At 64.3% G+C, this 54,595-nt stretch carries 62 protein-coding genes, 1 pseudogene and 1 riboswitch; of the genes and pseudogenes, 30 read left to right on the top strand and 33 right to left on the bottom strand.

The window, feature by feature from the left end; all coding sequences use genetic code 11:
* The first annotated feature begins 290 nt into the window (after positions 1-290).
* The 5 genes from ASD45_RS02535 (at position 291) to ASD45_RS02555 (ending at position 3,873) form a co-directional block, all read left to right on the top strand.
* Positions 291-1,019 (top strand): 50S ribosomal protein L25/general stress protein Ctc, encoded by a 729-nt coding sequence (locus tag ASD45_RS02535; protein ID WP_056910042.1) that lies wholly within the window; start codon positions 291-293, stop codon positions 1,017-1,019.
* A 126-nt stretch (positions 1,020-1,145) separates the two neighbouring features.
* The gene (gene pth, locus ASD45_RS02540) at positions 1,146-1,751 is read left to right on the top strand and encodes an aminoacyl-tRNA hydrolase (protein WP_056910043.1); all 606 of its coding nucleotides are present in this window, start codon (positions 1,146-1,148) and stop codon (positions 1,749-1,751) included.
* Positions 1,752-1,783: 32 nt separating this feature from the next.
* Positions 1,784-2,881 (top strand): redox-regulated ATPase YchF, encoded by a 1,098-nt coding sequence (gene ychF / locus ASD45_RS02545; protein ID WP_056910044.1) that lies wholly within the window; start codon positions 1,784-1,786, stop codon positions 2,879-2,881.
* Between the two features lie 39 nt (positions 2,882-2,920).
* Complete coding sequence (locus ASD45_RS02550; protein WP_056910045.1) at positions 2,921-3,385, top strand: MaoC/PaaZ C-terminal domain-containing protein; 465 nt, start codon at positions 2,921-2,923, stop codon at positions 3,383-3,385.
* Complete coding sequence (locus ASD45_RS02555) at positions 3,382-3,873, top strand: MaoC family dehydratase (RefSeq protein ID WP_056910046.1); 492 nt, start codon at positions 3,382-3,384, stop codon at positions 3,871-3,873. The genes ASD45_RS02550 and ASD45_RS02555 overlap by 4 nt, the downstream gene beginning before the upstream one ends.
* Here ASD45_RS02555 and ASD45_RS02560 read toward each other — a convergent pair.
* Entirely contained in the window at positions 3,860-4,354 is a 495-nt protein-coding gene (locus ASD45_RS02560) for a hypothetical protein (protein ID WP_210168887.1), read from the bottom strand. The genes ASD45_RS02555 and ASD45_RS02560 overlap by 14 nt on opposite strands.
* Positions 4,355-4,527: 173 nt before the next feature.
* Here ASD45_RS02560 and ASD45_RS02565 point away from each other — a divergent pair, with 173 nt between their 5' ends.
* The 3 genes from ASD45_RS02565 to ASD45_RS23285 all read left to right on the top strand — a co-directional run bounded on the left by ASD45_RS02565 (position 4,528) and on the right by ASD45_RS23285 (position 5,657).
* Complete coding sequence (locus tag ASD45_RS02565; RefSeq protein WP_056910048.1) at positions 4,528-4,935, top strand: DUF1236 domain-containing protein; 408 nt, start codon at positions 4,528-4,530, stop codon at positions 4,933-4,935.
* A gap of 137 nt (positions 4,936-5,072) precedes the next feature.
* Positions 5,073-5,345 (top strand): hypothetical protein, encoded by a 273-nt coding sequence (locus tag ASD45_RS02570; RefSeq protein ID WP_056910049.1) that lies wholly within the window; start codon positions 5,073-5,075, stop codon positions 5,343-5,345.
* Positions 5,346-5,486: 141 nt separating this feature from the next.
* Positions 5,487-5,657, top strand: a complete 171-nt coding sequence (locus ASD45_RS23285) for a hypothetical protein (RefSeq protein WP_156380681.1) — start codon at positions 5,487-5,489, stop codon at positions 5,655-5,657.
* A 357-nt stretch (positions 5,658-6,014) separates the two neighbouring features.
* Here the strand turns inward: ASD45_RS23285 and ASD45_RS02575 are convergent, their stop codons facing one another.
* Both ASD45_RS02575 and ASD45_RS02580 read right to left on the bottom strand, forming a co-directional pair.
* A complete protein-coding gene (locus ASD45_RS02575) occupies positions 6,015-6,479 on the bottom strand; it encodes a hypothetical protein (protein WP_056910050.1) in 465 nt (154 codons plus the stop codon).
* Positions 6,480-6,608: 129 nt separating this feature from the next.
* On the bottom strand, positions 6,609-7,640 hold the full coding sequence (locus ASD45_RS02580; protein ID WP_056910051.1) for a hypothetical protein: 1,032 nt from the start codon (positions 7,638-7,640) through the stop codon (positions 6,609-6,611).
* A gap of 182 nt (positions 7,641-7,822) precedes the next feature.
* On the opposite strand from ASD45_RS02580, the gene ASD45_RS02585 reads away from it, so the two are divergent.
* Positions 7,823-8,221, top strand: a complete 399-nt coding sequence (locus ASD45_RS02585; RefSeq protein WP_056910052.1) for a hypothetical protein — start codon at positions 7,823-7,825, stop codon at positions 8,219-8,221.
* A 267-nt stretch (positions 8,222-8,488) separates the two neighbouring features.
* On the opposite strand, the gene ASD45_RS02590 is transcribed toward ASD45_RS02585, so the two are convergent.
* Positions 8,489-8,845: a hypothetical protein gene (locus ASD45_RS02590; protein WP_156380682.1), complete on the bottom strand. Its 357-nt coding sequence runs from the start codon at positions 8,843-8,845 to the stop codon at positions 8,489-8,491.
* 274 nt (positions 8,846-9,119) lie between these two features.
* Here ASD45_RS02590 and ASD45_RS02595 point away from each other — a divergent pair, with 274 nt between their 5' ends.
* Both ASD45_RS02595 and ASD45_RS02600 read left to right on the top strand, forming a co-directional pair.
* Positions 9,120-9,515: a VOC family protein gene (locus ASD45_RS02595; protein WP_056910054.1), complete on the top strand. Its 396-nt coding sequence runs from the start codon at positions 9,120-9,122 to the stop codon at positions 9,513-9,515.
* Positions 9,516-9,685: 170 nt separating this feature from the next.
* Positions 9,686-10,078, top strand: a complete 393-nt coding sequence (locus tag ASD45_RS02600) for a DUF930 domain-containing protein (RefSeq protein ID WP_056910055.1) — start codon at positions 9,686-9,688, stop codon at positions 10,076-10,078.
* A gap of 4 nt (positions 10,079-10,082) precedes the next feature.
* Here ASD45_RS02600 and ASD45_RS02605 read toward each other — a convergent pair whose 3' ends face one another.
* The 3 genes from ASD45_RS02605 to ASD45_RS02615 form a co-directional block, all read right to left on the bottom strand.
* A complete protein-coding gene (locus ASD45_RS02605; RefSeq protein WP_056910056.1) occupies positions 10,083-10,772 on the bottom strand; it encodes a YoaK family protein in 690 nt (229 codons plus the stop codon).
* A gap of 87 nt (positions 10,773-10,859) precedes the next feature.
* The gene (locus ASD45_RS02610) at positions 10,860-11,105 is read right to left on the bottom strand and encodes a DUF2188 domain-containing protein (protein WP_056910057.1); all 246 of its coding nucleotides are present in this window, start codon (positions 11,103-11,105) and stop codon (positions 10,860-10,862) included.
* An 84-nt stretch (positions 11,106-11,189) separates the two neighbouring features.
* The gene (locus ASD45_RS02615) at positions 11,190-11,723 is read right to left on the bottom strand and encodes a CvpA family protein (RefSeq protein WP_056910058.1); all 534 of its coding nucleotides are present in this window, start codon (positions 11,721-11,723) and stop codon (positions 11,190-11,192) included.
* A gap of 80 nt (positions 11,724-11,803) precedes the next feature.
* Here ASD45_RS02615 and ASD45_RS02620 point away from each other — a divergent pair, with 80 nt between their 5' ends.
* The 3 genes from ASD45_RS02620 (at position 11,804) to ASD45_RS02630 (ending at position 13,917) form a co-directional block, all read left to right on the top strand.
* Entirely contained in the window at positions 11,804-12,298 is a 495-nt protein-coding gene (locus ASD45_RS02620; RefSeq protein ID WP_056910059.1) for a YbhB/YbcL family Raf kinase inhibitor-like protein, read from the top strand.
* A 140-nt stretch (positions 12,299-12,438) separates the two neighbouring features.
* Positions 12,439-12,882: a hypothetical protein gene (locus tag ASD45_RS02625; protein WP_056910060.1), complete on the top strand. Its 444-nt coding sequence runs from the start codon at positions 12,439-12,441 to the stop codon at positions 12,880-12,882.
* Between the two features lie 105 nt (positions 12,883-12,987).
* Complete coding sequence (locus ASD45_RS02630) at positions 12,988-13,917, top strand: 2-dehydropantoate 2-reductase (protein ID WP_056910061.1); 930 nt, start codon at positions 12,988-12,990, stop codon at positions 13,915-13,917.
* Here ASD45_RS02630 and ASD45_RS02635 read toward each other — a convergent pair.
* A complete protein-coding gene (locus ASD45_RS02635) occupies positions 13,914-14,837 on the bottom strand; it encodes a 3-hydroxyacyl-CoA dehydrogenase NAD-binding domain-containing protein (protein ID WP_056910062.1) in 924 nt (307 codons plus the stop codon). The genes ASD45_RS02630 and ASD45_RS02635 overlap by 4 nt on opposite strands.
* A 58-nt stretch (positions 14,838-14,895) precedes the next feature.
* Entirely contained in the window at positions 14,896-15,504 is a 609-nt protein-coding gene (locus tag ASD45_RS02640; RefSeq protein ID WP_056910063.1) for a L,D-transpeptidase, read from the bottom strand.
* Positions 15,505-15,668: 164 nt separating this feature from the next.
* Here ASD45_RS02640 and ASD45_RS02645 point away from each other — a divergent pair, with 164 nt between their 5' ends.
* Positions 15,669-16,076 (top strand): hypothetical protein, encoded by a 408-nt coding sequence (locus tag ASD45_RS02645; protein WP_056910064.1) that lies wholly within the window; start codon positions 15,669-15,671, stop codon positions 16,074-16,076.
* A gap of 3 nt (positions 16,077-16,079) precedes the next feature.
* Here the strand turns inward: ASD45_RS02645 and ASD45_RS02650 are convergent, their stop codons facing one another.
* Both ASD45_RS02650 and ASD45_RS02655 read right to left on the bottom strand, forming a co-directional pair.
* Positions 16,080-16,409, bottom strand: a complete 330-nt coding sequence (locus ASD45_RS02650; protein WP_056912553.1) for a hypothetical protein — start codon at positions 16,407-16,409, stop codon at positions 16,080-16,082.
* 101 nt (positions 16,410-16,510) lie between these two features.
* Entirely contained in the window at positions 16,511-16,711 is a 201-nt protein-coding gene (locus tag ASD45_RS02655; RefSeq protein ID WP_056910065.1) for a hypothetical protein, read from the bottom strand.
* Between the two features lie 130 nt (positions 16,712-16,841).
* Between ASD45_RS02655 and ASD45_RS02660 the strand changes: the two genes are divergently transcribed.
* The 3 genes from ASD45_RS02660 (at position 16,842) to ASD45_RS02665 (ending at position 19,101) form a co-directional block, all read left to right on the top strand.
* Positions 16,842-18,134, top strand: a complete 1,293-nt coding sequence (locus tag ASD45_RS02660) for a flavin-dependent oxidoreductase (protein WP_056910066.1) — start codon at positions 16,842-16,844, stop codon at positions 18,132-18,134.
* A 75-nt stretch (positions 18,135-18,209) separates the two neighbouring features.
* Positions 18,210-18,383, top strand: coding sequence for a PLDc N-terminal domain-containing protein (locus tag ASD45_RS22905; RefSeq protein WP_082540603.1), 174 nt, complete (start codon positions 18,210-18,212; stop codon positions 18,381-18,383).
* Positions 18,384-18,462: 79 nt separating this feature from the next.
* Positions 18,463-19,101, top strand: a complete 639-nt coding sequence (locus ASD45_RS02665) for a LysE family transporter (protein ID WP_056910067.1) — start codon at positions 18,463-18,465, stop codon at positions 19,099-19,101.
* A 66-nt stretch (positions 19,102-19,167) separates the two neighbouring features.
* On the opposite strand, the gene ASD45_RS02670 is transcribed toward ASD45_RS02665, so the two are convergent.
* Positions 19,168-19,575, bottom strand: a complete 408-nt coding sequence (locus ASD45_RS02670; RefSeq protein WP_056910068.1) for a DoxX family membrane protein — start codon at positions 19,573-19,575, stop codon at positions 19,168-19,170.
* Positions 19,576-19,648: 73 nt separating this feature from the next.
* Positions 19,649-19,900 (bottom strand): hypothetical protein, encoded by a 252-nt coding sequence (locus tag ASD45_RS02675; protein WP_056910069.1) that lies wholly within the window; start codon positions 19,898-19,900, stop codon positions 19,649-19,651.
* Positions 19,901-20,060: 160 nt separating this feature from the next.
* On the opposite strand from ASD45_RS02675, the gene ASD45_RS02680 reads away from it, so the two are divergent.
* Complete coding sequence (locus ASD45_RS02680) at positions 20,061-20,465, top strand: hypothetical protein (RefSeq protein WP_056910070.1); 405 nt, start codon at positions 20,061-20,063, stop codon at positions 20,463-20,465.
* Positions 20,466-20,847: 382 nt separating this feature from the next.
* Complete coding sequence (locus ASD45_RS02685; RefSeq protein ID WP_056910071.1) at positions 20,848-22,203, top strand: TadE/TadG family type IV pilus assembly protein; 1,356 nt, start codon at positions 20,848-20,850, stop codon at positions 22,201-22,203.
* 26 nt (positions 22,204-22,229) lie between these two features.
* Here ASD45_RS02685 and ASD45_RS02690 read toward each other — a convergent pair whose 3' ends face one another.
* From ASD45_RS02690 to ASD45_RS02710, 5 genes are all read right to left on the bottom strand, one after another.
* A complete protein-coding gene (locus tag ASD45_RS02690) occupies positions 22,230-23,153 on the bottom strand; it encodes a YiiG family protein (protein WP_056910072.1) in 924 nt (307 codons plus the stop codon).
* A gap of 94 nt (positions 23,154-23,247) precedes the next feature.
* Positions 23,248-23,523 carry a hypothetical protein gene (locus ASD45_RS02695; protein ID WP_056910073.1) on the bottom strand — a complete coding sequence of 92 codons (276 nt, stop codon included), beginning with the start codon at positions 23,521-23,523 and terminating at the stop codon, positions 23,248-23,250.
* A gap of 44 nt (positions 23,524-23,567) precedes the next feature.
* The gene (locus ASD45_RS02700; protein WP_056910074.1) at positions 23,568-24,476 is read right to left on the bottom strand and encodes an autotransporter outer membrane beta-barrel domain-containing protein; all 909 of its coding nucleotides are present in this window, start codon (positions 24,474-24,476) and stop codon (positions 23,568-23,570) included.
* Positions 24,477-24,489: 13 nt separating this feature from the next.
* The gene (locus tag ASD45_RS02705; RefSeq protein ID WP_156380683.1) at positions 24,490-24,864 is read right to left on the bottom strand and encodes a hypothetical protein; all 375 of its coding nucleotides are present in this window, start codon (positions 24,862-24,864) and stop codon (positions 24,490-24,492) included.
* A gap of 182 nt (positions 24,865-25,046) precedes the next feature.
* Positions 25,047-25,424: a hypothetical protein gene (locus tag ASD45_RS02710; protein WP_156380684.1), complete on the bottom strand. Its 378-nt coding sequence runs from the start codon at positions 25,422-25,424 to the stop codon at positions 25,047-25,049.
* A gap of 157 nt (positions 25,425-25,581) precedes the next feature.
* Between ASD45_RS02710 and ASD45_RS02715 the strand changes: the two genes are divergently transcribed.
* Complete coding sequence (locus ASD45_RS02715) at positions 25,582-25,806, top strand: BrnA antitoxin family protein (protein ID WP_056910077.1); 225 nt, start codon at positions 25,582-25,584, stop codon at positions 25,804-25,806.
* A gap of 15 nt (positions 25,807-25,821) precedes the next feature.
* On the opposite strand, the gene ASD45_RS02720 is transcribed toward ASD45_RS02715, so the two are convergent.
* Entirely contained in the window at positions 25,822-26,667 is an 846-nt protein-coding gene (locus ASD45_RS02720) for a sensor domain-containing diguanylate cyclase (RefSeq protein WP_056910078.1), read from the bottom strand.
* A 478-nt stretch (positions 26,668-27,145) separates the two neighbouring features.
* On the opposite strand from ASD45_RS02720, the gene ASD45_RS23290 reads away from it, so the two are divergent.
* The 3 genes from ASD45_RS23290 to ASD45_RS23295 all read left to right on the top strand — a co-directional run bounded on the left by ASD45_RS23290 (position 27,146) and on the right by ASD45_RS23295 (position 30,268).
* On the top strand, positions 27,146-28,243 hold the full coding sequence (locus ASD45_RS23290; RefSeq protein ID WP_156380685.1) for a helix-turn-helix transcriptional regulator: 1,098 nt from the start codon (positions 27,146-27,148) through the stop codon (positions 28,241-28,243).
* A 223-nt stretch (positions 28,244-28,466) separates the two neighbouring features.
* Entirely contained in the window at positions 28,467-29,999 is a 1,533-nt protein-coding gene (locus ASD45_RS02730) for a hypothetical protein (protein ID WP_056910080.1), read from the top strand.
* Positions 29,996-30,268 carry a hypothetical protein gene (locus ASD45_RS23295; protein ID WP_156380686.1) on the top strand — a complete coding sequence of 91 codons (273 nt, stop codon included), beginning with the start codon at positions 29,996-29,998 and terminating at the stop codon, positions 30,266-30,268. The genes ASD45_RS02730 and ASD45_RS23295 overlap by 4 nt, the downstream gene beginning before the upstream one ends.
* 112 nt (positions 30,269-30,380) lie before the next feature.
* On the opposite strand, the pseudogene thiC reads toward ASD45_RS23295, so the two are convergent.
* From thiC to ASD45_RS02750, 4 genes and pseudogenes are all read right to left on the bottom strand, one after another.
* Positions 30,381-32,270: pseudogene (thiC, locus tag ASD45_RS02735) on the bottom strand (phosphomethylpyrimidine synthase ThiC); the annotation flags it as partial.
* A gap of 1 nt (position 32,271) precedes the next feature.
* Complete coding sequence (locus ASD45_RS23300; RefSeq protein ID WP_156380687.1) at positions 32,272-32,694, bottom strand: hypothetical protein; 423 nt, start codon at positions 32,692-32,694, stop codon at positions 32,272-32,274.
* Positions 32,689-32,787: riboswitch (TPP riboswitch) on the bottom strand. It overlaps the preceding gene by 6 nt.
* Before the next feature lie 26 nt (positions 32,788-32,813).
* Positions 32,814-34,139 (bottom strand): ATP-binding protein, encoded by a 1,326-nt coding sequence (locus ASD45_RS02745; protein WP_056910082.1) that lies wholly within the window; start codon positions 34,137-34,139, stop codon positions 32,814-32,816.
* Positions 34,136-34,846, bottom strand: coding sequence for a response regulator (locus ASD45_RS02750; protein ID WP_056910083.1), 711 nt, complete (start codon positions 34,844-34,846; stop codon positions 34,136-34,138). Before ASD45_RS02750 ends, ASD45_RS02745 begins: the two co-directional genes overlap by 4 nt.
* 191 nt (positions 34,847-35,037) lie before the next feature.
* Between ASD45_RS02750 and ASD45_RS02755 the strand changes: the two genes are divergently transcribed.
* The gene (locus tag ASD45_RS02755) at positions 35,038-35,577 is read left to right on the top strand and encodes a hypothetical protein (RefSeq protein WP_056910084.1); all 540 of its coding nucleotides are present in this window, start codon (positions 35,038-35,040) and stop codon (positions 35,575-35,577) included.
* A gap of 85 nt (positions 35,578-35,662) precedes the next feature.
* Here the strand turns inward: ASD45_RS02755 and ASD45_RS02760 are convergent, their stop codons facing one another.
* From ASD45_RS02760 to ASD45_RS02770, 3 genes are read right to left on the bottom strand one after another with little or no spacing between them, the layout of a single operon-like run.
* Entirely contained in the window at positions 35,663-37,888 is a 2,226-nt protein-coding gene (locus tag ASD45_RS02760; protein ID WP_056910085.1) for a molybdopterin cofactor-binding domain-containing protein, read from the bottom strand.
* A complete protein-coding gene (locus ASD45_RS02765; RefSeq protein WP_056910086.1) occupies positions 37,885-38,382 on the bottom strand; it encodes a (2Fe-2S)-binding protein in 498 nt (165 codons plus the stop codon). The genes ASD45_RS02760 and ASD45_RS02765 overlap by 4 nt, the downstream gene beginning before the upstream one ends.
* Before the next feature lie 27 nt (positions 38,383-38,409).
* Positions 38,410-39,738, bottom strand: a complete 1,329-nt coding sequence (locus ASD45_RS02770; protein WP_156380688.1) for a cytochrome c — start codon at positions 39,736-39,738, stop codon at positions 38,410-38,412.
* A 128-nt stretch (positions 39,739-39,866) separates the two neighbouring features.
* Between ASD45_RS02770 and ASD45_RS02775 the strand changes: the two genes are divergently transcribed.
* Positions 39,867-41,390: a hypothetical protein gene (locus ASD45_RS02775; RefSeq protein WP_244485180.1), complete on the top strand. Its 1,524-nt coding sequence runs from the start codon at positions 39,867-39,869 to the stop codon at positions 41,388-41,390.
* A 24-nt stretch (positions 41,391-41,414) separates the two neighbouring features.
* Here ASD45_RS02775 and ASD45_RS02780 read toward each other — a convergent pair whose 3' ends face one another.
* From ASD45_RS02780 to tsaA, 7 genes are all read right to left on the bottom strand, one after another.
* Positions 41,415-41,723, bottom strand: coding sequence for a glycine zipper domain-containing protein (locus ASD45_RS02780; protein WP_056910088.1), 309 nt, complete (start codon positions 41,721-41,723; stop codon positions 41,415-41,417).
* Positions 41,724-41,900: 177 nt separating this feature from the next.
* Positions 41,901-43,562 (bottom strand): DUF4403 family protein, encoded by a 1,662-nt coding sequence (locus ASD45_RS02785; protein WP_082540606.1) that lies wholly within the window; start codon positions 43,560-43,562, stop codon positions 41,901-41,903.
* A 109-nt stretch (positions 43,563-43,671) separates the two neighbouring features.
* Positions 43,672-45,225 (bottom strand): tripartite tricarboxylate transporter permease, encoded by a 1,554-nt coding sequence (locus ASD45_RS02790; RefSeq protein WP_056910089.1) that lies wholly within the window; start codon positions 45,223-45,225, stop codon positions 43,672-43,674.
* Positions 45,226-45,699: a tripartite tricarboxylate transporter TctB family protein gene (locus tag ASD45_RS02795; protein WP_082540607.1), complete on the bottom strand. Its 474-nt coding sequence runs from the start codon at positions 45,697-45,699 to the stop codon at positions 45,226-45,228.
* Between the two features lie 158 nt (positions 45,700-45,857).
* Positions 45,858-46,778, bottom strand: coding sequence for a 2-dehydropantoate 2-reductase (locus ASD45_RS02800; RefSeq protein WP_056910090.1), 921 nt, complete (start codon positions 46,776-46,778; stop codon positions 45,858-45,860).
* A 116-nt stretch (positions 46,779-46,894) separates the two neighbouring features.
* Positions 46,895-47,728, bottom strand: a complete 834-nt coding sequence (locus tag ASD45_RS02805; RefSeq protein ID WP_082540915.1) for a L,D-transpeptidase — start codon at positions 47,726-47,728, stop codon at positions 46,895-46,897.
* Positions 47,729-47,862: 134 nt separating this feature from the next.
* Positions 47,863-48,363, bottom strand: a complete 501-nt coding sequence (tsaA, locus tag ASD45_RS02810) for a tRNA (N6-threonylcarbamoyladenosine(37)-N6)-methyltransferase TrmO (protein ID WP_056910091.1) — start codon at positions 48,361-48,363, stop codon at positions 47,863-47,865.
* 250 nt (positions 48,364-48,613) lie between these two features.
* Between tsaA and ASD45_RS02815 the strand changes: the two genes are divergently transcribed.
* From ASD45_RS02815 to ASD45_RS02830, 4 genes are all read left to right on the top strand, one after another.
* Positions 48,614-49,621: a metalloregulator ArsR/SmtB family transcription factor gene (locus ASD45_RS02815; RefSeq protein WP_056910092.1), complete on the top strand. Its 1,008-nt coding sequence runs from the start codon at positions 48,614-48,616 to the stop codon at positions 49,619-49,621.
* Positions 49,621-50,532 carry a methylenetetrahydrofolate reductase [NAD(P)H] gene (metF, locus tag ASD45_RS02820; protein ID WP_056910093.1) on the top strand — a complete coding sequence of 304 codons (912 nt, stop codon included), beginning with the start codon at positions 49,621-49,623 and terminating at the stop codon, positions 50,530-50,532. Before ASD45_RS02815 ends, metF begins: the two co-directional genes overlap by 1 nt.
* A gap of 17 nt (positions 50,533-50,549) precedes the next feature.
* The gene (gene metH / locus ASD45_RS02825) at positions 50,550-54,296 is read left to right on the top strand and encodes a methionine synthase (protein WP_082540609.1); all 3,747 of its coding nucleotides are present in this window, start codon (positions 50,550-50,552) and stop codon (positions 54,294-54,296) included.
* Positions 54,297-54,365: 69 nt separating this feature from the next.
* Positions 54,366-54,584, top strand: a complete 219-nt coding sequence (locus ASD45_RS02830) for a hypothetical protein (protein WP_056910094.1) — start codon at positions 54,366-54,368, stop codon at positions 54,582-54,584.
* Positions 54,585-54,595 lie beyond the last annotated feature (11 nt).

Raw genomic sequence — 54,595 nt, forward strand, 5'->3', positions numbered from 1 at the left:
TCCATAAGAGCGCCTCGCGGCGCTCCATCCCTCCGGCGTGCGCCGGGGGCGGAAGGGGAAGGCAGGCCGTCCCGGGCCTTCAACAACAGGGGCGATGGCGCTTGCCTCCCGACGCCGGGAAACCAGAAAAGCGGCCCTGGCGGCCATTTTGCCGGCCCGGTTGCCCTTTCGGCCCCCCGCGGCTATAAGCCAGCGCGAACGCGGCCCCCGGCACCCCTGGAGGCTTGCCGCGTCCATCGGGCGGCCCGCAAGTGCCGCCTTTTTCCATTGACTGATAAAGGACTTAGACTATGGCCACCGTGCAGAATTTGAAGGCGACGGTGCGCCCGAAGGCAGGCAAGGGGGCCTCGCGGGCAGCACGTTTTTCCGGTCGCGTACCGGGCGTCGTATATGGCGACAACCAGTCCCCCCTTCTGGTGCTCCTCGATCACGACGAACTGAAGCAGCGCATCTATGCCGGCCGCTTCACCACGACGCTCTATGAGCTCGACGTCGACGGCAAGAAGCACCGCGTCATCCCGCGCGATTTCCAGCTCGACGCCATCAAGGATCTTCCGATGCACGTCGACTTTCTGCGCGTGCCGGAAGGCGCCACCATCCGCGTCAAGGTCGCGGTCCACGTGCTCAACGGCGAAACCGCCCCGGGTGTGAAGCGCGGCGGTGCGGTCAACATCGTGACCCACACCATCAACCTCGAGTGCCCGGCCGACCGTATCCCGCGGTCGATCGATGTCGATATCGGCGATCTCGACATCAACCACTCCAAGCATCTGTCCGATGTGAAGCTGCCCGAAGGCGTGCGCGTGCTCGCCCAGGGTGACATCACGCTGGTCACGGTTGTGCCGCCGTCGGGCTACGCCGAAGAACTCAAGCAGCAGGCCGCTGCCGCTGCGTCGGCCGCTGCCGCCGCCGCTGCTCCTGCCGCTGCTGCGCCCGCGACGGGCGGCACGGCCGCTCCCGGGGCCGCTCCCGCCGCCGGCGCTGCGCCTGCTGCTGGCGCTGCTCCCGCCAAGAAGTAAACGACAGTCCTTTACTGTCTGTCGTCGCGAGAAAATCCCGTCCCGGCTCATGCCGGGGCGGGATTTTACCAAGCGGCTGCTCCTTAAACCGATCTCGCAAGGATCTTCCCTGGAGGCGGCAAAGCGATGCTGCTCCTTGTCGGCCTCGGCAATCCCGGCACCAAATACGCCGGCAATCGCCACAACATTGGTTTCATGGCGCTCGAGGCCATCGCGCGTCGGCACAACATTGCGCCGTGGCGCCGGCGTTTCCAGGGCGTCGCGGTCGAAGGCACGATCGGCGGCAAGAAAGTGCTGCTGCTGCTCCCGGGCACTTATATGAACGAGTCCGGTCGCGCCGTGTCGGAAGCGGTCGGTTTTTACAAACTCTCGGTCGGCGACGTCATCGTCTTCCATGACGAACTTGAACTCACGCCGTTCAAGGTCCGCGTGAAAGCGGGCGGCGGCAATGCCGGCCATAACGGCTTGCGCTCGATCTCGGCGCATATCGGCAACGAATATCGGCGCGTGCGCCTGGGAATCGGCCATCCCGGCGACAAGAAGCTGGTCGAGCACTATGTGTTGCAGGATTTCGCCAAGGACGAATGGCTTGGCGTCGAAACGCTGTGCGACCTCGTCGCCGACAATGTGTCGCTGCTGATCGACGGCAAGGATTCGAGCTTTCAGAACAAGATTCATCTCGCGATGGCTGCGAAAGGTTTCGGCGACGACAAGGAAAAGCCGGACGCCTGACGCCGCCACCAATAACGGCACGGATTACGCTCATGGGTTTCAAATGCGGTATCGTCGGTCTGCCCAATGTCGGCAAGTCGACCCTGTTCAATGCGCTGACGCAGACGGCGGCGGCGCAGGCCGCCAACTATCCGTTCTGCACCATCGAGCCGAATGTCGGCGAGATCGCCGTGCCGGATCCGCGGCTCGATAAGCTCGCGGCCATCGCGAAATCCGCGCAGATCCTGCCGACCCGTATCACCTTCGTCGATATCGCCGGCCTGGTCCGCGGCGCGTCGAAGGGCGAAGGCCTCGGCAATCAATTCCTCGCCAATATCCGCGAGGTCGACGCCATCGTTCACGTCGTGCGCTGCTTCGAAGATGACGACATTACCCATGTCGAAGGCAAGATCGATCCGATCGCCGACATCGACATCATCGAGACCGAACTGATGCTGGCCGATCTCGAAAGTCTCGAGAAGCGCGTCGATGCCTTGGAGAAGAAGGCCAAGGGCAACGACAAGGAAGCCAAGGAGGCGCTCGATCTGGTCAAGCGCTGTCTGGTGCCGCTGCGCGAGGGCAAGCCGGCGCGCATCGTCGAGCGCAAGCCGGAAGAGGAAAAGCTGTTCCACTCGCTCGGCCTCCTGACCTCGGCGCCGGTGCTGTACGCCTGCAACGTCGATGAAGGCCACGCCGCCACCGGCAACGAGTTTTCCAAGCGCGTCGAAGCGCGCGCCAAGGAAGAGGGCGCCGTCGCGGTGGTGATCTCGGCCAAGATCGAATCTGAAATCGCGACACTGCCGGAGAGCGAGCGCGCCGACTATCTGGAAGCCGTCGGTCTCAAGGAGACCGGGCTCGATCGTCTGGTGCAGGCCGGCTACAAGCTCTTGCACCTCGTGACCTACTTCACCGTCGGTCCGAAGGAAACGCGCGCCTGGACCATCACGCAGGGTACCAAGGCGCCGGCGGCGGCGGGCGTCATTCATACCGACTTCGAGAAGGGCTTCATCCGCGCCGAGACGATCGCCTATGACGACTATATTGCCGGCAACGGCGAGGCCGGCGCGCGCGATGCGGGCAAGATGCGGCTCGAAGGCAAGGAATATGTGGTCGCCGACGGCGACGTGATGCACTTCAGGTTTGCCAACTAGGCGGCTTGATCGGCGCCTTCGGCGTCATATAAAGGGCCCATGACCGAGAAGCTCCACTGGGAAGACTTCAAGCCCGGCGATGTGGCGATCTACGGCCCGCGTCATGTGACGCGCGAGGAGATCATCGCCTTCGCCGCCGAATTCGATCCGCAGCCCATGCATCTCGATGAGGCCGCCGGCGCGGCCTCGCTGATGGGCGGGCTCGGCGGCTCGGGCTGGCATTCCTGCGCGCTGCTGATGCGCATGATTGCCGACGGCTTCATTCTCAACTCGGCATCGATGGGCAGCCCCGGCATGGATGAAGTGCGCTGGGTCAAGCCGCTGCGCCCGGGCGTCAACGTCCGCATCCGCGCCACCGTGCTGGAGGCGCGCGCCTCCAGGAGCCGTCCGGATACCGGCTTTATCAAGATGACGTTCGAGATGATCGACGACACGGATGCGCCCGTAACGACAATGGTCAGCACCTTGATGATGGGTCGCCGGCAGCCAGGGGGCGCGGCGTGAGTTTCTTTGAAGAATTGCACGTCGGCGATGTCGTCATGACCGGGCGGCAGACTTTCGCACCCGACAGCATCAAATCATTTGCCCGGCGCTTCGATCCGCAGCGCTTCCACATGGATGAGGACGAGGCGGCGCGGTCGCATTTCGGCGCGCTGTGCGCATCCGGCTGGCATACCGCGGCGGCCTGGATGCGGCTGATGGTGGACTACCGCCGCGCCGAGGAAGAAGCCATGCGGGCGCGCGGCGAACCGATCGCCGCCATCGGCCCGGCGCTGGGGCTGCGCAATCTCAAATGGCTGCGGCCGGTCTATGCCGGCGATACGATCGACTACAAGACCGAGATCACCGAATTGCGGGTGTCGGGCAGCCGGCCGCGTTTCGGTCTGATGACGACACTGACGACCGGCATCAACCAGGACGGCGCCCCGGTGATTTCCTTCGAGAGCACCACGTTCGTCGAGCGGCGACCGCTGCCGGCTACGGAATCTTGACCCCGGCCTGTTTGATGATCGCCGACGGCAGGACGTCGAGATAAGGCCCGAGCAGGAAGGCTTCGCCGGAGCCGCGGCCATACAGTTTGTCATGGGCCTCGATCATCGCCCGCACCGGGGCGGCGCAGGCCGGTATCGAATCGATAATCAGATCATTGACCTCTGCCGGTTGCGCGCTGCCGTACCGCGGATCGGCGAAGACCTGGTGCACGATGCAATCGGTGGCGCGCTGGATCACCGGCAGCAGGTTTGTTTCTTTCTGCCGGATCGATAATTCGGGAATGGCAAGCGGAGCCGCGGTGAAGGCGGTTCGGTTTTCGAGCGAGACATTCAACACAAGCGACAAACCCACCAGGGATTCGACGATCATCGTGATCAGGTCCCGCGAATCAAGAGGCGTACAAATTCGTATCGCAGCGCCGCCTGCTTCGCATCTGAAATTGGGCGATGATCTGAGCGCGCCGGCCTCGGACCGATTCAAGTGATTCAAATGACTCGTGGATTTGCGAATAAATAATTCGTAGCCGCTTGCCGAAATCGGAGATGAAACGTGAAGACAGGACAGTGTTCCCGATGTCGGCCGCAGGGAACGCTTTCCGAGATGAAAGCGTTCTTGGTCACAGCGTTTTTTGAACCTGACCCAGGAGAGTGACCATGACGCGTACGATGATGCTGCGCGGCCGCACGGCGGCTGCAGCCACTGTGCTACTGCTGGCCGGCGGCTTCGCGGCCTCGGCGCAGACCACGATCATTACCACCCAGCCGCAAACCAGCGGCACTGCCGTCGTTGCTGCGCCCGCGCCGCAACGGTTTGAGATGACCCCGGTGCAGCGGCAGACTGTCTATCGCACGATTATCCGCGAACAGGCGGCGCCGGCTCAGCCGACCGTTGCATACCGCGTCGGCACGCGCGTCCCTGAAGCCACGCATCTGTATGCCGTGCCGCAGGACGTCGCGGTCGAAGTCCCGGCGATCCGCAGCTACAAATATATGGTCGTGAACAATCGCGTCCTGCTCGTCGACCCGGCGACCAGCGAAGTGGTTGCCGAACTCGAGAACTAGCCTGACCGGTCCAACGTCTTGTTGGCGATACTCGGTGGCTCGGCGCTTTGCGCCGGGCCGCTGTCGTTACGACGCGGCGCGCGAGCGCTGGATTTTCGCGGCTCCCGGGGCCATAGTAGCGGGCAGGGAGTTGCCGCATGTCGATCAATTATCGGGCGCCGTCAGAATTATTTCCCAGCCGCAGCCGCAAGTCCCGCCGACCGATCGGTTACAAGCGTTTCCCGACCGCCGCCGAAGCCATTCGTTTTGCCATCGAGGAATTGCCGCCCGAGCTGCTGCTCGGCGCCTATCTCGAAGTGGAAGAAAAGCGTTTCGACGGCAACGGCATCCGGCTGCTCTACGAGAGCAGCGACTATCCCCTGCCGCGCAAGGCCGTTAAGGCCGCCGGTAAAGCCGTCGCCGCCAACTGACGGTCACCTGGCTGCAACACCCCCGGGCATTTCGCTGGGGCCAGACCCCGAACCATGGAACCGCCATTCTTTGGCCGCGTTTACCCCGCGATAACTCGCGCCCGCGATTACTAGCGGAATAAACCTCCAGGAGTGACGGCTGTGGCCGATCGGAATGCACTATCGAAAATCGGCCTGCTGTTCATGGCAACGACCCTGCTGGTGATGATGACCGGGGCCGTCGTGGTGGCGGACCATCTTTCCGGCCGTCTGACCATTGACGAGCAGGTGACGGCGGGCACGGCCTCTGACGTCGGCGGCCACGCCAACTGAGGCCCGGACGGTCGCTCGGCCAACGGCTGCGACCTTCGCCTTCTAATCCGGCTTCAAAAAGAGACCCCGCGAGTGGCGGGGTCAGTTGTTGGGAGGAGTGTCCAAAAACGGACCCCGTCCTCCGCATTCGCGCGGCAGGACTGCCGCCAGCGAATTCCACAACACTACAGGCGCTGGTGACGAATCGGCCAGTTCTGAACCTCTGCACAATATCTCAGCAGCGGTCAGAGCGGTGGCTCCTCTGTCGGTTTGGCCAAAGAATCCACAACTCAGACGCGGTAAAATGCCGAACGCCACCACCGCAGGGGGCGGGGTGGCGCTCAACAGGCTCAGGGAAACGGTCTGTATCCGGCGACTTTACCCCGCCGTGCGGGGCGTGCTTGGCGGTCGCGACGGTTCGCCTTTCCACTGCTTGAGGCTGTCGCCGATGACCGACATGGCGGTCATCGCGGCGTGGCTCAAGCTGGCATAGCCGGCGACTTCGCGCGTCACCCGATCGCCTTCCTGCCGCAACATGTCACGCACGCTCTGCAGCTCGAGAATGACGCGGTCGATCTCCTCCATCGACTGGCCCGACACGCGGCGGATCAAGGCGCTGAGATTATCGGCCACGGCGGCATCGTTCAGCAATTCAGTGTCGCCCTTCGGCCGGCGCGCGACGTCACGACGGACGAACTCGCGGATCTCGCCTTCAAAGGCGTTTGCTGCAGCCTGGTCGATTTCACCCAGACGCTCCGGCGCGCGCGGCGCAAAGCGCTCCGGGCCGGCTCGCTCCGCTGGCGGCTTTTCCGCACCGGCACGGTCGGGTCTGATGACGGTCATGATCGACTCCTGTACACGCGCAACGCTGCGCTAATGGTTCTCAGTATTGCGATTGCCGCATGGGAACAGGGCAACGGTGGGGCAGCCGCGGGGCAGCATTACGGCCGCTCCACAACGCAGATCGGCAAATTACCAATGGAACTTTAAGCGCGCATTCACCGACTTGCTTTCGCCGGTCTGACCGACATCGGTGATCGCCGTGGTGAGTTGCAGCGGCCCGTATACCTTCTGTTCGGCGCTCAGCGTGTTGTGCGTGACAGTGTCTGCGCTATTGGCCGAGATGCCCGCGGCGAGGCTGGTCCCAGTCGATGCAATATTGAATCTGGCGGTGTTCTCCTGACCCCAGACCCGCGCTCCGGTTGCCGCGGCATCGTTCACCGGCAAGGCCATCATCGGCACATCGAATGATGTCGTTCCCCGGCCGAAGTTTTCGGTCACGGAGGTCCGGCTCTGCAACGTCAACGACAGTGCGCTGCCGATCGGCATCGAATGTTTGAAAGTCGTGGCGACCAGACCTTGATCGTTTCCGGCATTGACGCGGGCGTCGACCGTTGCGACGGCCGGCAGACCGATAGTGGCCCAAGCGGCATCGGTATTGCGACCGTCCCGCTGCACGCGCAGCGGATTGTCGGCATTGGCGTTGGCGACCTGATCGGCCGACATGCCGAGGTCGGCGCCGACTTTGGCATCCCACGCACCAGCCGCGGGAACGATGGGGTGGTCGAACACGACAGTGCTTGAGCCATTGCGCGACACGTTAAGTCCGGCGGCCTTGCTGTCGGCGCGATGGCGCGAACGCAGTTGCACCGACGTCTTGGCGCCGAGATCGAGTGAGTCAGCCGCGAGAGCCTGGTTGAGCTTTTGCCGCTCTTCCTCGGTCAGCGGCTTCTCGGGCGCATCGCCGTCGAGGCCGGCCACTGGTTCGGCCGGAGCGGCCGGCGTCGAGGAGGGGGGCGCATCGCCGTCGGGCGACGCGGTTTGGTCGTTCAGGAATGACCAGGCTGACGGTGCCACAGGCTCGTAGTGCTCGTCCGCCAAGGGCCCGGTGTTTTCGGCTAGCGGAGCGGCGTGGCTGGGCTCGGCGCGAGCGGGCATCGCCAAGGCGGCGCCTAACAGCACAACGACAATCATCGGGCCGACCGGGCTCGCTGAAAGACGCATCGTGGCAAAGTCCCTAACACGCCGCGCATTGCGGCATCCCCCGACGATCATCCCCTAGCGCGGAACTTTGGCAAACGTATGGTGCGACGGCGGCGGGCGATCATGATGGCGGCGCATCGCTCCCGGGGAACCGGAACCCCGTCGCGACGTTCGCTTGTCGGAGGCGCTAGAAAGGAACTGTCATGCGAGTCTCGATCGTCATGGTCGCATTTGCAGCGTTCGTTACGCTGGCCGCAAGCCCGTCCTCGGCGCGTGCCGCCAATGACGTGCCGGACTTCGACGTCAAACCGAGTTGCCAATCCGCCACCCGCGCTGCCAGTGACCTCAATCAGGCAGGCGACAATCTTCGCGCCGGCGATCGCAGTTCGGACAATTGCGTCCAGGATGAAATGAAGGCCAAGGCCACGCTCAGCGATGAGTGGACCCACTTCAAGATTTCAGAACGCCAGCGTTGCGCGCGTCTTGCCACGCTCGGCGGTTTGCCGAGCTACGTTGAATTGCTGACCTGTCTCGAGATGGCGCAGGAAGCAGCGAATATCCCGGACGGCAGGCCGGCCGCGAAGACTCGGCCTGGCCGGTAGACTTCCCCCGCGAACCGGCGCGTTATTTCTTCGGGGTGCCGAGTGACGCCTTGTAGGCGGACACTTGCTTGGGCTTGCCCTTGTCAGCCTTCGGCTTCTTCTTTTCCTTGGGCACGCGCATTTGACCTTTAGCCATGACAGTCTCCCTGCTTGATGCACCGTTCGCGACCGCCGATCCGCGGCTCATGTCCGGCGCAGTTGAAACGCATATGATGGTGATGCGGCGCGGGCCGTTCGGCAAGAGGGTAGATGCCCGCGGGGGCGCGTTCAGGATGCCGGCTTATTGTCCGTGCCCGGCTTCGGTTTGGCCGCGGGTTTTGGCTTCGCGGCTGGCGCGGCCGCAGGTGCGGTCCTGGCATCGCCCGGGTGCATTTTCGCGTCGATGCATTTGTTGACGAAATCGCCCTTCGCATCGAGGCTTGCGCTCGCATGCGACTTCTCCGCCAAAGCCCAGCAGTCCATGGCGATCTGAGCCCGCGACCTGGGCTTGTCATCGGCCTTGTCACCGGTCGTCGATGAAGCCTGATTGCGCGCGTGATAGGAGGCCAGTTCGCTGAACGGGTCGGCCGGACCGCCGTCGGTCTGGCAGCCCGCGAGCAGGCCGGCGGCGATCGTGACCAGCATCAGCGTGCGGATCTTCATTTGTGACTGACCGGCGGGGACTGCGTGGCGCATTATCCAAATCTCGATGGTTCTTCCGCGGGCGAAAGCGTGAACGAGACGGCGATTCGCTTGAAGATGCCCATGTTGCTGAAAAAATCGGAGGACGGCAACTGCCTCATGGCTCCGCCAGCCTCGACGCCGCGCGTCGCCACAGCGGGTTCTGCCGGGCTGTCCCGGTGACAGGCGCGCCGGTGCCGGTCTAGATTGCCGCCCCAAGTCAGCGAAGGAGAACGCCGTGCCGAATTTTGTCTGGGACCATATCCATCTGCGCACGCCGGACCCGGAGGCGACGGCCCAATGGTTCGAGCGCATGCTCGGCGCGGAGATCCTTCGCTCCACGCAACAGGGCGCGGTTCGCATCGATATCAAGCTCGGCGGCGCCAATATCTTTCTTGCCCCCGTGAAGGTCGGCGACGGCGTCAATGCGCCGCCGGTTACGCCCTATCAGGGTCTCGACCATTTCGGTCTCAAGGTCAGCGATCTCGACACGGTGGCGGCCGATCTCAAGGCCAAGGGCGTCGAGTTTACGATGGAGCCCAACGTGCCGCGGCCGGGTATCAAGATCTGCTTCATCCGCGGACCGCAGGGCGTTTCGATTGAATTGCTGGAGCGCGATCCGAAATACGTCTGACGGATCTGCGCATGATGCGGGTTCGGCCCGCATGATGCAGCGACGCTCTTAAATGTGGTTTGGACGGCAGTGCTGTGCGTCACGCCAATGCGATCCCGCGAGGGGTTGCCATGCGCAGCTACGGCCTTTAAATCCGCAAGAGGTGCGACGTGCTGGAGACAGGATCGGCGATGCGAAATCGGGAACTGACGGCCGTTATCCTCCTGTCGCTCGCGGTAGTTGGAACTGCATCGGCTGAAACCCGCTTCGAGCGCACGCTCAAGATGCTGATGCCCACCGATCGCATGGCGCAGCTCTGCGATTACACCGCGATGACGCGTATCCGAAAGGATGAGCGGCAGTACCGGCCCGATCGCGCCGTCGCCAATGCGCAGGTCGACGTCAAGATTTCCGGCAATACAGTCGAGGCTAAAGGCGGCGCCTTCCGCAGCCGCGGCAAGTGGTACGCGATGAGCTACACTTGCAAGACCAACGACGACCATCTCAGCGTGCTGTCGTTCACCTACAAGACCGGCGCCGAAATTCCTCAGGAAAAATGGGCGGCTTACGGCCTGTGGCAGTAATGCGTCATTGAGTCCTTGCCGCCTTGAGGGTCAGCAGCGCGGCCGCCGCGCCGACAATGGTCGGGACCGCAAGACACCAGAATCCGGCCAGCCAGTAGAGCAGCGCCGACGCCGCGCAGCCGCCCGCGAAACACAGAATGCTGCCGCTCAGTCGGCCAAGCCGTGCATTGACGGTAGCTGCATTGCCTGTCGCGCCGATGGCAAGATCGACGGCATCCAGGGTCGCCTGCGTCGTCGAACCGGTCATGAGCGTCGTGGGCGGCAGATCGGCGAGATGCACGCGATGCAGTGCATTTTGCAACGCCATGGCCGCGATGCCGGCAAAACCGGTGAGCAACGCGGCGGGGCTGTCGGGATTGGCAAACGGACCGAAGATCACCGCGAGAGCAAAGAACGCGGCCAGCAAGACAACTTTTGTGCTCAGGAGGATCGGCAGCACCGGCGCGCCGACGCGGCGCAAGGCCGTGCCGGCCAATCGGGCGAGCGCCACGACGAGGATGAATTCCGGGAGCGCGATGAGTTTACCGAGGATGCCGTAGCTGCCTTCGACCAGCGCCGCGGCGAGCGTTACGAAATTGCCGGTGACATGGGCGGTGAACAAGCCGTGCAGGCCGAGAAAGCCGGCCGTATCCACATAGCCGCCATTGAATGACAACAAGGCAGCAAGCGCCGTCGGACTATCAGCATTTTTCATCGTCGATCCGCGACTGGCGAACCCGACATTCTTGCGGGCCGTCCGAGCCGCGCGCCATGCAAGCGGCAGACCAACCGGACGGACAGCTTACTTTTTGTCTTTGATCGTCGTTGAGGGCCGGTCGCTACCGCTCGCGGTTTCGCTGTGCCACTTGCCCTTCTCGTCCTCGTATTCGATCTCTTCCGTGTGTCCGGGAACGATCTGTTCGGCGGCGGCACGTTTGGCGGCCTCGAGAGCGGCGGCATGCGTCGGAAAGGGTTCCGAAAAGACGCCGTCGACCTTGTAGGCCCAGCCGCCGTCATGTTCGACGATTTCATACACGACGTTGGTCATTACCGCCTCGCTTTGCTCTTGATCGCGCCAACTTAGGTCGGTGGCGGCAAATTGTACAGCGTGGCGGGTCGCGTCCCGACCGGATCAAAGTCCGTGTTCGCGCTTCGCCCGGTCGATGAATTCGGTAACGTCGGGCGGTAATTGCCGCAGGCCCTGGCGGCCGGCTTCCGACAGGATCGGTCGCAGCTTCGAACTGGCTAGGAATTCCGGCTCGCGGCCTGCGGGGATAATGCGATCGAAGACCATGACCATCAGGACGGCGAGCAGCACGACGCGGAACGCGCCGAGAAAGCCGCCCGCGGCGCGATCGACCACGCCGATGCGATGACCGGTGATTTCGCCGACGGCGCCCCGCATCAAGGCGGCGAGAAGAAAACCGATGATGAAGAATACCGCGAAAAACAGCAGCGGCAGTTGCGACGGCGTCAGCTGCAGGCGCGCATTCGCCAGCGGCGCCAGATAAGGCGTCACGGCAACCGCGACTGGCGCGGCAATCAGGTAGCCCACAATCGTCGCCAGGCCGCGCATCAGACCGCTGCGCAAGCCCGCAATCACGGCGACAGCGAGGCAGAGATAAACTGCGCCATCGAACAGGTTAAACGGTAACTCGTTTGTCATAGCGACCCTTATTGGCACATCCGCCATGTCCCCGCTAAACTGATAGCGAACAAGGTTATTGCGGCGCGAGGAGAACGACGATGGCATTCACGGTGTCGAGCAACAGCTTCAAGGACGGCGACTACCTGGCGATGACGCACGTGGGCGCGTCCGAGCATGGCTTCGGCTGCACCGGCGAAAACAAGTCGCCGCATCTGAAGTGGTCCGCCGGCCCGGCCGGCACCAAGAGCTATGCGGTGACCTGTTACGATCCCGATGCGCCGACCGGCTCCGGCTTCTGGCACTGGCTTGTTGTCAATATCCCGCCGGACGTCACCGAGCTTGCACTGGGCGCCGGCAGTGGCGCCGGCGGATTGCCGAAAGGCGCGCTGCAGACGCGGACCGATTACGGCTTTGCCGGGTATGGCGGTCCGTGCCCGCCGCAGGGCGACCATCCGCACCGCTATCTTTTCACGGTCTTCGCCGTCAACGACATGCTGCCCGTCAAGGAAGAGACGCCGGCGGCCCAAATCGGCTTCAACCTCAATTTCAAGACCCTGGCCAAGGCGACCATCATGGGGCTGTTCAAGCGTTGAACGGCCGGTAGCGATTGCCGTGGGTGGCTGACCCGGTCGATGAGTCGGTCATGGAACTTTCGACCGGACGGCGTATTGTCATGGTGCGCCGATTCACCGCCATCCCCATAGGGCGGCTGAGGGCATCCAAGGAGATTTCCATGACATTCCGTGCCAGCTTCCGCGCCGCTTTGGTGGCGCTTGTTGCACTACTCGGCTTCAGCTTCGCGACCGCGGCCTATGCCGACAGCGGCCGCGTTCATATCCGGATCGTAAAAGCCGGCTTCATCATCGGCGGCTCGGGCGGCAGCGGTACGCTTACCTTCCACGGCCGCAAGTACGGGCTGGGTATCGGCGGTATCAGCTACGGCCTCACGTTCGGCGCGTCGGAGACCAACTTCTACGGCACCGTCACCAATATCCGCCGTCCGCAGGACATCGAGGGCGTCTATGGCCAGGCCGGTGCCGGGGCGGCCGTCGGGCGCGGCGCGCAGGGCGTTGTGCTGACCAACCAGAACGGCGCCGTGCTGACGCTGAGCGGTCGTCAAGCTGGTCTGATCGTCAGCGCCGACCTCAGCGGTCTGGCACTGTCGCTCCGCCGCTAAGCTTCGCAACCACAATGCCGGGCGGGTGGCCCATAGGCTGCCCGCCCGCTTTGCTGTCGGCGATCATTAGTTGACAAAGTCAAGTAATGGCGCGAGGCTGCTTTCATGACCCAACCGTCTTCGCCGACCCACCGCCCGAGCATCGCAATCGTCGGCCTGGGCGGTATCGGCGGGGCAGCGGCCGGACTGCTGGCTCGAACCGGCCGCTATGATGTCACGGCCTGCGTTCGGCGATCGCTCGACCGCCTGTTCGTCGAAGGGCCGGATGGCGTCTTCGACGTGCCGCTGCGGAGCTTCACGGATCCGGCAGCGGTCAAACCGGTCGATTGGGTTCTGCTGTGCACCAAGACCCATGAAACGGATTCAGCGGGCGCTTGGCTGCGGCGTCTATGCACCGCGTCGACGACCGTCGCAGCGCTGCAAAACGGAATCGACCATCAGGAGCGCATCGCGCCGTTCGTAAATGGGGCCACCATCGTGCCGGTCCTGGTCTACTACAATGGCGAGCGTCTGGCCCAGGACCGCGTGCGTTATAAGCCGGTCAGTGCCAACGAACTGGTGACGACCGAAGATGCGGGGGGTAAGGCGTTCGCCGACCTGATGCAGCCGACGCCGCTCCATGTTCTGACCAGCGCGGACTTCGTCACGTTGAAATGGCGCAAGCTGCTGATCAACGCCGCGGCCAATCCGATGACGGCCTTGACCTTGCAACGGCAGGCGGTGCTTCGCCGTCCCGACATTTACGCCTTGTGCCTCGAGGTGCTCGCCGAGGCGGCCAAGGTCGGCCGTGCCGAAGGTGCGGCGCTGACCGACGATGAACCTGAGCGCATCATGAACTCGCTCATGACGTTTTCGCCCGAGCTCGGCACGTCCATGTATTTCGATCGGCTTGCTGGCAAACCGTTCGAAGTCGAGGCCCTGACCGGCGCGATCGTCGCGGCGGGCAAACGCCACGGCATCGCCACGCCGGTCAACGCCGTGCTGCTGACGCTGCTGCGCGCCATCAGCGAAGAGAACGCCAAGGTAGCGCGTTAGGGCGCGCTCGACACTTTCAGAATTTCGATGAGCTTGCGGTCGCGCCACTGTTGCAGGTCGGCGATGCTGCGTCCCGCTGCTTCCTCGGCAACGCCATCGATGAGCAACTGCTTGGCGTCGGTGACGCGCGTGTCCTTGAAGTCGTCGATCCAGCTCTGCACCGCGGGCGCCAGATGCGACATGAAGTGCGTCATGCCGCCTTCGCCGCCGGCGAGGTGGAAGGTGAGGTGAGGGCCCATCAGTGCCCAGCGCAGCCCCGGACCGTAGGCGATGGCGGCGTCGGCATCGGCGACCGAGACGACGCCGTCGGCGACCAGGCTCACGGCCTCGCGCCACAACGCGGCCTGCAGACGATTGGCAACGTGGCCCTTCACTTCCTTCTTGATGTGGATCGGGTGTTTGCCGATCGCCTGGTAGAAAGCCATGGCCTTGGCGATCGCGTCTTCGGATGTCTTTTCGCCCGCCACCACTTCGACCAGTGGGATGAGGTGCGGCGGGTTGAACGGATGGCCGATGACGCAACGTTCCGGGTGCGCGCATTTCACGGTGACGCGGGAGATCAGCAGCCCGGATGAACTCGAGGCGATCACGGCATCTTTGGGCGTTGCCGCGTCCATCTCCTTGAAGGTCTCGATCTTGATGTCCTCGCGTTCAGGGCCGCTCTCCTGCACGAAACTGACACCCTGACACGCCTCGGTCGGCGAGCTGTGAAACGACATCCGCTGCTGGCTGGCGCCGGGCACGACCCAACCGAGTGTTTCCAGCGTCGGCCAGGCGTTGGCGATGAACCGTCGGGCGAAGGCCTCGCCTTGAGGGCTGGGGTCGGTGGCGCGGACGTCGTATCCCTGCGCAAGAAAAATGGCGGCCCAACTGGCGCCGATAGTCCCAACACCAACAACCGCGACGGTTTGTGACGGCATTTCCAAGTCCCTCCCGCTCAAGTTTCGCGCGAGGATAGCGTGACCGGACGTGCCTGCGCTACTGGTGTTGGACGATCACTTTGGTGCCGACCGGAACGCGCTCGAAGAGGTCGATGATATCCTCGTTGACCAGCCGGAAGCAGCCGGACGACACCGCCTGGCCGATCGTCTCCGGCGCATTGGTGCCGTGGATGCGATAGACCGTGGTGCCGATGTACAGCGCGCGGGCGCCCATCGGATTGCCCGGACCGCCGGCCATGAAGCGCGGCAGATAGGGCTGGCGCTCGATCATCTCGGGCGGCGGCGTCCAGTCCGGCCACTCGGCCTTGCGCGTGATCTTGTGCGTGCCGCCCCACTGGAAGCCGTCGCGGCCGACGCCGATGCCATAGCGCAGCGCGCGCTGGTGATCGACGATGAGATAAAGGTAACGATCGGAGGTGTTGACCAAGATCGTGCCCGAGGGATAGTCGCTGCGATAGAACACCGGAGTCCGACGCAGCTCTGGCGGCAATTCGACATCGCGCGCCGTGTGATCGACACCGGGATCCGGTTCTTGCATCGTAATCGGATAGGTACTGCCGAAAGACTGCGCCTGCGCCGGGCCGGCGAGGACGCCTAGAGTTGCACCGGCCATCGCGACAAGGATGCCGAAAATTTTAGCGACCATGGCAGGACTCCCGGGACGTCGTCACATCGTCAGCCTACCACAAATGTCGGCTCCGACGGTGTGACCCGCAGCACACAGGTCGCTGCGCTATTGGTGCTATCGCTCGCCGCGACGTATAAAGGCGCCACCGGCCGATTTTGCCGATGGGAATTGGGGCGACGATCATGCGGATTCTGACGACGGCAATTGTGTGTGCGCTCGGCGCGCTTCTGGGCAGCGCTGTCGCCCAGCTCGGCCCCGACATGAAACTCGAGGACGCCGGCTTTGTCATGCGGCCGGCGAACACCGCCGAGCAGCTCGCCCACATCAAGCGCGTGCCGCCGCGCCGCTTCGTCGCTCGCACCAAGAGCGGCAAACGCTACTACGTCTATGCCGATCCCGAGCTTTGCAAATGCGTCTTCGTCGGCGATGGCGTCGCGCTCGAGGCCTATCGCGACATGCGCAAGCGCTTGCAACAGCCCGACACGGTACCCGGCTCCGGCGTGGCGCCGCAGGCGGAGCTGGTCGAGGACATGGACGGCGACCTCTCGAACCTGATCGACGACGGCAACATCCTCGACTACAGCTTCTAGGGCTCAGGCGCCGAACAGCCGCACTGCCGACGTGATGCGCAGGACCTGCACGCTCTCCGGCAGCTCGAGCAGAAACTCGGCATCTCGCGGCAGGTGATGAATCTTGCGCGGATCGGCCCCGGCGTAGCGCGACATCGCCTCCACGTTCTCCCAGTAGGAAACCGTGATGAACTCGCTGTCGGTCTCGCGGTCTTCGCGGAACTGCGAGACGGCGAGCGCGCGCTCGGCGAGAACCTTGATGCCGTTTTCGTAGAGATAGGTCTCGTATTCGTCAGCACGGGCGCGCGAGGTGCGGCCGCGCCAGATCCGGGCAATGGTCGGAACAGACATCAGGCATTCCTCCAGCGGTCGGCGCACGAGCGCCGTATGCATGGAGCAAGCCTAACACGATACCGGCAACCCAATCCGCGCGACCGGATGCCGCGCGCGAGCTGTTACTTCTTGCCGAGCTTGTCGCGCTGCGCAACGAGCCGGTCGAGTTCGTCCTGCTGTTCGGCGATGCGATTGGCCGCGCGTTCTTCGTCCGCCGCGCCGGAGAAGGCGGCAGCCTGCTCGGTGAGCTGACGGATATTGTCGCGCAGAATGGCGATCCGGTCGTCGAGTTCGTCGCGGGACAGGGTCGGTTCGTTGGCCATGGGCGTGTTTCCTCAAATAATGCCTTTTCTGTCACGGCCGGGCCGCACCGTAAAGCGCCTTTGACCGGCGGCCCGGCTTGCCTCGTTCCTCCGCCATGGCTATGGAAATGGCACCGGGGGAGATAAGCGTATGCGTGATCGCGTGATTATTGCCGGCGGCGGCATCGGCGGCCTGGCGACGGCCCTGACGTTGCACCAGATTGGCGTGCCCTGCGTCGTTTACGAAGCGGTCCGCGAGATGCGTCCGCTGGGCGTCGGCATCAACATGCAGCCGAACGCGGTGCGCGAACTCTACGACCTCGGCTTCACCCAGAGCGATCTCGACCGCGTCGGCCTGCCGGCCCGCGAATGGGCTTTGGTCGGCCTCAACGGCAACGATATTTACTCCGAGCCGCGCGGCCTCGGCGCCGGCTATCATTGGCCGCAATACGCCGTGCATCGCGGCCGCTTCCACATGATGCTGTATAACGCGGTGATCGACCGCCTCGGCCCTGACGCCATCAAGCTCGGCAGCCGCGTCAACGGCTATCGCAAGACCGCCGATGGCGTCATCGCGCTGATCGAACACCCGGATGGTTCGAACGAAGAAGCGGAAGGCGCATTGCTGGTCGCCGCCGACGGCATCCATTCCGCGATCCGCGCGCAGATGCACCCCAAGCAGCCGCCGATCCACTGGGGCGGCGCGGTGATGTGGCGCGGCACCACCTGGGGCAAGCCGATCCGCTCCGGCGCGTCCTTCGTCGGTCTCGGCACGCATCGCCAGCGCGTCGTGTTTTATCCGATCTCGCATCCCGATCCGAAGACCGGGCTGTCGATGATCAACTGGATCGCCGAGGTGACGCTCGACAGTTCGGAAGGCTGGAAGCAGAGCGGCTGGTTCCGCCAGGTCGAGACCTCCGAGTTCATCCATCATTTCGACGGCTGGGTGTGGGACTGGCTCGATGTGCCGGCGATGATCGCGCAGGCCGACTGCGCGTTTGAAAATCCGATGATCGATCGCGATCCGGTTGCGACCTGGCAGGACGGCCCGGTGCTGCTGCTCGGCGACGCCGCGCATGCGATGTATCCGACCGGCTCGAACGGCGGCAGCCAGGCCATCGTCGATGCCCGAACGCTCGGCGCCTGCATGATCGAACATGGCGCCACGGTGGAAGCCTTGGCGGCGTACGACAAGGCGCTGTGCGGGCCGATCTCGCAACTCATCCTGCGCAACCGCGGCGCCGGGCCGTTCGGCCTGCTCAATCTGGTCGACGAGCGTTGCGGCGGCACCTTCGACGACATCGACGAGGTGATCCCGCCGGAAGAGCGCGCCAGTTTCATGGCCGGGTATAAGGCCGCCGCCGGCTTCGCCATCGAGAAGCTCAACGCCGCGCCGCCGACGATCGCGCCCGGCGCGAAGGTGCGCAGCACCGCCGAAGTCTGACGCCGTCTGCCCTGGAACTTTCCCCGTCCGTCGGCCGTTAATTGGCACCGATGGCGGGCAAATAAGGGACGGGCGATGGGCATCGAAGGCGGCATTCTCGGCATCATCATTCTGGTAGCCGATATCTGGGCCATTTTGCAGATTTTGAAGAGCGGTCAGACCAGCGGCTCCAAGCTGTTCTGGATTCTGCTGATCCTGCTCTTGCCGGTGGTCGGCCTGTTGATCTGGCTGCTGGCCGGCCGGCGATAGACGCGGGCTCATTCACGCCTTGTCCGGCGACGCGTGTCGGCGCAATCTTGCATTCCATGTCGAATGAGAGAGGTTGCGCATGTCGTACGCCTGGGCCCTTGGCGCTTTGGCTTTCGCCAATCTGCTTGGCATCATCAGTCCCGGTCCGGCCTTCCTGATGGTGAGCCGGGCGGCGGCAGGCCGCAGCCTGGGCGTCGGTGTTGCTCTCGGCGCCGGCGTCGCCATTGCCGCGACGTTCTGGGCGGCGGCGGCGTGTTTCGGCCTTGCGCTCTTGATGACCCAATTCGCCACGCTCTACGGCGTCATTCAAATCGCGGGCGGCGCCTATCTGATCTGGCTCGGGATCAATGCCTGGCGGCACAGCCGCGCGGTGGAGGCGGCGCCGGCCGCTTCGCCACAACAGCCAACGTCGCGCGATGGCGTCGGCCGCGCCGTGCTGGTCGGTGCGTGGCTGAGCCTCGGCAACCCAAAGATCATTATTTTCTTCACCAGTATCTTTGTCGCGCTGTTGCCGCACGACGCGCCGCTGTGGGTGCGGCTCGCCGCGGTTGCGATTGTCGGTGTGCAGGAAATCTCCTGGTACACCATCGTCGCCTTCGTGTTCTCGCGGCCGCGCGTGCAGGCGGCTTACGGCCGTGCCCGCAAATGGATCGAACGCGCGCTCGGTACGGTGCTGATCGGTCTCGGCGCGCGCATTATCGGGACGGTCAGGCTGTAGGATCTTTGCGAGCGATAGCGAGCGGTCTCAGGCCGCCGAACCTCCCCGTACGGGAGGGCATAAATTTCAGCGCCGTGCCGGCCAATCGATGACGCCGGCGGCAAACAGCGAGCACCACGCCAGCACGGGCTGCAGCAGCAGCCGCGGGCCGTGATACCACCACGAATCCGGGATCGTCGGCAGCACGATGTGTTCGAAGGCGTGCTTCATGTTGGCCGGCCACACCGCGACGATGTAAACCGCGAGCGCGATGCCGGCAAGCCGGCGCGTGCGCGGCCACAGCAGGCCGATGCCACCGGCGATTTCCAGCCAGCCCGTGATCAGCACGGCTTCGCGCGGCCACGGCACCCAATCGGGTGTGATGCGAACGAGGGCGTCGGTCGAGTTCAGATGCGGGAACAGGCCGCCGATGAAGAAGACGGCGAGCGCGATGCGCATGACGGCGCGCAGCCGTGAAAAGCGGGTGTCGTTCATACCCGCGACTACGAACGGGGAAGCGAGATGGCCTTCCACCAACGCAAATAAATCTGCGGGTGCCTGACTGCCGTCAGCGCTCCTGCGCCCGCTTGGCGAGCTGCTGCACGCGGGTTTCCAGCGCGCGCAACCGTGTTTCGGCCGCAAAAGCGCGCTGGCGCCAGTAAGCAGCGTCTGCCATGGCGCGTTCGACGACCTGGTCACCGGCGTCGGCGCGCAGCCGCCGCGGTGCATATTTCAGAACATCGGCGGTCGCGCCGAGGTGGCGTAGCCGTACCGCATTCGGCTGGTCGATGGTGTCGAGAAGGTCGGTAAAAAAGCTCACGGGGGCAGGGGCTCCGGTTGGGATCGGGAACAAAACGCAGAACGGCCCTGTGGGTTCCCTGCTGGACAATTCCTGCGCCCGAAAGCGTGGTTTCATCGGAACGGATGCGGTGCTGTGCGGTTAGCGGGCGGGGCTGGCTGGGTATCAGGAGACAGCCTCAATGCGTAAGATTGCTACCGTCCTCGCTGCCGCCACAGTCGCCGGCGCCTTGCTGCCGGCCTCGGCCTACGCCGCCGAACCGCACCACGCCCGGCACCACTACCGCCATCACGCCTATCATCACCGCTACGAGCGGGCGCCGGCCTATGTCAACGATCAGGCCTATTACGCGCAGCGTCCGGTCTACGCGGCCACCGGCCTGCCATCCGATCCGCTGCTCTATCCGATCGGTGGCGCGGTGATCGGCACCATCATCGGCGCCGCCGTGTGTCCGCCTTGCGCCATTGCCGGCTCGGCGCTCACCTCGGGCGGCGGCGCGCTGGTCGGCGCCGGTATCGGTGCAATCGGCGGCACGCTGGTCGGCGTCGCCGTGACCGAGCCGCGCGTCAACTATGCGCAGTACTGACAAGCACGCGCGGACCTGACTGTCCGCGGCGCGACATGAAGCGGCCGGGAGCGTAAGCGTCCCGGCCGCCGTCATGATGAATACGGTGTCGCGGCATTCGCGACACTTTTATCGATCGATATTCAACGTCGCACGCCCGGAGCCACGGCGGCGCTGCCGACCTTTCAATAATGATCGGCTTTCGAAACGTCATGGATAAAGCGCGTTTACCGAGCAAGTGATTGATGTCGCATGACTTGCCGGCGCGCAGACACGCACAGACTTAGCGCGTACCCCGGCTTTTCCCACGATCGATATACGCCGGCTTCAAATCTGGAAACTATGACCGGTGCCGTCCTGACGCGTGTTGGTGAATTTGTCTTAGCGTCAGCCGGAGCAATGCATGTTAAGGCTGCTTTATCGCCGGCTCGTGGCGTTCGGTCGCGAACGCCGCGGCAATGTCGCGATCACCTTTGCCCTGGCGGCGCTGCCGCTGGTCGGCACCGTAGGCGCTGCCGTCGACTACACGCAGGCCAACAGGATCAAGACGGTGCTGCAGGGCGCGCTCGATTCCGCGGCGCTGATGCTGTCGCGCGACGCGGCGACGTTGAGCAGCACCGATCTCAACAGCAAAGCCTTGAGCTATGTGCAGGCGATGCTCAACCAGCCGCAGGCCAAGAACATCGTCGTCAATGCCACCTACAGCGCCAGCGGCGGCTCGAAGGTCGTCGTCAACGGTTCGGCATCGGTCTCGACCGTGTTCCTCGGCGTCATTGGCCTCAACAGCGTGACGGTCACCGGTTCATCGACCACGGCCTGGGGCACGACGCGTCTGCGGGTGGCGCTGGTGCTCGACAACACCGGCTCGATGGCCTCCGATGGCAAGATGACGGCGCTGAAGTCGGCGACCAAGGATCTGCTCACGCAGTTGAAAGGCGCGGCGTCGGTCGATGGCGACGTCTATGTCTCGATCATTCCCTTCGCCAAGGACGTCAATATCGGCGCCACCAACTACAACGCCAACTATCTCGACTGGACCGACTGGAACAGCGCCAACACGACATGCAGCGGCTGGCTGTGGAACGGCAACTGCTGGGGCAACTGGGTGACTGCAAGCCACAGCACCTGGAACGGTTGCGTGACCGATCGCGGCCCGTCGAACAGCCCGGGCTCGTCGACCTGGGACCAGGTCGTCACGCAGCCCGATAACACCGCCAATTCGAAATGGCCGACCGAGCAGGCCGACGCCTGTCCGGCCGCGATGATGGGTTTGACCTACAACTGGACCAATTTGAACAGCCTGGTCGATCAGATGCAGCCCAGCGGCTCGACCAACCAGCCGATCGGGCTGGTCTGGGGCTGGCAATCGCTGGTCGGCGGCGGGCCGATGACCGCGCCGGCAAAGGATTCCAACTACACCTATAACGACATCATCATCCTGATGTCGGACGGCCTGAACACGAAGGATCGCTGGTACGGCGACGGCTCGAACGTCAGCACCGCGGTCGATGGCCGCATGTATCTGTCGAGCACCGGGGCGGGCACCTGCAGCAACATCAAGTCGGCGGGCGTCACGATCTATACCATTCAGGTCAACACCAGCGGCGACCCGACCTCGACACTGCTGCAGAACTGCGCCGGTTCGAAAACCAAGATGTCCGACCCGTCGAAATTTTTCATCGTGACCAGCGCCAGCGGCATCGGCACGGTGTTCAAGCAGATCGGCACCGGCCTGACGCAACTGCGCGTCGCCAAGTAAGCGCATCGAGGTAAACGGCGGCGCGCCTAGATCCGGGCGCCGCGGTTATAGGCGTCGATGAGCTGGTTGTAGTCGCGCATCAGCCGCGGCGGTGAGCCCTCGACCATCCAGCCGGAGCCGGCATTGCTGAGCATCATGCGGTCGCCGCTCGAATACGGTACCTTGTCTCGGATGCGGCGCATCAGTTGCTCGGCCGTGGTGAGATAGGACTTGGCGTTGGACACGAACATCGAGCCGATCTTGTCTGGTCCCGAACCGGACGCGAACGGTTCGGCCGCACTGACGGCGGCCTCGTAATCGTTGAGTGCCGCGGTGATGGCGGCGAGGTCAGGCTTGTCCGCGGTTTCCGCACGGAGCACGCGCTTGGCCTGAATCATCATCGCCTCGACATGATAGCGCGCCTTGCGGCCTTCACTCTGTTCGATCTGCGCCAGCTTCTCCAGCGCGCGCTTGTCATTGATGGCTTCGACATTGGCGCGCAGCGCCTTGTCGGCGGTGGCGAATGCGTCCCAGGCGGCGACGAGGCGCGGATGCAGGGCCTTGCCCTTGGCCATCTTGTCGTCCTTGTAATTCTCCTGCGTGTAATAGTCGTCGGCCTCCTTGAGCAGCGGCTCGAGCTTGCCGACGGCGTCGGCGTAAGCCGAGGCGGCGGCCTCGAGCGCGGCATCGTGCGGCTCCAGCCCATTGGCCTTGTCGACATTCTTCCGGCAGTCGGCGGTGTCGTAGATCGTGTAGGTGCCGTAGATGATGCGTTCCTTGCCGGTCGGCCCGTTCTTCTTTGCCCAGGAGAAGTAGCGCTCGCGCGAACTATAAGCGCGTTCCGATAGCCGGTTGATGCAGCCGACATAGGCGTTCATCTTTTCGACGCTCGGCGCAGTTTGCGCGACGGCGGTGACCGCACCGAGCGCGGCAAGAGCAGCGGCGAGGACGACGGCAAAAAGCGATTTCACGGGGCACCTCCCGGATGGCGGAGAGCGGACCGACCAATGATAGCGCAAGGTCGCGGTGCGGTTGTGACCTCTGTCACAATCTGGCGGCGGCTTGCTACTTCCAGCCCGACTCGCGATTGCAGGCGCGGTGCAGGGGCGGATACATCCGCTCCATCTCGGTCTGGGTCACCGGCTGGTTGTCGTCGAACTGCTCGTGCATGCACAGGCAATAGCGCCGCTTGACGTCGGCGTTCGGCGCCGGCTCATTCGCCAGTTGCGTTACGCAGGCCGCGATCCACGCACGATCGGCGGCGCTCAGCTCGGCGGCGGCGCCCGCGCTGACGAGGGCCGGGAGCACGACGACGGCGGCGACGACGTTGAAGATTTTCACGGTCGCCCCCCGACTTGACACGACAAGGCTGCGCCGGCCGCGGCTCAGAACGACAGCCGGCCGGTGACGCCGCCGCCATAGGTGGTGATGTCGTCGCGCAACGTGACCTGGCCCGACGCGCCGACCTGCCAGCGCGCGGTGAAGACATCGAAGCCAAGGCCGAGCGGATATTCGCTGCGCGTGCTCTCGGCCGGCGTCCGGCTGATGTCGTAGGCGTAGCCGGCCGAGGCCCAGACCCGGCCGCTCTGGAACGGCAACGCCAGCCGCACATTGCCAACGGCCTGCGAACTGCGGGTGAGTTCGCCGGGCGTGGTCTGGAAGTCGGTCGCCGCCGGATTGATGGCCTCGACGTAATCGGGGCGCTTGTTGTCGCTGTAGCGGTGCGACAGGCTGGTGGTGAGGAGATACTGCCCCAGCGGCAGCGTCACCGCCGCGCCCAGCGAGCTTGCCCACGACGTGGACTTGTAGCTGGTGCTGTAGACCGGCAGCAGCGGCGTGCCGTCGCGCGTCTGATCGCTCGACCAACGGCTGACCGACACCGAAACCGGGAAGCTCAGGAACAGCAGCGGCGAATACACGCCGTAGGCCGTGGCGCTCCAGCCGCGCGAGTCGATCTGCAAGTTCTGCGCGTCGGCGCGCGAGGAGGCGTTGAGCACGCCGCCGGCGACGCCGAGCACGAGTTGATCGCCGCGCGTGAACGCCGAGGTGAAACGATGGTCGTAACCGAACTGCAGCGCGGTCACGGTGACCTTGCGCGCCAGATCGGGCCGGCGATCCTTGATCGTGGAGCCGCCGAAGCTGGCCCAGACGCCGTTGTCGAGCGCGCGATATTGCGACAGCGCTTCGGTGGCGGCGGCGATGCGATTGGCGAGCGCGCCGCTGCTCGCGGTGTCCTGCTGTGCGAGCGCCGGGCCGGCGAGCAGCGTGGCGATGAGGGCGATACGGATGCGCATGCGGAGCCTCATGTCACTGCACCGGCGGCGGCGGCGGCGTGCCGGTGCCGCCGGGGACGCCGGCGGGTCTCAAGTCGAAGACCGTGATTTGCGGATGGCTGCGGAAGAAATTGACGATGGCGTCGTATTCCGCGTTGCCGGGATAGATGAATCGGTAGCCTCTCGTCCCTTTGCCGTCGTCGCTGGTCAGAACCTGATAATAGGGAACGCCCGTCTCGGTGTAGAGGATGGCCGCGTACACAGCGCCGCGGACGCCTGGAATGGTGTAGCTCGGCACCAGGTCGGGAAGCACGACGCAGCCGTGCAGAAGCACGCTCGCCACGAGCAGAATGGCGGCCCGATAGGGAAGCGACCAGCGCTTCCACGGCGTCCAGTTCCACATCGTCATTCCCAAACCCAACTTTCTTCCTTCGGCGCCATAGCGCCGACGTGGAATCCGTCCGCCCCTGGGGGAAATTCAAGCGGTAACAAAGTACACGGGCCTGGGAAAGTTGTTCAATCGGGAATTGGAACTATCAACAGCAGTCGCGGCGGTTGTGACGGCGCGATGACGCTCAGCGCCGTCCGCTGTCACTGCACCGGCGGTGCCGGCAGCACTCCGATGCCGCCGGGGATGCCGGCGCGATCGGCTTGGTTGGGCGGAAGCAACGGATGCGTCTGGAAGAACTTTTGAATGATGGCGTAACGCGGGTCGCCCGGATAGACGCGTTCGTAGCGGCCGGTGCCGGGAACGATGCGTTTGATCACATAGCCGAACCGGCCGGTGGCGTCGTCGTATTCGGTGTCGGCAAAGACCGGCCCGACGCCGGGCACCGTGAAAGCCGGCGTGCTCTCGGCGATCGGGCAGGTCGCGCCCTGCAGCAGCAGCATGAGTGCAAACAGGATGCCGAGCCGATAGCGCCACGACCAACGCTTCCACGGCAGCACGTCCCACGTCGCCATTGCCAACTGACTTTCCCTGAAGGACGGCGCCGCCGCGCCAGCCCGCCGCGAATTCGTCCGTCTCCGGGGAATCCGCGCGGCATCACCGTAGAGAAATCGGCAGGCCGTTCAACCAGCACTGGAAATTATCAACACGGGCCACGCGGTTTGCTATAAATCGCCCATGGCACGAACACCCTTCCGCGATTCCCGCAGCGAAGCCGAGAAGGCTTTCAAGCAGGCGACCACCAAGCCGGCGGAGCTGCCGCCTGCAGTGCCGTCCATTCCCGGCGTCCGGGAGCAGGTGACCCTGCGTCTCGACCGCGACGTGCTGGATTTCTTCCAGGCCGATGGCCCGGGCTGGCAGGAGCGTATCAACGCGGCGCTGCGCAAAACGATCGGCAAGTAGCGCGCGGCGCGGGCGTCAGGCGATCGAGGCGCCGCGCTTCTGTTCGTACATCGAATGATCCGCCGCCTTAAACAGGGCCTTGATGGTCGTGCCGTCGGCCGGATAAAGCGCCATTCCGACGCTGGCGCCGATCGAATGGGTCTTGCCGTCGGCGCCGACGCAGGCGGTAATGCCGCCCTTGAAATGCTCGCGCAGGCGCCGCGCCAACAGCATGTCGAAGCTGACCGGCAGCACGACGCCGAACTCGTCGCCGCCGATTCTCGCCACCATGCAATTGTCGCCGGCCTGCTTCCTGAGTTCTTCGGCCAGCGCCTTGATCGCGGCATCGCCGGTTTGATGGCCGTATTTGTCGTTCAGCGATTTCAGGTTGTCGAGATCGACGATGAGCAAGCCGGTGCCCGATTGCTGCTCGCGCGCCGTCGACACCGCCAGCTTCAGTTGCGCGTCGAACATCGCGCGGTTTGGCAATCCGGTCAGCGCGTCGACCTGCAACGCCGACACGTCGACATGCATGACGACGGCGTGACGCTGGCCGTCGATGTCGAGCGCCGACATCACGACCTCGTACCAATGGTACCGGCCGTTGAACGGGCAGGTATAGGTCGCGATGAATTTCGGGCGCTCGCCCGCCAGGACCGCCCGCAGGCCCGCCAGGATCGCCGTTGCCTCGCTGCAGCCGCGGGCGATGGCGGCTTCGCATTCGGCGAAATAGTTCCAGCCGGCGCCGCTCGGCGCGAGGCCGCCGCTTTTGGCCGTTTCGTCCCACGTGCGGTTGTTGCGCACGATGAGGCCGGACGGGTCGACAACCGCGATCTCCGTTGCGAGCCAGTCGGACAGTTCAACGGCGGATGATTGTACCAATTTGTTTTGCGGCTGCGCGGGGTTGCATGGTCATCGACTGACGAAGACGCTTCGTTTGTCAAAAAGGCCAAGGCATGGGGCTGATATTGGAATGATCTACGCTCGCGATACGTGGATAGCAAGGCGCGAAATAACAAGCGCGATGAGCGGAAAAAGCCTTTTGGAGCGCCGATCTCCCGGATGGCGTTCCGCGATTACCGCAGCGAAGCCGGGAAGGCTTCAAGGCGAGGGCACCCGGGCCCGCCGGCCATCCGCCGTTTCACGCGCCTCGGATTGGCAGCGCCGTCTGGTGTCAAACAGCCAACGCTCCGGCGGCCCTGTTCTTTGTCCGGCGCGGGTTACGCCGCCTTCCCATTCTCAAGGGCGGCGTCGCGGCGCGGCTCAAGGGGCGGCAATCACGCCAAGATTAGTACCGGTGACAAATACACGTATTTCGTGTAGAAATACCTTGAGTGTACAATGCCGTTGGGGGCGGGCAGTGCAACTCGACGGTCTGATCGATCGCATCTATGAAGCGGCTTTTCTGCCGCAGCAATGGATACCCGTTCTGGATGAACTATCGCATCTTGCCGATGGCAACGGCGGGATGTTGTTTGCCAGTTCAGGTCCGCACACTCACTGGATTGCATCTGAAGAGCTCGCCAGGGGGATGTCCGATTACGTTGCGCAAGGCTGGCCAGCCCGCACGGATCGTCCCCAAAGACTCTTTGCGGCGCGCCACGCGGGATTCCTTAATGACCTTGATGTCTACACACGGGAGGAGATGGATCGCGAACCCGTATTTGTCGAATTTCTGCGCCCGAGAGGCTACGGCTGGGGCACGGCGACCGCCATCGAAGTACCGACTGGCCAAGCAATCGTCCTAAATGTCGAGCGCCGCTATTCGCGTGGGCCAGTTGAGCGGCACATTATTCGTCAGCTAGACAAGCTACGACCGCATCTTGCGCGGGCTGCGTCGCTATCGGCGCAGCTCTCGCTTGAGCGGATGAAAGTCGCTGCGTTGACGCTCGACCTGGTTGGGCTTCCGGCCGCCATGCTCGATGGTCAAGGTCGTGCACTGGCTGTCAACTCCGGCTTCGATCGGTTGATGCCGGAGATGGTACAGCAGCGCCAGCGTAGACTTACACTAGTGAACAAACGCGCCGACGCACTGTTCGCCGAAGCATTGCAGCGCGTTGCGCCCGATGGCGATGCGGCTAGCGTTCGTTCAATTCCGGTGGCGGCCGACGAGATGCATCCGGCTGCCATCGTTCATCTCGTCCCGGTTCGGCGGTCGGCGCACGATCTGTTCACGGCGGCGCATTCAGTGATGATCATCACACCGGTGCTGCCGAAAACGGTGCCGACCGCCGATCTCCTGCAAGGCCTCTATGACCTGACACCCGCCGAGGCTCGCGTCGCTCGCGCCGTGGCCGAGCGGCGCACGATCGATGCAATCGCCGCGTCATTTGGCCTGTCCCGCGAAACGGTGCGCACGCAAGTAAAGGCGGTTCTCGCCAAGACCGGCGTCAGTCGCAACATTGATCTCGCGACGTTGCTCAGCGGTGCAGGTTTTCCGGGCCAAAGAGACGTGTGAAATCGTCTTTCATTGTCGTTTCCTTAAAAGTCAAATCGCGTTCTTCACCCTTTTGGGGGATGTCGTCCATCCGCGCCTAGCCGCAAAATGAACGCGTTACTTAAATCAAGTTTGCCCCGCACGCATCTTTCGTAGCCTAAAGAGGAGGGACCTATGAAATCATCAATAGGGTTGATCTCCTTACATTTCAGCATGTTATTTCTGCCCTCAACAGGAGATCGTCATGTTGCGTAAAGCGATGCTAACGGTCGCTCTTGTCGCGGCTGCCACTCAGGCGAATGCTCAAGGACCGATTTTCGGCGACTTTGGAATGCCGGCCTGGAGCCGGATGTTCAAATATTTCGAAGCGCGTTTCGGACAAGTTGCGAAGGACGAGCAGGTGCTCGTGCTGCCGACAGCGACGAATGCTGCATGGGACAATCCGATAAAGACCCTTCGCCTTACGGAGATGTACAAGTGGGGAGATTGGATGCCGTCGCAGGCATGGCAGTACGCGCCAAACTCCGGGAAACGAGTGAGCGAAGGATACCAATTCTTCCTCAACCACGCCTGGATCGCTGCGGTGGAGGCCAACGGTACGATCTCGAACGACTTGAAGACGGCGCTTAAACGGGCCAATGAAGAGCTCCAGTTCACCCGTGCAGAGTATGCAGGCGTAATGGATGACGCAGAGAAGGCTTATGAGGACCATGTCCGCAACACTCCACGTCCAGAGCGACTTTCCAAGTACGCATTTTTTAAGAAGTTCGCGTGGGACGCCGATATTGCAGCAAAAAAAATGCGTCTAGGCATGGCATCTAAGAAGATAGGCGACATCACGAAGCAACTCACCGACCCCGATATCGAAATGCTCAGCCGCGCCCAGCAGCGCTTTGACAACCCTAAACAGAAGATCATCCTTCCGCCGACGCCGGAAGTGCTCAATGACAAGGACCGCTGGCAAAGCTACTACATCTCGCTTATCGACAAGGACATTTACGATTTTCTGAGCGAGCGGAATCCTCAAGCGCAATCCATCCAAGAGAGCTCGTCGAGGTCGGAGGTTTTCGAGCAACGGTGGTCAGCAAGCGTAAGCGTGAGCTTCCTTGGACTGTTTAGGGCGGGTGGGGGGAGCGCCGAGCAAGTTAAGCGGGAGCAGCACATCAGAACGAACACGACCAAGATCGACATTTCCTTTGAAAACATTGACACGTTTAATATTGTGCGCGGCGAATGGTTCGACGAGAATGTTATCGCCAGATTTGCCCCTAAGTTGAAAAGCGAGGCATGGAATTCCATCCTCGGAAAAAATGGTCAGCTTGAGCTGATTCCGAAATCGGTTCTAGTCGGCCGGGGGATGTCGTTCGCGATCTACGCCGACAGCCAGTCGTTAGATTATCTCTACGAGCATTTCCATGCTAGTGCCGACGCCGGCTTTTTCGTCGGCTGGTGGCGCATCGGCGGCGGCGCGGATTATTCGAGCACCAAGGAGCAAACCGAGGTGTACAAATACGCGGATCGCATCGTTTTCAGAGATTTGAGTGGGCGCGGGAAGGTGCTCGGTCTGCTCGCTAAGAACTACGGAGCGTCAACGCCGAAACCAGCTTTCGTGAACGCGATCTTGGCTGCGCAACCCACTGCTGCAATTCAGGCCGACCTCAAGAAGTTCGAACAGGCATGGCAGAAATCGGATGTCTTGAATAAGAACAGGCTTGATGCTGCGATCTTACAGGACGTGCAGACCGATATACTAGCGACAAATGGGAGTGTGCAATGAAAGGGTTGTTCATCACTATGATCCTAGTATTGATAGAAGCGCTGCCGACAGTTAGTTTGGCACAATCAGATAATCTTAATGTAAAAACGACAACTTCAGGAGGTGGCTCCACAACGACAACCCAAGGCACGAAAGAAGTCGGGGGTGTGACGTTTTACGGCCAGCAGAAGACATTTAGCTCTTCCAGTACCCCTGATTCAAATCCCCACAATAGCCAATCATCTACTGGCGCTGGCATAGTTATACCAATTCCTGAAAGAAAGAAGTGACCTAACCTGTGGTTAGTCTGGATTGGCATTTTTCAAATCAAAACGCTCTATTACTCTCCTTCACCAGCCCCGCATTCTTCGCCGTGTGCTCGGCTTCCGATGACGAGGCCGTGGCTTTCGGCGTCTCGACCTTGTCGGCGTCGATGTAGACCTGGCTGCCCATGGCGTTGAACTTGTCCGACATCTCCTTCATGCCGGCCTGAGCCACATCCAGGCCCAGCGCCGCCTTCTCGTTGTCGCCCAGGCTCGCCGCGTAGTCGCGCACGTCCTGCGTGATCTTCATCGAGCAGAACTTCGGCCCGCACATCGAGCAGAAATGCGCCACCTTGTGCGCTTCCTTCGGCAGCGTCTCGTCGTGATAGGCGCGCGCGGTGTCGGGATCGAGACCGAGGTTGAACTGGTCCTCCCAGCGGAAGTCGAAGCGCGCGCGCGATAGCGCGTCGTCGCGCAATTGCGCCGCCGGGTGGCCCTTGGCGAGATCGGCGGCGTGCGCCGCGATCTTGTAGGTGATGACGCCTTCCTTGACGTCGTCGCGGTCGGGCAGGCCGAGATGCTCCTTCGGCGTCACGTAGCAGAGCATGGCGCAGCCGAACCAGCCGATCATGGCGGCGCCGATCCCCGACGTGATGTGGTCGTAGCCCGGCGCGATGTCGGTGGTGAGCGGCCCGAGCGTGTAGAACGGCGCCTCGCCGCATTCCTTCAGCTGCTTGTCCATGTTGATCTTGATCTTGTGCATCGGCACGTGGCCGGGGCCTTCGATCATGACCTGGCAACCCTTCTGCCACGCCACTTGCGTGAGTTCGCCGAGCGTCTCGAGTTCGGCGAATTGCGCGCGGTCGTTGGCGTCGGCAATCGAGCCGGGGCGCAGGCCGTCGCCGAGCGAGAACGACACGTCATACTTGCGCATGATGTCGCAGATTTCCTCGAAGCGCTCGTAGAGGAAGCTCTCCTTGTGCCGCGACAGGCACCACTTCGCCATGATCGAGCCGCCGCGCGAGACGATGCCGGTGACGCGGTACGCGGTCAGCGGCACGTAAGCCAGCCGTACGCCGGCGTGGATGGTGAAGTAGTCGACGCCCTGTTCGCACTGCTCGATCAGCGTGTCCTTGTAGACTTCCCAGTCGAGCTTGGTCGGGTCGCCATCGACCTTTTCCAGCGCCTGGTAGATCGGCACGGTGCCGATCGGCACCGGCGAGTTGCGCAGGATCCATTCGCGGGTGTTGTGGATGTTGCGGCCGGTCGACAGGTCCATCACCGTGTCGGCGCCCCAGCGGATCGCCCATACCATCTTCTCGACTTCCTCTTCGACCGAGGAGGTGACGGCCGAGTTGCCGATATTGGCGTTGATCTTCACCAGGAAGTTGCGGCCGATGATCATCGGCTCGAGTTCGGCGTGGTTGATGTTGGACGGGATGATCGCTCTGCCGCGTGCGATCTCGTCGCGCACGAATTCCGGGGTGATGAAGGCCGGCAGCGCGCCGCCGAACTGTTCGCCATCGGCGATCGCGGCCTGGGCGCGGTCGAGCATCTTCTTGCGGCCGAGGTTTTCGCGCTCGGCGACGTAGATCATTTCCTTGGTGATGATGCCGGCCTTGGCGAATTCATACTGCGTGACCGGCGCATCGCCGACGGCGCGCCACGGCTTCGGCGTGTTGGGGAAGTTGCGGGCGAGGTGCTTGCCGGTGACGTTGCCGTTGTCCACCGGCTTGATCGGGCGGCCTTCGTATTCCTCGACGCCGCCGCGCTCCTTGACCCATTCGATGCGCGTGCGCTTGAGGCCGCGCTCGACGTCGATGGCGACGTCGTTGTCGGTGTAGGGGCCCGTTGTGTCGTAGACCGGGAGGTTAGGCTCCTTGGCTTCCGGCGACAGGATGATCTCGCGGATCGGCACGCGCAGGTCGGGCGCCGACTCCGGCGACGAATACACCTTGCGCGAGGCGGGCAGCGGCCCGGTGGTGACCTTCGGCGTGGCGAGATCGGCGGGGGCGACGGGCTTATTCATTTCAAATCTCCTTGCGCAGGCGTTGCGGCTCGGCCGCATAGCCCTGGTAGGTGAGGGTGCCGCCCGAGACGAGCAGCAGGACGCCGGCGATGGTGATCGCGGTGTTATTGGAGGGAACGCTCAGAAAGCGAACGAGGTCCGGCGCGAAGATGCGGAACACACCGACCGTCGACAGGAACCAGCCGAGGAAGGTGATCAGGCTGCGCCAGTCGGCGCTCCAGCGCGAATGCGCGTTGAGAATGGCGAGCCCGGTCACCAGCGCCAGCACGCCGGAGATCGACACCAGCGCGGCGTTGGCCATGAGCTGGCGCGTGACTTCCTTGTAGATCTCGCGATTGGCCAGCACGCCGATCCCCAGCACCAGCTGCACCGGTCCGATCAGCCGTGCGAGAAACTGCGACGCCGAAAATTGCGATGGTTGCATCGACTTGTCCTGTCCCTTCGCCGGCATGACCCGGATCAGGTTCAAAGGGACTCTCTCAGCCCGGACGTCTGCCAGGCACCCCTCGGAATGGGGCTAATCTAGGCTCGCCGGCTTGGGTGTCAATGCGCCGTCGCGGGCCGTACCGGCAGGGTTATGTGGGCGATCAGGCCGCCGGCAGCGCCGTCGTGCAGGGACAGGGCGCCGTCATGGGCCTCGGCAATGGCCCGCGCGATGGCAAGCCCGAGGCCGAAACCGGCCCAGCCGTCGAGGTTGCGGGCCTCGTCGCCGCGGGCGAAGGGTTCCAGCATCGCCATTTTGCTGGCATCCGGGATGCCCGGGCCGTCGTCCGCCACCTCGATGCGCACGGCCGCGCCGTCGCCGGTAAGCCGGATCACGGTGCGGGTGCCGTGGCGCACGGCGTTATCGACCAGGTTGATCACGGCGCGCTGCATTTCGCTGGCGCGAGCGACGGCCGACAGATGTGCCGGGCCCTCGTAGCTCACGGCGTGGCCCATGTCGGCGAATTGATCGCAGACCGTCTGCAAAGAGCAGGCGAGATCGACGGGCTCCATCGGCTCGCGCGACTGGCCGTCGCGGAGGAACGACAGCACGCTCTCGGTCATCGCTTTCATCTGGTCGAGATCGTGCAGCATCTGTCCGCGCAATTCGGCATCGGCGATGAACTCGCTGCGCAGGCGCAGCCGCGTGATCGGCGTGCGCAGGTCGTGGCTCATCGCAGCGAACAGGCGCGTGCGGTCGTCGACCAGCGTGCGAATGCGGTCGCGCATGCGGTTGAGCGCGCGGGCGACGGCGCGGACCTCCTGCGGTCCGCGCTCCGGCAGCGTCGCGTCCTTGTCGTCGAGACTGAAGTTCTCGGCCGCCTGTGCGAAGGCCGACAGCGGGCTGCGCAGGCTGCGGGCTGCCCACAGCCCGAGCAAGGTGACGCTGATAATCACGAACAGCGCCGTCATCGCGATCGGCCCCGCGATGGTCGGCGGCTCCGGCATCGCCGGCAGCGTCGCGGCAACCGCATCGCCATCGGGAAACACCACGACGATGCGCTCGCCCTGGTCATCCGGGCCGGGCAGCGGCCCGAGCCTGAAGGCGGGCCCCAGGCGATGGGCGAGGAAGCCGAGGCGGCGGTCGTTCGTCATCGCTAGGTCGGTTGCCGGCAATGGCGCGGCCGGCGTCAGATGCAGGTCGGGAAAGACCGCGGCGGCGCGGGCGATGGCCGCCGGCCTACCGGCTTCGGGCTCGGCGGCGATCGTCTTCACCACGGCGGCCAGTTCGGCAGGGCTGTCGCGCGGCGGCTCAAAGCGCTCGCCGTGCCGGCCGACGTAGAGGCTCACGGTAATGACGCCGTGGATTGCCAGCAGCGACAGCAGAATAAGGATCGCGATCTGCCCGCCGATGCGGTCGAGGAAGAGGCTGCGCACGAAGCTCATGCCGGCGCCACGGCCGGTGTGAACAGATAGCCGCCGGAGCGGACGGTCTTGATGATCGACGGATTGCGCGGATCGGCCTCGATCTTGCGCCGCAGCCGACTGATCAAAATGTCGATCGAACGTTCGAACTCGCCGGCCATGCGGCCCTGGGTCACGTCGAGCAACTGATCGCGCGACAGCACGCGGCCCGGTCGTTCGCACAAGGCCTGCAGCAGCGAGAACTCGGCGTCGGTGAGGACCACCCGCGCGCCGTCGGCATTGTGCAGTTCGCGCCGGACACGGTTGAGGCGCCAGCCGAGAAAGCCGAGCACGATGCCGTCGCTCGCCGGCGCCCCGGACGCCGCACGGCGCAGCACCGCGCGGATGCGAGCCAGGAGCTCGCGCGGATTGAACGGCTTGGTCAGGTAATCGTCGGCGCCGAGCTCAAGGCCGAGGATGCGATCGACGTCGTCGCCCCGCGCGGTCAGCATGATGATCGGCACCTGCGAATGCCGGCGGACCCGCTTGCACACCGCAAGACCATCTTCGCCGGGAAGCATGAGATCGAGCACGATCAGGTCGATGCGGTGATCGGCGGTGGCGCGATCGAGGTCGCGTCCGTCCGGCAGCGCGGTGACGCGGCACTCATTGGCGCGCAGATACCGCGATACCAGGGCGCTGATATCGCGGTCGTCCTCGACAACAAGAATGTGCGGAGATTTGCTCATCGACGAATCGGGTTCGGCTGATTGTGCCAGAAAACGCGAAGAAATTTGTTTCTGAGTGTTTCTGGAAGCGCTGCCGACACAGAGCGAAACAATACCGCTTTTCCCGGGAAAGTTCCCATTAACCGCGGACGGCGACCATCGGTGTCGACGAAGCGGCGCATCCGCGCCAGCAAAAACGCGAGGATCAAATCATGAGTGCGATTGCATCCGCGACCGCATCCCAATCGTACTCGCCGCTGGCGCGGCTGAAGGACGAACTGGCGTCGGAAGTCTCGGCCGGGACCGTCAACTCAGCCGATCAGTCGGCCTTGAGCAGCGCGCTCGACGATATCGATCAGGCGATGAAGGCCAACAAGCCGAGCGCCGGCTCGGCGCGGCCATCGCCGGACGAGATGCAGTCGAAGATCAGCGACCTGATCGACGGCGAGGTTTCCAGCGGCAAGCTGACCAGCGATCAGGCCGATGAATTGAAGAATGTGTTCGCCAGCGCGTTCAAGAAAGGCCCCGGCGGCGCCGGCGGTCCGCCCCCGGGCCCGCCTCCCGGCGGCGCGGCCGATGCGAGCGGCAGCACTTCTTCGTCATCGAGCTCATCGAGCGACGACATTTCGAAAATGCTGTCGGATTTCCTGCAAACGCTCAAGGACAACAACAGCAAGTCCTCGAGCTACGGTGCGAGTGGCGATTCCTTGGCGTCCCAGTTGCAGTCCCTGATCGTCGATTATCAGGCCTAAGCGGCTGCCCGAGTAGTCCTGTAAGCCACGCGTAGAACTGCCGCGGTGTTGCCCCAGCACCGCGGCAGTCTTTTTTTGCCGTCACTTACGTCGCCAGCGTGGCGCGGACGCGCTGCGGCGACAGCGGCAATTGCCGGATCCGCGTTCCGGTGGCGCGAGCGAAGGCGTTGCCGATGGCAGCCGACATGGGGCCCTGCGCGGCCTCGCCGGTCCCGAGGAACGGCGCATTCGGCCGGTTGACGATGTGCACCTCGACCGATTGCGGCAGCGACGGGAAACGCAGGATCGGATAACTCGACCAGTCGCGGCTGGTGATGCTGGTGCGGTCGAACGTCACTTCCTCGAGGATGGTCCAGCTCGACGACTGCACGATGGCGCCTTCGATCTGGTTGCGGATACCGTCCGGATTGACCGCCTGGCCGCTGTCCACGGCGGCGACGACGCGGCCGAGCTCTATGTTGCCGGTGGTGCGATCGGCGCGCAATTCAAGCGCGATGGCGCAATAAGCCGCGAGGTTCTTGTAGCGCGCGAAGGCGAAGCCGCGGCCCCAGCCGGCGGCCGGCTTGTCCTTGGTCCAGCCGAACGCGTCGGCGGCGCGTGACACTACCGCGCGGGCGCGCTCGTCTTCGAGATGCGCGAGGCGGAATGCGACCGGGTCGGCGCCAGCGGCGTCGGCCATCTCGTCCATGAAGCTCTCGGTCGTGAAGATGTTGTGATAGGCGCCGAGCCCGCGCAGCGCCGAGACGCGGATCGGCATTTGCGGAATGAAACGGCTGACGACGCGGGCATTTGGGATGGCATAGAGCGGAATGGCGTTGCGATCGCCGCCGCCTTCCGGCTGCGGGATCGGCATCGGCGGATCGGGCTGGAACGGCTGCGCCAGGTACTGCGCGGCGAGCAGATTGCCGGGACCGCCGGGCCGCATCGAATGCGTGTTGCTCCAGACGTCGTACTGCCAGGCGAGCAGCTTGCCCTGGCCGTCGATCGAGGCTTCGACCTGGGTCTGCATCGCCGGGCCGAACGGCTCCCAGCCGTGCTCGTCCTCGCGCATCCACTGCACGCGGATCGGCGTGCCAGGCATGGCGCGCGCGATCAGCGCCGCATCGCCGGCGACATCGTCGGCGGCGTTGTGGCCGTAGCAGCCGGAGCCTTCGGCATGAATGCAGCGTACCTTGTCGGACGGCAGCGACAGCATTTTCGCGATCGCGTTGCGCAGCGGATAGACTCCCTGCGAATGCGTCCATACCGTCATCATATCGTCTTGCCAGATCGCCAGCGCGCAGGATGGCCCGATCGAACCGTGCGACTGATAGGGACGCAGATAGGTTGCCTTCAGTCGCTTCACGCCCGGCTGCGCCGGATCGCCCTTGTCGAGGATCGTCTTGTCCTGTGACGGCAGAGCGGTGAGCGTCGAATAGATTTTCGCCTGCTCGGGCAGTTGCGGGCCGTCGCTCCATTGCGCATTCTGCGACAGCACGTTGAGCGCGTTGATGGCTTCGAACTCGCCGCGCGCCACGACCGCGACGAAGCTGCCGTCCTGCACGATGTTGACGACGCCGGGCATGCCGCGCGCCGCGTCCGCGCTGAGCGAAGCAAGGCGGGCGCCGTAATTCGCCGGCCGCAGCACGCGCGCATGCAGCATGCCGTCGGGTCGCATGTCCTGCACATACATCGGCGCGCCCGTGACCTTGCCGGGGATATCGACGCGCGGCAGGTTGCTGCCGATGACCTTGAGTTTGTCGGGCGGCGTCAGACGTGATGTCGGCTGCGCCGCCACATGCAGCGCCTGGCCGCTGGCGAGTTCGCCATAGCCGAGGCTGCGGCCGTCCTTGGCCGAGACTTTGCCGTCGCGCGCATCGAGTGTGCCGGCATCGATTGAGAGTTTGGCCGCGGCGAGCGACAGCATGATGTCGCGAACCTGAGCCGCGGCGTTACGAATGGCGGTGCCGGAGTCCTGCATCGAGTGGCTGCCGGCGGTGTAACCCTCGTCGGGCGTGCGGCCGGTGTCGGCGGTGATCAGATTGATCGCCGACGGCTGCACCGCCAGCTCCTCGGCGGCGCACTGGATGAACGCGGTCTTCACGCCCTGGCCGAGCTCGGCCTTGCCGGTGAAGACCGTGATCTTGCCCTGCGCGTCGATGCCGATCCAGGCGTCCAGCATCGGAGTCTTCGACAGGTCGCCCGGCAGCTTCGGCCCCGCGGGCGCTTCCTGCGCCAGGCCGTGGCGCATCAGTGCGAAGGAGACGATGACGGCGCCGCCGCCGGCAAGCAGCGCGCGCCGCGACAGAGGGGGAATGAAGGGCTTGGTCATCGTGCCGCTCCCGTCGTTGTGCCGGCATCGGCTGTCTTCATATCCTTGGCGGCGCGGTCGATGGCGCGGAGGATGCGCATCTGCGTGCCGCAGCGGCACAGATTGGTCTGCATGTGATCGCGGATCTCCGCCTGGGTCGGGCTCGCATTCTTCTCGAGCAGCGCCTGCGCGCGCATGATCATGCCGGGAATGCAGTAGCCGCACTGCGCCGCCTGCTCCTTGATGAAGGCCGCCTGCAGCGGCGACGGCTTGTCGGCAATGCCAAGGCCTTCGAGCGTGCGCACCCGGCGGCCGTCGAGCACCGAGATCGGCGTCAGGCAGGAGAACACCGGCTCGCGATCGACCAGCACGGTGCAGGCGCCGCATTGGCCGAGGCCGCAGCCGAACTTGGCGGCGTTGAGCTTGAGGTTGTCGCGCAGCACATAGAGCAGCGGCGTCGACGGATCGGCGTCGATCTGGTGACGCTCCGAATTGATGGTCAGAACGATGGTCATGGTCAGCGCTCCCTTCAGGAGGTCTCGTTACGAGTTCTTGCCGCGGCGGATCGCCTCGAGCGCCGTCCCCGTATCGTTCCACTTCGGCTTGCCGCTGAAGTGCTCGCGTACATAGTCGGCCAGCGCCACGATCTGCGGGTCGGTCAGCGTGCCGCTGAAGGCCGGCATGATGGCGCCGCGTTCGTTCGGCGCCGGATGAATGCCACCCAGCACGATCTGCAGCAGGTTGCGCGGGTCCGCGCCGTTCACCGCCGAGCTCAGGCCCAATGCCACCGGCCGCGAGATCGGCAACCGGCCGCCGTCGTGATGGCAGGTGGCGCAGGCGCCGGCGAAGATTGCGGCGCCGTCGAGCCCGGTCGTGCTGCTGCCGCCGCTGCCGGTGGTCTCCCTCCCGGGTATCGGCCATTGGCGCGACGTTGCGTTCTTAACCGCCTGCTCGGCTTTGGCGGCGGCATCCGGCGCGGCGACGCCGTTGAGCGAAGCGATATAGGTCGCCATGGCGCGGACGTCGCCTTCGTTGGCCTGTCGCAGATGCTCGACAACTTCCTGCATCGGGCCGGCGACGTGCCCGTGGGCGCGATCGAAGCCGCGGCGCAGATAATTGAACGCCGATTCCGCTGTCCATGGCGCCGGAGCGGGCGAGGCGGCGTTGAGCGCCGGGCCGATCCAGCCTTCGGCGATGCCGCCGGCGTATTTCTCGTCGCGCTTTTCGGCGCCGAGCGCGTTGCGCGGGCTATGGCAGGCGCTGCAATGACCGAAGGTCTCGGCGAGATAGGCACCGCGTTGCCATTCCGGACTCTGGCTCTTGTCGGGCACGAATTCGCCGTGTCGGAGGAACAGGAGTTTCCAGGCCGCAGCCGCGAGGCGGATATTGAGCGGGAAGGTGAGCTGCGGCGCCGGCACGTCGTGACGCACCGGCTCGCGCGTCATCAGGTAGGCATAGACCGCGTCGAGATCGGTATCGGTCGCGCCGGTGAAGTGATCGTAGGGAAACGCCGGATAGAGATGATGGCCTTCGCGATCAACGCCGTCGTGCATGGCGCGGCGGAACGCAGCCGGCGACCAGGTGCCGATGCCGGTGTCGCGGTCGGGCGTGATGTTGCTGCCGTAGATGACGCCGAAGGGCGTCTCGACCGGATAGCCGCCGGCAAAAGAGGGCGAATTCTTGGCGAGGTGGCAGACGGCGCAGGAGCCGATGGCGGCGAGGCTGGCGCCCTTGGCGACGACCGCCGGATCGTAGGCCGAGGCGTCGCGACGCGGTTCGGCCGGCAACTCATCGTGCCAGGCCCACGCCAAAAAACCGCCGCCGGCAAGGACGACGATAGCAAGAACGACAATCAATATACGGCGCAGCACGGCGATCCCCCGAACATAGCCGGATCGCCCCAGACCGGCTCCCGACAACTTGCTCCGGCCACCGGGGTTCCAGCTCGAGCTATGCCTTTGGCACAGCGCAGGAAACCATGTTTACGGACGGTTATGCCTTGACGGCCAGAATGGCGCGGTCCGGCGGCCGCCTCAGGCGCGCCGGTCCCGAGGAATTTGCCGTGGTCTATCCAGCCGCCGACGCCCAGAGTGCCGCGCCGATTTCGGCGCGCGTGCCGGCCGCCATCGCCTGGCCGATGGTGGTGACGATTCTGCTCTACGGGCTGCTGCTGACGCTGGGCACGCAGCTTCTGAACGACGCCGACACCTATTGGCAGATCGCGGTCGGCGACTGGATGATCGCCCATCGCGCCGTGCCGCATGTCGATGTCTATTCCTGGACCTTCGCCGGCGAGCCATGGATCTCCAGCCAGTGGCTGGCGCAAGTTGTATTCGCCGGGCTCTATCACGTGTTCGGCTGGAGCGGCGTGGTTGCAGCGAGCGCCTTCGCCATCGCCGGCGCGTTCGGGCTGCTGACTTATTATCTGATGCAGCGGCTCGCGCCGCTGCCGGCGCTGGTCATGGTGATGGCCGGCTTCGTGCTGGCGGCGCCGCATATGCTGGCGCGGCCGCATGCGCTCGCTCTGCCGGTGATGGTGATGTGGGCGGCCGGCCTGGTGCGCGCCGCCGACGACGAGCGCGTGCCGTCATACTGGCTGCTGCCGCTGATCGCGCTGTGGGCCAACCTGCATGGCGGTTTTACCTTCGGCATCTTTCTCATCGCCCCTGTCGCGCTCGAGGCCCTGATCAATGCGCCGGCGCCGGATCGGCTGCGCGTCGCGCTGCGCTGGGCGCTGTTCGGCATCGCGGCGCTGGCCGCTGCCTGCGTGACGCCTTACGGGCCGGAATCGATCCTGGTGACGCGGCGCATTCTCGGCCTCGGCCCGGCGCTGGCGTTGATCGGCGAATGGCAGCCCGAGAGCTTCACAAAATTCGGCAGCCTTGAACTGGTGCTGCTCGGCGCCATCGGCTTCATGCTCTATCGCCGCGTGACACTGCCGCCGGTGCGTATCCTCGTCGTGCTCGGGCTCGTGCACATGGCGCTCAGCCAGTCGCGCAATGGCGAGATGCTCGGACTGATTGCGCCGTTGTTCGCCGCCGGGCCGCTGGCGGCGCAATTCGGTAGCCGCGATAGCGAAGCCAAAGGCTTCGCGTTGCCGCTGCTGGCGGGGTTTGGCGTGGTGGCGTTGCTCGCGACCCTGGTGCTGCCGCCGCTGCTGCGCTACGAGCCGCGCGCGTTGGTGACGCCGACGGCGGCGACCGCGGCGGTGAAGGCGTCGGGCAAGACGCATCTGCTCAATTCATACGATTTCGGCGGCTATCTGATCGCGCAGGGCGTCCGGCCGTATATCGATGGCCGCACCGAACTCTACGGCGCCGACTTCTTCCTGCACTACGACGCGGCGGTGAATCTCAAGGACGTCGCGGTGTTCGAGCGGTTGCTCAACGACCGCAAGATCGACGTTACAATGCTGGCGCCCGGCACACCGGCGATCGGCCTGCTCGATCGCACGCCGGGCTGGACCCGCGCCTATGCCGACGGCATCGCCGTCGTGCATGTCAGGACGGACGAGGCGCGCTGACGCCTCTTCCCGGCGCTCCGCTGTTCAGTAGCAGTAGTCCCGCGACACGCGGTGATAACTGCCATCACGATGCTTGCGCCAGCAGCGGCCCTCGTACCAGTAGTAACGGCCGCGGGGCTCCATCTGCGAACCAATCGCGGCGCCGGCAGCGGCGCCGATGATGCCGCCGGCGACAGCGCCGCCTGCCTTACCGGTCGCAGCCCCGCCGATCACCGCCCCGACACCGCCGCCGATGATCGCACCGCCGAGGGTATTGCTCTGCGCTGCCGCCTGCCGCACTGGCACCAAAGCGAGCAACGTCAAGACAGTCAAAACGCCAACCTTACGAATCATGGATTTAGCCCTCCGTAACCCCATCCGCGGAGGTTTGTAGAGCATATTCAGGCCGCCGATCAAATAAACAAAAAGCTCCGCCATTGCGGGTTCGAATCATTGACGAGGTTGCGCTGCACTGCTGCGGCCGGTGTTTGACGCTCTTCTCGCGCTCGGCACAAAAGACAGTGTGCGCTCTCACAACCTCGGCAATTGCGTCACCGAAACCTTCGCCGTGCCTTCGGCCTCGGCGATGACCCGGAGCACGTTAGAGTCGAAGGCGATGCCGTTGAGCCGCAGTGTGTTGACCGCTGTCTCGACGGTTACGCCATTGCCGGCCTGGCGGAAGTCGGCCATGGCGGCGCCGATTTTTTTCTTGGCGTCGTCGAGGAACGGCGTCAGGTCGATGACCGCGTTGTCGGCGATCGCCTGGGTCAGATAAGGCATCGCCGCGCGCGCGGTAGTGCCTAGCAGACCGAAGGCGGCTTCCGACTCCACCGCCAGCGACACGTCGGTCAGCCGCAGCACCTGCGTCTGCGGATCGAGCTTCGGGCGCCCCCAGATCGCGACATCGGCCTGCGCGCCGAAACCGAACCAGCTCTTGCGCTCGTGCGCCTTGACGCGCAGCGAGATCAACAGGCGATCGTCGGACGCGGCGAGGCTGGCTTTCAGCACCTCGACCTCGACCGGCGCGTTCTTGTCGTCGGGGAAACGCTTGCCCTTGAGCTGGGCGTCGATCAGCTTGTTGAGATCCTTGAACGGCACGTCGATCGGCACGCCGACGACCAGCTTGCCGTTTTCCATCGGCGGCACGAGCTCGAGCGCTTGCGGGAAGGGGCAGGCGGGTTTGGTCGCCTGCGGCGTGATGCGCGTCTCGGCCATCACGCCAATGGCTAGCGTCATGTTCCTGGCGTCGATCTGCGGCTGCGCCGCGGCGGCGCGCACCGGCTTCATCTCCAGAAACAGCTCGGGCAGGCCGGTATCGCCGCCGCCGAGCGGAATGGAGCGGCACATCTTGGTCCATTGCGCGCGCGCGGCTTGCTCGATCATCGGATCGTTGCGGATACGGCTTTCGAGCGCCGCGACCTGCTGGTTGACCTGCTGTTCGATGAGGGGCTTGGCTTCGCCCGCCATGTTGATCTTGATGCCGGCAATGTTCACTGCGGTGTCGGCGAGCGTCACCTGCGCCGCCAGGTTCGGCTGCAGCCGCCAGTTGGCGGCGAAGTTGGGGCGCGAGCGCACGACGACCTGGCTGCGCAGTTCGATGTTCTGGTCGAGCGTCTTGCCCGCGAGGCCGCCGATTGCCTTGTTGAGATCGTTGCCGAGGCCCGAACCGCCGAGCAGGCCGCCCAGCGCGCCGGCAATGCCGCCGGCGGTGCCGCCGACGATATTGCCGGCCACGGCGCCGAGCTGGCCGGCGACATGGAGCGTGCCGGTGAGCGGCGTGATCACGGTCAATTCGTTGTCGCGGCCATTCACCGCGATGTTGCCGCGGTTGATGTTGAGGCCGAGATCGGCGTTCTGCAGTACGCCGGACAGGCTCTGGTTCGACCTCTGGCTGAAATTGCGCGGCGTCGACGCTTCGATGGCATTCTGTATGGCGCCGATCGAGACCGCCACCGGCGCGATGACGTAAGATTGCCGCGACATCGGCGGCAAGGGCGGCAGCGGCGTGAGCTTGGCAGCGACGCGGCTTGCCTCATTGGCGGGAAAGAAGCGATCGAGCGCCCACAATGTGGCGGCGAAGAACAGCGCGATGATGACGACGGCGCCGACGATCAGGCGGAAGCGGTGCGAGCGTCCGAACAGCCGCAGCGGCGAGGTGATGATGTAGAAGATGGCGTCTAAAAACGCACCCATCGGCCGGCTCCCTGACGATTCGGAACTTGGCCGATGGTAAGCCGCGGAGCCGGCCTTCGCCAGCGCCTGCGGCTAATTGCGCGCCGGCGCGACCGGCACGCGCATTTTGTCAGGGCTCGGCGGGCGCGACCTTGTCGATCGCGGCGTCGAGTGCCTTTTCATCCGCCAGCATCTTCGGTTTGCGCAGACGAAGATAGACCTGCATCACGATCAGCAGCACCGACACCGAGATGAAGGCGAGGCTGATCGGATGCTTGAGGAACACCAGAATGTCGCCGCGCGAGATCAGCATGGCGCGACGGAAGTTCTCCTCGAAGCGCGGCCCGAGCACGAAGCCGAGCAGGATCGGCGCTGGATGGAAATCGAGCAGCAGCAGGATATAGCCGACGAGGCCGATGACCACGGTCTCGCCGACCTGGAACATGTCGTTGTTCGCCGAGTAGACACCGATGCACGCGAAGAACAGCGCGCTCGGATAGAGATACTTGTACGGGATCGCCAGCAGCTTCACCCAGATGCCGATCATCGGCACGTTGAGCAGCACAAGCATGATATTGCCGATCCAGAACGACGCCACGAGGCCCCAGAAGATATCCGGATGCTCGCGGATCAATTGCGGGCCGGGAATGATGCCCTGGATGAGCAGCGCGCCGAGAATCAGCGCCATCACCGCGTCGCCCGGAATGCCGAGGCTCATGGTCGGGATGAAGTCGCCCTGCACCGAGGAGTGCGTCGCGGCTTCGGGTGAGGCGACGCCTTCGATCATGCCGGTGCCGAACTTCTCCGGCGTCTTGGAGATCTTCTTTTCCGTCGCGTAGGCAATGAACGAGGCGATGGTCGGTCCGGTGCCCGGGATCAGTGAACACAGACTGCCGACCAAGGTGCCGCGGAACATCGCCGGCCACGAACGGCGCAGTTCGTCGCGCGTCGGCTTCAGATCGGAGAGCCGGACCTTCGTATATTTGGTCTCGACGACGTTGATCTGATTGACGCTCTTCATGAACTCGGCGATGCCGAACAGGCCTAGCGCCAGCGCGACGATCTCGACGCCGTCATAGAGATTGGGAATGCCGAAGGTAAAGCGCGGCGAGCCGGTGTCGATATCGGAACCGATGATGCCGATGAGCAGCCCGAGCAGCGTCATGGCGACGCCCTTGAGCGGCGAGCCGCGCGCCAGTGTCGAGCCGGCGAGCAGACCGAGCAGCATCAGCGAGCAGATTTCCGCGGGGCCGAATTCCAGCGCCACTTTCACCAGGATCGGCGACAGAAAGATCATCTCGGTGATGCCCCACGACGCGCCGACGAACGAACTGATCACCGTGACGCCGAGCGCGGCACCGCCGCGGCCCTGTTTCGTCAATGGGAAGCCGTCGAGGCAGGTCACCGCATGCGGCGGATGGCAGGGCAGGTTGAGCAGGATCGAACAGATCGCGCCGCCGTACTGCGCGCCGTAGAACACGCCGGCGAGCATCAGAATGGCGCCGACCGGCTTGATGCCGAAGGTCAGCGGCAACAGGATCGAGATGGTAGCCAGGGGGCCCATGCCCGGCAGCACGCCGACCATGTTGCCGATTAGGACGCCGACGAAGCACCACATGACATTGTGGGGCTCGAGCGCGACGCCGAAACCGTACCAGAGATCCGTGAGCGCGGTTGAGATCATCTAGTAGCCCCACTTGAAGATTGGGAAGGCCAGCTTCAGCACGTAGGCGAACAGCAGGCAGCCGAATACGGTGACGATCGCGGCGAGGATCGCCGAGCTCTTGACCGTCGCGGTGCGGTCGCCGAGCGCCGACACGAAGACGCAGCCGAAGGTGCCGGCCGCCATGCCGAGATATTGTCCCAGGAAGATGAAGAGCAGGGGGCCGGCGAGAATGCAGGCCCAGCCGCGCCACTCGCGCTGCTCGGGAAGGATCGTCTCGGCAGGATCGTGCTCGGTGACGAGCGCGGTGCCGAGGATCAGCAGGCCGACGAAGGTCAGCGCGATGCCCAGCATCATCGGAAACATGCCCGGGCCCATCTGGGTCAGGCTGCCGAGGTTGTAATTATTGTAGGCGTTGAGGGCGACCGCGACGCCGAGCAGCACGATGAGGCCGCCTGCGTAGAAGTCGCGTTTTTTCAATTGCTCAGCGAACAAGGTCGAAATCCCTCCCTGCGGCGTGCTGTCGCGCGGCGCGCCGCCGCACCCTATGGACCCGGGGCGGTGGAGGTAAAGGGGGAATCTCGCGAACGTGCGATTTTTTGGCTGTAGAGCGGGGCAGGCGAGCGCCAGATGGGGCCCTGTTCGCGACGGCGTCACCGCCCCATGCGGTGCAACTTCAGAACGCGATAGACGGTGTCGCTCGCAGGGGTAGGCACGCCGAGTTCGCGGCTCAGCGCCCGCACCTTGCCGGCCAGCCAATCCAGTTCCAGGCGGTTGCCGCGCTCAAGGTCATGCGCCATCGACGCCTTCATGCCCGGCTCGACCTTGCTCTGCACCGCGGCCATGCGCTCGTCGATGAAGGCGTGATCGAGGGTGACGCCCTTGGCGCGGCCGACGGCGAAGGCTTCCTCCATCAGTTGCCGGAAGAAGTCGCGCAATTCGTCGTCGGCGATGATCGGGCCGATCGACGAGCGGAAGGTCGCGGTGGAGCCCGACATCGCTGTGAGGAAGATGAACTTCTCCCAGCGCTCGCGCTCGATGTCGGCGGCGAGCGTGATGTCGAGCTTGGCCGCGGTGCCGTCGGCGACGAAGCGATCGAGCGTGGCGTCCGGCTTCCTGTCGGCGCGGCCGAATACCATTTTGGCGAAGGCGCTGGTGTGCTTGATGACACCGGGCGCCGCGATCGTCGTCGCGATATAGGTAGTGCCGCCGACGGTGCGGTCGGCGCCGAGGATCGGGGCGATGCGCTCGACGCTGTCGACGCCGTTCTGCAAGGTGATGACGCGCGTTCCGTCCCCGACCATCGGCCTGGTGAGTTCGGCGGCCGCTTCGGTGTCCCACAGCTTGACGGCAAACAGCACGACATCGACCGGTCCGACGCTGCGCGGATCGTCGGTGACGTTCGGCTTCGGCAGATGCAGATCGCCGTGCACGCTCTCGATCTTGAGGCCATTGGCCTTGATGGCGGCGAGATTGCTGCCACGAGCAATAAAGAAGACATCGTGACCGGCAGCCGCCATTCGCGCGCCGAAATATCCGCCGACGGCACCTGCCGCCATTGCTGCAATACGCATGAGAACTCCCGCGAACCTTCACTCCCGGCCTGCTATAGCACGCGGTCACAAAAAAATGCCCGGCCAAACCGTGAAGGTCTGCCGGGCAGTTTTGGAGGTTCAGTCCGTAGAAATCGTTAGTAGAGGCCGCGGGGGCGGATCGAGGCCCAGTTGCGTGCAGCGGGCACCGGATCGGCCGAAGCGTAAGACGACGCGGCTTCGTCGGAGATTTGCATGACCGACTGAGCGGGCGCGCGGGTCTTGGCGCGAGCCTCGGTGGTCTGCGGCAGCACGATCACCTTGGCGCCGACCGACACGCGGCTATAGAGATCGATGACGTCTTCATTGGTGAGACGGATGCAGCCCGACGACACGTCCTTGCCGATGGTGGTCGGATCGTTGGTGCCGTGAATGCGATATTCGGTGCCGCCGATATACATGGCGCGGGCGCCGAGCGGATTGCCGGGGCCGCCGGCGGTCATGCGCGGCAGATAAGGCTGGCGCGCGATCATCTCGGTCGGCGGATACCAATCCGGCCACTCGGCCTTGCGGGCGACCTGCTTGACGCCGGACCAGGTGAAGCCTTCGCGGCCGACACCGATGCCGTAGCGCATGGCCTTGCCGTTGCCGAGCACATAATAAAGGAACGTGTTCGGGGTATCGACAATCACGGTGCCCGGCGCCTCGCGGGTCGGATAATCGACCACCTGGCGCTGCAGGCGCGGATCGAGCTGAGCGTCTTCATTGCCGATCTGGCTGTCGTACTGCCCGTCTTCGTTCTGCATATGACCCTGATAGGAGCCCTGCGGTGCATATTGCTGCTGCGGCGCGGTCTGCATCGGCGGCGCATAATATACGCGCGACTGCTCCGGCTGCGGGCCTTGCAACGACTGCGCCTGCGCGGCGCCCGTCAGGGCGAAGCCGGCGATCAGCGCAGCGAGCGAAATGGCGGTGTTGCGATTGTTAAGCATCTTACCCTCGACCACGAAGTGTCGTGACATCCGTGTATCGAACGGCGTGGGTAGGGCCTATGTTCCCAATCACAATTCGCTCAATTTTTGGAGCGTGAGGGAACCAATTGAAATTGTGCCTTTTTTCAGCGTCGTCACTTGCGGTGATGCCAGCCGACAACGGCATCCGGCGCGCTGTCGGTTGAAGCGAAATAAGGTTTGATATCGAGAAGCGGCGTGCCGTCGAGACAATCGAGACCGACGACGGTGAGACGGTTGGCATCGACGTCGTAGAGTTTGACGACGCTCATCGCGATCGGATTCGGTCGCGCCGGTGAGCGCAGGGCAAAGGTGCCGCGCTGGACGCCGTATTGACCCGGCACCTGACGGACCAGGTTTCGCGGCGACTTGTCCATCCAGTAGAGCAGCACGAGGTGGGTGCAGGTCTCGACCTCCTTCAGCGCCGGTGCCCACTTGGGATCGACCTCGACGGTGCAGACGGCGTCGGATTCGCGGGCGTTCTTCGGGCACTGCTTGCGCTCAGTCCACGGCGTGTGGATGCGGCCGATGAAGTAGAGCCCGGCATCGAATTTGGCCGGGAGCTCGACGGCGACCTCGCCCTCGCGGGGGCCAAATTCGGGGGATGATGGGGGCATGGCAATCTCCGTCCTGCCCGGGCTTGGCTCAGGCCTCCATGAGAGGCGCAGGTAGCGAAGGCCGTCGGAACGCCTTTTACCGGGCCATTCACCATGGATTGCCTGAACAAGTCCGGCAACGGCAGCGAGCATAGGGCAGGCCGGGAAGGCGGGCACCACCCTTGCTACCCCCTTGTTAAAGGTATAAAGATATCCTTATATGGTGGGACCGCGCCCATACGGGCGCCTTTTGGCCTTAGGCCCGAGACGGATGACCGAGGACCGCGTCCAGCTGGGTTTCGATGCGCTCAACGCCACTCTGAAAGCGGCGGGGGAGGAGACGCGCCTGCGCGTCCTGGCGCTGCTGGCCGAGGCCGAACTGACCGTCACCGATCTCACCGATATCCTGCGCCAGTCGCAGCCCCGCATCTCCCGGCACCTCAAGCTGCTGGTCGAAGCCGGGCTGATCGAACGCTTCCGCGAAGGCACCTGGGCCTTTTTCCGCCTCGCCGAACATGGCGGCGCCGCCGAAGTGGCGCGCGCCCTGCTCGACCATCTCAACCCGCGCGACCAGACCATCGCCCGCGACCGCGAGCGCCTGACGTCGGTGCGGACCGCGCGCGCCGCCGCGGCGCAAGCCTATTTCCGCGAGCACGCCGCCGACTGGGATCGCATCCGCAAGCTGCACGTCGCCGACGAAGCGGTCGAAGCCGCGATCATCAAGGCGCTGGCCGACAAGCCGTTCCGCTCGCTGCTCGATCTCGGCACCGGCACCGGCCGTATGCTTGAACTGTTCGGCCCTGACATCGAGCGCGGCCTCGGCCTCGATCTGTCGCTCGACATGCTGCTGCTGGCGCGCGACCGGCTCGAGCGCGCGGGCCTCAAGAATTGCAGCGTGCGTCAGGGCGATCTCTACGACCTGCCGATCGCCAACGATTCCTTTGACGTCATCATTCTGCACCAGGTGCTGCACTTCCTCGATGACGGCGGCCGCGCCATCAAGGAAGCCGCGCGCGTGCTCCGCCCCGGTGGGCGGCTGCTGGTCGTCGACTTCGCGCCGCATGAACAGGAATTCCTGCGCGAGCAGTTCGCGCATCGACGTCTCGGCTTCGCGCCGGAGACGGTGACGCAGTGGATGATGCAATCCGGCCTCGAGCCGGTGTTGCAACGGAGCCTCAAGCCCGAGCCTGGCTCGGAAGGCAAGATCGCGGTTTCGCTGTGGCTCGCGCGCGATGTGCGCGCGCTGATGGCGCAGCCCGCAAGACGAGAGGTCGCGTGATGATCAGTGCGTTGCGTCCCAGCCGGTTCATGCCGCCCGGCCATAACCGCATCGATGTCTCATTCGAATTCTTCCCGCCCAAGGACGAGGCGATGGAGAAGACGTTGTGGGAATCGATCACGCGGCTGGCGCCGCTGGCGCCGCAATTCGTCTCGGTCACCTACGGCGCGGGCGGCTCGACGCGCGAGCGCACCCACGCGACCGTCAAGCGCATTCTGGCCGAAACGGCGCTGACGCCGGCTGCCCATCTGACTTGCGTCGCCGCGACCCGCGAAGAGATCGACAGCATCGTTCGCAACTATCACGACGCCGGCGTGCGCCATATCGTGGCGCTGCGCGGCGATCCGATCTCCGGCGCCGGCGACAAGTACACGCCGCATCCGGGCGGGTATGAAAACGCCGCCGATCTCGTCGCCGGCATCAAGCGCATCGCCCCGGATATCGAAGTTTCGGTGTCGGCCTATCCGGAGCGGCATCCCGATTCACCGACCGTCGAAGCCGATATCGACATGCTCAAGCGTAAGGTCGATGCCGGCGCGACGCGGGCGATGACGCAGTTCTTCTTCGAGAACGATCTCTACTTCCGTTATCTCGACCGGGTGCGTGCCCGCGGCATCGATATTCCGATCGTGCCGGGCATCCTGCCGGTGCAGAACTTCGGCGCGGCGCGCAACTTCGCAACCCGCGCGGGCGCCACCGTGCCGGCCTGGCTCGCCGAGCGCTTCGCCGGGCTCGACCACGATCCGGCGACGCGCAAGCTCATCGCCGCCGCGGTCGCCGCGGAACAGGCCATCGACCTTCTGGATCGCGGTGTCACCACGTTCCACTTCTACACCATGAACCGCGCCGATCTCGTTTACGCGATCTGCCACCTGCTGGGGCTGCGGCCGCAGGTGCAACAGGCTGCCTGAAGTCCGGAGTTCCTGACGTGACAGAGTCGAAGCCCACCACCCGCGAATTGCTTACCGCCGCGATGCGCGAGCGCATTCTTGTGCTCGACGGCGCCATGGGCACTATGATCCAGGAACTGAAGCTGGATGAGCAGGGCTATCGCGGCTCGCGCTTCGACGCCTGGAATCGCGAGGTGCGCGGCAACAACGATCTGCTCAACCTGTCGCGGCCGCGCGCCATCCGCGACATCCATTACAAGTACTTCAAGGCCGGTGCCGATATCGTCTCGACCAATACCTTCTCCTCGACCACGATCGCCCAGGCCGATTACGGCATGGAAGGCATCGCCTACGAGCTCAACCTCACTGGCGCGCGCCTGGCGCGCGAAGCGGCGAATGATGCCGAGGCCGAAGACGGCGTAAGGCGCTTCGTCGCCGGTGCGCTGGGGCCGACCAACCGCACGGCGTCGATTTCGCCGGACGTCTCGAACCCCGGCTACCGCGCCATCACTTTCGACCAGTTGCGTGCGGCCTATGGCGAGCAGGTGCGCGGTCTGCTTGACGGCGGCGCCGACCTGCTGCTGATCGAAACCATTTTCGACACGCTCAACGCCAAGGCGGCGATCTACGCCATTGAGGAAATCACGGCCGAACGCGGCATCGACGTCCCGGTCATGATCTCCGGCACCATCACCGACATGTCGGGCCGTCTGTTGTCGGGCCAGACGCCGGCCGCGTTCTGGAATGCGGTAGCGCACGCCCGGCCGGTGACCATCGGGCTCAACTGCGCGCTCGGCGCCAAGGAAATGCGCGCGCATATCGAGGAGATCGGCCGCGTCGCCGACAGCTTTGTCTGCGCCTATCCGAATGCCGGCTTGCCCAACGAGTTCGGCTATTACGACGAAAGCCCGGAATTCATGGCCGAGCTGATCGGCGAATTCGCCAGCGCGGGTCTCGTCAATGTCGTCGGCGGCTGCTGCGGCACGACGCCGGATCACATTTCGGCGATCGCCAAGGCGGTCGCGCCGCACAAGCCGCGCGCAATCCCCGAGATTACGCCGCATCTGCGCCTGTCGGGGCTCGAGCCGTTCACGCTGACCCCGGAAATTCCGTTCGTGAATGTCGGCGAGCGCACCAACGTCACCGGCTCGGCAAAGTTCAGGAAGCTCGTTACCGCCGGCGACTACACCGCGGCGCTGGCGATCGCGCGCGACCAGGTCGAGAACGGCGCGCAGATCATCGACGTCAACATGGACGAAGGCCTTCTCGATTCCGACGAAGCGATGAAGACCTTCCTCAACCTCATCGCCGCCGAGCCGGATATCGCTCGCGTGCCGGTGATGGTCGATTCATCGAAGTTCTCGGTGATCGAGACCGGCCTCAAGTGCCTGCAGGGCAAGGCGGTGGTGAACTCGATCTCGATGAAAGAGGGCGAAGAGTCCTTCATCGAGCATGCCAGGATCGTGCGCCGCCACGGCGCCGCCGTCGTCGTCATGGCATTCGACGAAAAAGGGCAGGCCGACACCTTTGCGCGCAAGACGGAAATCTGCGCCCGCGCCTACGACATTCTGGTCAACAAGGTCGGCTTTCCGCCGCAAGACATCATCTTCGACCCCAACATCTTCGCCATCGCCACCGGCATGGAGGAGCACAACAATTACGGCGTCGACTTCATCGAGGCGACGCGCTGGATCCGGCAGAACCTGCCGGGCGTCCATATCTCCGGCGGCGTGTCGAACCTGTCTTTCTCGTTCCGCGGCAACGAGCGCGTGCGCGAGGCGATGCACTCGGTGTTCCTGTATCACGCCATCAAGGCCGGCATGGACATGGGCATCGTCAATGCCGGGCAGATGGCGGTCTATGACGATCTCGATCCGGAATTGCGCGAGGCTTGCGAGGATGTGGTCCTCAACAAGCGCTCCGACGCGTCCGAGCGTCTGCTGGCGCTGGCCGACAAATTCCGGGGCGCCGGGCAAGAAGCCAAGCAGGTCGATCTCAAATGGCGCGACCAGCCGGTCGAGAAGCGGCTGGCGCATGCGCTGGTGCACGGCATCACCGATTTCGTCGAGACCGATACCGAGGAAGCGCGCGCCGCGGCGAAGCGCCCGCTCGACGTCATCGAAGGCCCGCTGATGGACGGCATGAACATCGTCGGCGACCTGTTCGGTTCCGGCAAGATGTTCCTGCCGCAGGTGGTGAAGTCGGCGCGCGTGATGAAGCAGGCGGTCGCTTACCTGATGCCGTTCATGGACAAGGAAAAGGAAGAACGCCGTGCCGCCGGCGGCGCCGAGGAGCGCTCGTCCAACGGCAAGATCGTCATGGCGACGGTGAAGGGCGACGTCCACGACATCGGCAAGAACATCGTCGGCGTCGTGCTCCAGTGCAACAATTACGAAGTCATCGACCTCGGCGTCATGGTGCCGGCGGCGAAGATTCTCGAGACCGCCAAGGCGGAGAAGGCCGACATCATCGGCTTGTCGGGGCTCATCACGCCGTCCCTCGACGAGATGTGCCATGTCGCGGCCGAGATGGAGCGCCAGGGCCTCGATTTGCCGCTGCTGATCGGCGGCGCGACCACGAGCCGCGTCCACACCGCGGTCAAGATCCACCCGAACTACCGGCGCGGTCAGGCGGTGTACGTCAACGACGCCAGCCGCGCCGTCGGCGTGGCGCAGGCGCTGATGTCGTCCGACAACAAGGCCGGCTACGTCTCCGATCTGCGTGCCGAGTATCGCAAGATCGCCGACGCCCATGCGCGCGCGCAGGAAGACAAGGCGCGGCTGCCGCTGGCCGCGGCGCGCGCCAATGCGCCGAAGTTCGACTGGTCGGGCGCCTATCAGCCGCCGAAGCCGAGCTTCCTCGGCACGCAGGTCATGGCCGACTATCCGGTGTCGGATCTGGTCAGCGTCATCGACTGGACGCCGTTCTTCCAGACCTGGGAACTGTCGGGGCGTTACCCGGCCATTCTCGAGGACGACAAGGTCGGCGAGGCCGCGCGTTCGCTGCACAAGGACGCCAAGGCGATGCTGGAGAAGATCGTCGCCGAGAAGTGGTTCAAGGCGTCTTGCGCCTTCGGCTTCTGGCCGGCCAATTCGGTCGGCGACGACATCCATGTCTATGCCGACGAGAACCGCGGGCAACCGGTGCACGTGCTGCACGGCCTGCGCCAGCAACTGTCGAAGCGCGAGGGCCGCTTCAACAACTCGATCTCCGACTTCGTGGCGCCGCGCGACTCCGGCCTCAAGGATTACGTGGGCGCCTTCGCGGTCACCGCCGGCATCGGCGAGGAGGTCATCGCCGAGCGTTTCAAGCGCGCCAATGACGATTACTCGGCGATCATGGTGTCGGCTTTGGCCGACCGCTTGGCCGAGGCCTTTGCCGAGCGGCTGCACCAGAACGTGCGCAAGGAGTTCTGGGGCTACGCGCCGAACGAGTCGCTGCCGAACGAGGATCTCATCCTCGAAAAGTACCAGGGTATTCGGCCGGCGCCGGGCTATCCGGCGCAGCCCGATCACACCGAGAAGGGCACGTTGTTCAACCTGCTGCAGGCCGAACGCATCGGCATCAAGCTGACCGAGAGCTACGCGATGTGGCCGGGCGCCGCGGTGTGCGGTCTCTACTTCAGCCATCCGCAGTCGAGCTATTTCGGCGTCGGCAAGATCGAACGCGATCAGGTTGAGGATTACGCGGCACGCAAGGGCTGGTCGGTCGAGGAGACCGAGCGGTGGTTGGCTCCGGTGCTCAACTACAACCCCAATGCTGCACCCAATATCGCGGCGGCGTGAGACGAATTCTATACCGAATTTACGCGTTCGAAATTCCCGCAGCCATAAGGTGCGTGCGGGGACGACAGAATGCTGTTTTGTGCGTATGGCTCGATTGAACGCCAGCCGGATGGCCGCTGGCTGTGCCGACAGACGACGACGGTCACCGGGCCTTACGGGCCGGTCGATGTGAAAGCCGGCCAGGTGTTCATGCCGAATTCGTCGTTCGCCGGGTTCGATGATTTCACCGATCATCTGCAGAAGGTCGCGACGCTCGTTTCATCGAAGCCGCCGCATGAATGGGGCTGACGCCCACGCGC

This window comes from Pseudolabrys sp. Root1462, assembly GCF_001426945.1.
In the GTDB taxonomy this organism is placed as follows: Bacteria; Pseudomonadota; Alphaproteobacteria; order Rhizobiales; family Xanthobacteraceae; genus Pseudolabrys.

Bases quoted from the DNA above. Each gene is read 5' to 3' on its own strand.
- ASD45_RS02755 (WP_056910084.1), top strand. From the start codon at position 35,038: ATGAGTGCGATTGCATCCGCGACCGCATCCCAATCGTACTCGCCGCTG.
- ASD45_RS02750 (WP_056910083.1), bottom strand. From the start codon at position 34,846: ATGAGCAAATCTCCGCACATTCTTGTTGTCGAGGACGACCGCGATATC.
- metF (WP_056910093.1), top strand. From the start codon at position 49,621: ATGATCAGTGCGTTGCGTCCCAGCCGGTTCATGCCGCCCGGCCATAAC.
- ASD45_RS02640 (WP_056910063.1), bottom strand. From the start codon at position 15,504: ATGGTCGCTAAAATTTTCGGCATCCTTGTCGCGATGGCCGGTGCAACT.
- ASD45_RS02610 (WP_056910057.1), bottom strand. From the start codon at position 11,105: ATGACCAACGTCGTGTATGAAATCGTCGAACATGACGGCGGCTGGGCC.
- ASD45_RS02665 (WP_056910067.1), top strand. From the start codon at position 18,463: ATGTCGTACGCCTGGGCCCTTGGCGCTTTGGCTTTCGCCAATCTGCTT.
- ASD45_RS02580 (WP_056910051.1), bottom strand. From the start codon at position 7,640: ATGCGTCTTTCAGCGAGCCCGGTCGGCCCGATGATTGTCGTTGTGCTG.
- ASD45_RS02600 (WP_056910055.1), top strand. From the start codon at position 9,686: ATGCGAAATCGGGAACTGACGGCCGTTATCCTCCTGTCGCTCGCGGTA.
- ASD45_RS02700 (WP_056910074.1), bottom strand. From the start codon at position 24,476: ATGCGCATCCGTATCGCCCTCATCGCCACGCTGCTCGCCGGCCCGGCG.
- ASD45_RS02715 (WP_056910077.1), top strand. From the start codon at position 25,582: ATGGCACGAACACCCTTCCGCGATTCCCGCAGCGAAGCCGAGAAGGCT.
- ASD45_RS02745 (WP_056910082.1), bottom strand. From the start codon at position 34,139: ATGAGCTTCGTGCGCAGCCTCTTCCTCGACCGCATCGGCGGGCAGATC.
- ASD45_RS22905 (WP_082540603.1), top strand. From the start codon at position 18,210: ATGGGCATCGAAGGCGGCATTCTCGGCATCATCATTCTGGTAGCCGAT.
- ASD45_RS02790 (WP_056910089.1), bottom strand. From the start codon at position 45,225: ATGATCTCAACCGCGCTCACGGATCTCTGGTACGGTTTCGGCGTCGCG.
- ASD45_RS02780 (WP_056910088.1), bottom strand. From the start codon at position 41,723: ATGATTCGTAAGGTTGGCGTTTTGACTGTCTTGACGTTGCTCGCTTTG.
- ASD45_RS02585 (WP_056910052.1), top strand. From the start codon at position 7,823: ATGCGAGTCTCGATCGTCATGGTCGCATTTGCAGCGTTCGTTACGCTG.
- ASD45_RS02590 (WP_156380682.1), bottom strand. From the start codon at position 8,845: ATGCTGGTCACGATCGCCGCCGGCCTGCTCGCGGGCTGCCAGACCGAC.
- ASD45_RS23300 (WP_156380687.1), bottom strand. From the start codon at position 32,694: ATGCAACCATCGCAATTTTCGGCGTCGCAGTTTCTCGCACGGCTGATC.
- ASD45_RS02765 (WP_056910086.1), bottom strand. From the start codon at position 38,382: ATGACCATCGTTCTGACCATCAATTCGGAGCGTCACCAGATCGACGCC.
- ASD45_RS02670 (WP_056910068.1), bottom strand. From the start codon at position 19,575: ATGAACGACACCCGCTTTTCACGGCTGCGCGCCGTCATGCGCATCGCG.
- ASD45_RS02785 (WP_082540606.1), bottom strand. From the start codon at position 43,562: ATGGGTGCGTTTTTAGACGCCATCTTCTACATCATCACCTCGCCGCTG.
- ASD45_RS02800 (WP_056910090.1), bottom strand. From the start codon at position 46,778: ATGCGTATTGCAGCAATGGCGGCAGGTGCCGTCGGCGGATATTTCGGC.
- ASD45_RS02660 (WP_056910066.1), top strand. From the start codon at position 16,842: ATGCGTGATCGCGTGATTATTGCCGGCGGCGGCATCGGCGGCCTGGCG.
- ASD45_RS02605 (WP_056910056.1), bottom strand. From the start codon at position 10,772: ATGAAAAATGCTGATAGTCCGACGGCGCTTGCTGCCTTGTTGTCATTC.
- ASD45_RS02680 (WP_056910070.1), top strand. From the start codon at position 20,061: ATGCGTAAGATTGCTACCGTCCTCGCTGCCGCCACAGTCGCCGGCGCC.
- ASD45_RS02760 (WP_056910085.1), bottom strand. From the start codon at position 37,888: ATGACCAAGCCCTTCATTCCCCCTCTGTCGCGGCGCGCGCTGCTTGCC.
- ASD45_RS23295 (WP_156380686.1), top strand. From the start codon at position 29,996: ATGAAAGGGTTGTTCATCACTATGATCCTAGTATTGATAGAAGCGCTG.
- ASD45_RS02830 (WP_056910094.1), top strand. From the start codon at position 54,366: ATGCTGTTTTGTGCGTATGGCTCGATTGAACGCCAGCCGGATGGCCGC.
- ASD45_RS02655 (WP_056910065.1), bottom strand. From the start codon at position 16,711: ATGGCCAACGAACCGACCCTGTCCCGCGACGAACTCGACGACCGGATC.
- ASD45_RS02570 (WP_056910049.1), top strand. From the start codon at position 5,073: ATGTCGATCAATTATCGGGCGCCGTCAGAATTATTTCCCAGCCGCAGC.
- ASD45_RS02630 (WP_056910061.1), top strand. From the start codon at position 12,988: ATGACCCAACCGTCTTCGCCGACCCACCGCCCGAGCATCGCAATCGTC.
- ASD45_RS02615 (WP_056910058.1), bottom strand. From the start codon at position 11,723: ATGACAAACGAGTTACCGTTTAACCTGTTCGATGGCGCAGTTTATCTC.
- ASD45_RS02805 (WP_082540915.1), bottom strand. From the start codon at position 47,728: ATGCTTAACAATCGCAACACCGCCATTTCGCTCGCTGCGCTGATCGCC.
- ASD45_RS02815 (WP_056910092.1), top strand. From the start codon at position 48,614: ATGACCGAGGACCGCGTCCAGCTGGGTTTCGATGCGCTCAACGCCACT.
- ASD45_RS02705 (WP_156380683.1), bottom strand. From the start codon at position 24,864: ATGACGATGTGGAACTGGACGCCGTGGAAGCGCTGGTCGCTTCCCTAT.
- ASD45_RS02565 (WP_056910048.1), top strand. From the start codon at position 4,528: ATGACGCGTACGATGATGCTGCGCGGCCGCACGGCGGCTGCAGCCACT.
- ASD45_RS02620 (WP_056910059.1), top strand. From the start codon at position 11,804: ATGGCATTCACGGTGTCGAGCAACAGCTTCAAGGACGGCGACTACCTG.
- ASD45_RS02550 (WP_056910045.1), top strand. From the start codon at position 2,921: ATGACCGAGAAGCTCCACTGGGAAGACTTCAAGCCCGGCGATGTGGCG.
- ASD45_RS02575 (WP_056910050.1), bottom strand. From the start codon at position 6,479: ATGACCGTCATCAGACCCGACCGTGCCGGTGCGGAAAAGCCGCCAGCG.
- ASD45_RS02685 (WP_056910071.1), top strand. From the start codon at position 20,848: ATGTTAAGGCTGCTTTATCGCCGGCTCGTGGCGTTCGGTCGCGAACGC.
- ychF (WP_056910044.1), top strand. From the start codon at position 1,784: ATGGGTTTCAAATGCGGTATCGTCGGTCTGCCCAATGTCGGCAAGTCG.
- tsaA (WP_056910091.1), bottom strand. From the start codon at position 48,363: ATGCCCCCATCATCCCCCGAATTTGGCCCCCGCGAGGGCGAGGTCGCC.
- ASD45_RS02645 (WP_056910064.1), top strand. From the start codon at position 15,669: ATGCGGATTCTGACGACGGCAATTGTGTGTGCGCTCGGCGCGCTTCTG.
- ASD45_RS02625 (WP_056910060.1), top strand. From the start codon at position 12,439: ATGACATTCCGTGCCAGCTTCCGCGCCGCTTTGGTGGCGCTTGTTGCA.
- ASD45_RS02730 (WP_056910080.1), top strand. From the start codon at position 28,467: ATGTTGCGTAAAGCGATGCTAACGGTCGCTCTTGTCGCGGCTGCCACT.
- ASD45_RS02535 (WP_056910042.1), top strand. From the start codon at position 291: ATGGCCACCGTGCAGAATTTGAAGGCGACGGTGCGCCCGAAGGCAGGC.
- pth (WP_056910043.1), top strand. From the start codon at position 1,146: ATGCTGCTCCTTGTCGGCCTCGGCAATCCCGGCACCAAATACGCCGGC.
- ASD45_RS02635 (WP_056910062.1), bottom strand. From the start codon at position 14,837: ATGCCGTCACAAACCGTCGCGGTTGTTGGTGTTGGGACTATCGGCGCC.